Source organism: Bacteroides mediterraneensis (assembly GCF_900128455.1).
Classification (GTDB): Bacteria; Bacteroidota; Bacteroidia; order Bacteroidales; family Bacteroidaceae; genus Phocaeicola; species Phocaeicola mediterraneensis.
In genome coordinates, this window is the sequence record NZ_LT635783.1 from 788,524 (window position 1) to 846,194 (window position 57,671).

The 57,671-nt window shown below is 46.3% G+C and carries 39 protein-coding genes, 2 tRNA genes, 2 rRNA genes and 1 other annotated feature (2 of these 44 only partly in view); of the genes, 33 read left to right on the plus strand and 10 right to left on the minus strand.

Annotated features, from left to right (window positions below):
• On the minus strand, nt 1-635 hold the beginning of the coding sequence (locus BQ7480_RS03165; RefSeq protein ID WP_072541691.1) for an ABC transporter permease. The gene continues 1,714 nt to the left of window position 1, outside the view; the window shows 635 of its 2,349 coding nt (coding positions 1-635); it begins with the start codon at nt 633-635; its stop codon lies beyond the left edge, outside the window.
• 1,559 nt (nt 636-2,194) lie between these two features.
• On the opposite strand from BQ7480_RS03165, the gene BQ7480_RS03180 reads away from it, so the two are divergent.
• The 6 genes from BQ7480_RS03180 to BQ7480_RS03205 all read left to right on the plus strand — a co-directional run bounded on the left by BQ7480_RS03180 (nt 2,195) and on the right by BQ7480_RS03205 (nt 7,732).
• Nucleotides 2,195-3,722, plus strand: a 16S ribosomal RNA gene (locus tag BQ7480_RS03180).
• 171 nt (nt 3,723-3,893) lie between these two features.
• A tRNA-Ile gene (locus BQ7480_RS03185) sits at nt 3,894-3,967 on the plus strand.
• A 101-nt stretch (nt 3,968-4,068) separates the two neighbouring features.
• Nucleotides 4,069-4,142: transfer RNA gene (locus BQ7480_RS03190), tRNA-Ala, on the plus strand.
• Nucleotides 4,143-4,318: 176 nt separating this feature from the next.
• Nucleotides 4,319-6,112, plus strand: a sequence feature (23S ribosomal RNA rRNA prediction is too short).
• Nucleotides 6,113-6,210: 98 nt separating this feature from the next.
• Nucleotides 6,211-6,321: ribosomal RNA gene (rrf, locus tag BQ7480_RS03195) — 5S ribosomal RNA — on the plus strand.
• Between the two features lie 151 nt (nt 6,322-6,472).
• Nucleotides 6,473-7,117: a MarC family protein gene (locus BQ7480_RS03200; protein ID WP_072541694.1), complete on the plus strand. Its 645-nt coding sequence runs from the start codon at nt 6,473-6,475 to the stop codon at nt 7,115-7,117.
• 168 nt (nt 7,118-7,285) lie between these two features.
• Entirely contained in the window at nt 7,286-7,732 is a 447-nt protein-coding gene (locus BQ7480_RS03205; protein ID WP_072541695.1) for a hypothetical protein, read from the plus strand.
• Nucleotides 7,733-7,801: 69 nt separating this feature from the next.
• Here the strand turns inward: BQ7480_RS03205 and BQ7480_RS03210 are convergent, their stop codons facing one another.
• Both BQ7480_RS03210 and BQ7480_RS03215 read right to left on the minus strand, forming a co-directional pair.
• Nucleotides 7,802-9,106: a sensor histidine kinase gene (locus BQ7480_RS03210; protein WP_072541696.1), complete on the minus strand. Its 1,305-nt coding sequence runs from the start codon at nt 9,104-9,106 to the stop codon at nt 7,802-7,804.
• Nucleotides 9,096-10,469 (minus strand): sigma-54-dependent transcriptional regulator, encoded by a 1,374-nt coding sequence (locus BQ7480_RS03215; protein ID WP_072541697.1) that lies wholly within the window; start codon nt 10,467-10,469, stop codon nt 9,096-9,098. Before BQ7480_RS03215 ends, BQ7480_RS03210 begins: the two co-directional genes overlap by 11 nt.
• Nucleotides 10,470-10,681: 212 nt before the next feature.
• On the opposite strand from BQ7480_RS03215, the gene BQ7480_RS03220 reads away from it, so the two are divergent.
• The 5 genes from BQ7480_RS03220 to BQ7480_RS03240 are packed head-to-tail and all read left to right on the plus strand — an operon-like array spanning nt 10,682 to nt 18,739.
• Nucleotides 10,682-12,058 (plus strand): TolC family protein, encoded by a 1,377-nt coding sequence (locus tag BQ7480_RS03220; RefSeq protein WP_083581744.1) that lies wholly within the window; start codon nt 10,682-10,684, stop codon nt 12,056-12,058.
• Between the two features lie 17 nt (nt 12,059-12,075).
• Nucleotides 12,076-13,326: an efflux RND transporter periplasmic adaptor subunit gene (locus tag BQ7480_RS03225; RefSeq protein WP_072543877.1), complete on the plus strand. Its 1,251-nt coding sequence runs from the start codon at nt 12,076-12,078 to the stop codon at nt 13,324-13,326.
• A 13-nt stretch (nt 13,327-13,339) separates the two neighbouring features.
• Nucleotides 13,340-13,966 (plus strand): GIN domain-containing protein, encoded by a 627-nt coding sequence (locus BQ7480_RS03230; RefSeq protein WP_072541698.1) that lies wholly within the window; start codon nt 13,340-13,342, stop codon nt 13,964-13,966.
• A gap of 35 nt (nt 13,967-14,001) precedes the next feature.
• Nucleotides 14,002-16,356 carry an ABC transporter permease gene (locus BQ7480_RS03235; RefSeq protein WP_072541699.1) on the plus strand — a complete coding sequence of 785 codons (2,355 nt, stop codon included), beginning with the start codon at nt 14,002-14,004 and terminating at the stop codon, nt 16,354-16,356.
• 22 nt (nt 16,357-16,378) lie between these two features.
• The gene (locus tag BQ7480_RS03240; protein ID WP_235816629.1) at nt 16,379-18,739 is read left to right on the plus strand and encodes an ABC transporter permease; all 2,361 of its coding nucleotides are present in this window, start codon (nt 16,379-16,381) and stop codon (nt 18,737-18,739) included.
• A gap of 70 nt (nt 18,740-18,809) precedes the next feature.
• Here the strand turns inward: BQ7480_RS03240 and BQ7480_RS03245 are convergent, their stop codons facing one another.
• Complete coding sequence (locus tag BQ7480_RS03245; protein ID WP_072541700.1) at nt 18,810-19,382, minus strand: superoxide dismutase; 573 nt, start codon at nt 19,380-19,382, stop codon at nt 18,810-18,812.
• A gap of 209 nt (nt 19,383-19,591) precedes the next feature.
• On the opposite strand from BQ7480_RS03245, the gene glmS reads away from it, so the two are divergent.
• The gene (gene glmS, locus BQ7480_RS03250; RefSeq protein ID WP_072541701.1) at nt 19,592-21,436 is read left to right on the plus strand and encodes a glutamine--fructose-6-phosphate transaminase (isomerizing); all 1,845 of its coding nucleotides are present in this window, start codon (nt 19,592-19,594) and stop codon (nt 21,434-21,436) included.
• Nucleotides 21,437-21,662: 226 nt separating this feature from the next.
• Here the strand turns inward: glmS and BQ7480_RS03255 are convergent, their stop codons facing one another.
• Nucleotides 21,663-21,938, minus strand: coding sequence for a Txe/YoeB family addiction module toxin (locus tag BQ7480_RS03255; RefSeq protein ID WP_072541702.1), 276 nt, complete (start codon nt 21,936-21,938; stop codon nt 21,663-21,665).
• A 1-nt stretch (nt 21,939) separates the two neighbouring features.
• Entirely contained in the window at nt 21,940-22,254 is a 315-nt protein-coding gene (locus BQ7480_RS03260) for a hypothetical protein (protein WP_072541703.1), read from the minus strand.
• Between the two features lie 184 nt (nt 22,255-22,438).
• Here BQ7480_RS03260 and BQ7480_RS03265 point away from each other — a divergent pair, with 184 nt between their 5' ends.
• Genes BQ7480_RS03265 through BQ7480_RS03275 form a run of 3 tightly spaced genes read left to right on the plus strand, consistent with a single transcriptional unit; the run spans nt 22,439 to nt 25,291 of the window.
• On the plus strand, nt 22,439-23,206 hold the full coding sequence (locus BQ7480_RS03265) for a DUF1295 domain-containing protein (RefSeq protein ID WP_072541704.1): 768 nt from the start codon (nt 22,439-22,441) through the stop codon (nt 23,204-23,206).
• Nucleotides 23,207-23,220: 14 nt separating this feature from the next.
• Nucleotides 23,221-24,444, plus strand: a complete 1,224-nt coding sequence (locus BQ7480_RS03270; protein WP_072541705.1) for an NADH:flavin oxidoreductase — start codon at nt 23,221-23,223, stop codon at nt 24,442-24,444.
• Nucleotide 24,445: 1 nt separating this feature from the next.
• On the plus strand, nt 24,446-25,291 hold the full coding sequence (locus BQ7480_RS03275; RefSeq protein ID WP_072541706.1) for an SDR family oxidoreductase: 846 nt from the start codon (nt 24,446-24,448) through the stop codon (nt 25,289-25,291).
• A gap of 166 nt (nt 25,292-25,457) precedes the next feature.
• Here BQ7480_RS03275 and BQ7480_RS03280 read toward each other — a convergent pair whose 3' ends face one another.
• Nucleotides 25,458-26,969 (minus strand): IS1182 family transposase, encoded by a 1,512-nt coding sequence (locus BQ7480_RS03280; RefSeq protein WP_083581734.1) that lies wholly within the window; start codon nt 26,967-26,969, stop codon nt 25,458-25,460.
• Between the two features lie 173 nt (nt 26,970-27,142).
• Nucleotides 27,143-28,042 carry a diaminopimelate dehydrogenase gene (locus tag BQ7480_RS03285; RefSeq protein ID WP_072541707.1) on the minus strand — a complete coding sequence of 300 codons (900 nt, stop codon included), beginning with the start codon at nt 28,040-28,042 and terminating at the stop codon, nt 27,143-27,145.
• Between the two features lie 170 nt (nt 28,043-28,212).
• Between BQ7480_RS03285 and ruvA the strand changes: the two genes are divergently transcribed.
• The 18 genes from ruvA to folE all read left to right on the plus strand — a co-directional run bounded on the left by ruvA (nt 28,213) and on the right by folE (nt 54,410).
• Complete coding sequence (gene ruvA / locus BQ7480_RS03290) at nt 28,213-28,809, plus strand: Holliday junction branch migration protein RuvA (protein WP_072541708.1); 597 nt, start codon at nt 28,213-28,215, stop codon at nt 28,807-28,809.
• A 73-nt stretch (nt 28,810-28,882) separates the two neighbouring features.
• On the plus strand, nt 28,883-29,710 hold the full coding sequence (gene lgt, locus BQ7480_RS03295; RefSeq protein WP_072541709.1) for a prolipoprotein diacylglyceryl transferase: 828 nt from the start codon (nt 28,883-28,885) through the stop codon (nt 29,708-29,710).
• Between the two features lie 262 nt (nt 29,711-29,972).
• Nucleotides 29,973-33,041 (plus strand): SusC/RagA family TonB-linked outer membrane protein, encoded by a 3,069-nt coding sequence (locus BQ7480_RS03300; protein WP_394332613.1) that lies wholly within the window; start codon nt 29,973-29,975, stop codon nt 33,039-33,041.
• A gap of 15 nt (nt 33,042-33,056) precedes the next feature.
• On the plus strand, nt 33,057-34,796 hold the full coding sequence (locus BQ7480_RS03305) for a RagB/SusD family nutrient uptake outer membrane protein (RefSeq protein ID WP_210436320.1): 1,740 nt from the start codon (nt 33,057-33,059) through the stop codon (nt 34,794-34,796).
• A 139-nt stretch (nt 34,797-34,935) separates the two neighbouring features.
• Nucleotides 34,936-36,687 (plus strand): glycoside hydrolase family 32 protein, encoded by a 1,752-nt coding sequence (locus BQ7480_RS03310; RefSeq protein ID WP_235816719.1) that lies wholly within the window; start codon nt 34,936-34,938, stop codon nt 36,685-36,687.
• Between the two features lie 208 nt (nt 36,688-36,895).
• Nucleotides 36,896-39,241 carry a porin family protein gene (locus tag BQ7480_RS03315; protein WP_072541712.1) on the plus strand — a complete coding sequence of 782 codons (2,346 nt, stop codon included), beginning with the start codon at nt 36,896-36,898 and terminating at the stop codon, nt 39,239-39,241.
• 130 nt (nt 39,242-39,371) lie between these two features.
• The gene (locus tag BQ7480_RS03320; protein ID WP_072541713.1) at nt 39,372-41,249 is read left to right on the plus strand and encodes a glycoside hydrolase family 32 protein; all 1,878 of its coding nucleotides are present in this window, start codon (nt 39,372-39,374) and stop codon (nt 41,247-41,249) included.
• Between the two features lie 29 nt (nt 41,250-41,278).
• Nucleotides 41,279-43,474 carry an alpha-galactosidase gene (locus BQ7480_RS03325; protein WP_072543879.1) on the plus strand — a complete coding sequence of 732 codons (2,196 nt, stop codon included), beginning with the start codon at nt 41,279-41,281 and terminating at the stop codon, nt 43,472-43,474.
• 34 nt (nt 43,475-43,508) lie between these two features.
• On the plus strand, nt 43,509-44,669 hold the full coding sequence (locus tag BQ7480_RS03330) for an MFS transporter (protein ID WP_072541714.1): 1,161 nt from the start codon (nt 43,509-43,511) through the stop codon (nt 44,667-44,669).
• A gap of 11 nt (nt 44,670-44,680) precedes the next feature.
• A complete protein-coding gene (locus tag BQ7480_RS03335; RefSeq protein ID WP_072541715.1) occupies nt 44,681-45,565 on the plus strand; it encodes a carbohydrate kinase family protein in 885 nt (294 codons plus the stop codon).
• Between the two features lie 179 nt (nt 45,566-45,744).
• Nucleotides 45,745-48,528 (plus strand): hybrid sensor histidine kinase/response regulator transcription factor, encoded by a 2,784-nt coding sequence (locus BQ7480_RS03340; protein WP_072541716.1) that lies wholly within the window; start codon nt 45,745-45,747, stop codon nt 48,526-48,528.
• Between the two features lie 68 nt (nt 48,529-48,596).
• On the plus strand, nt 48,597-49,262 hold the full coding sequence (locus tag BQ7480_RS03345) for a DUF3256 family protein (RefSeq protein WP_072541717.1): 666 nt from the start codon (nt 48,597-48,599) through the stop codon (nt 49,260-49,262).
• Nucleotides 49,263-49,554: 292 nt separating this feature from the next.
• Nucleotides 49,555-50,460, plus strand: coding sequence for a peptidoglycan DD-metalloendopeptidase family protein (locus tag BQ7480_RS03350; protein ID WP_072541718.1), 906 nt, complete (start codon nt 49,555-49,557; stop codon nt 50,458-50,460).
• A gap of 141 nt (nt 50,461-50,601) precedes the next feature.
• Complete coding sequence (locus BQ7480_RS03355) at nt 50,602-51,144, plus strand: DUF1599 domain-containing protein (protein WP_072541719.1); 543 nt, start codon at nt 50,602-50,604, stop codon at nt 51,142-51,144.
• Complete coding sequence (locus BQ7480_RS03360) at nt 51,134-52,450, plus strand: BT_3928 family protein (protein ID WP_072541720.1); 1,317 nt, start codon at nt 51,134-51,136, stop codon at nt 52,448-52,450. The genes BQ7480_RS03355 and BQ7480_RS03360 overlap by 11 nt, the downstream gene beginning before the upstream one ends.
• A gap of 25 nt (nt 52,451-52,475) precedes the next feature.
• Nucleotides 52,476-53,231 (plus strand): triose-phosphate isomerase, encoded by a 756-nt coding sequence (gene tpiA / locus BQ7480_RS03365; protein ID WP_022354710.1) that lies wholly within the window; start codon nt 52,476-52,478, stop codon nt 53,229-53,231.
• A 121-nt stretch (nt 53,232-53,352) separates the two neighbouring features.
• Entirely contained in the window at nt 53,353-53,814 is a 462-nt protein-coding gene (locus BQ7480_RS03370; protein WP_022354711.1) for an SPOR domain-containing protein, read from the plus strand.
• Between the two features lie 2 nt (nt 53,815-53,816).
• A complete protein-coding gene (folE, locus tag BQ7480_RS03375) occupies nt 53,817-54,410 on the plus strand; it encodes a GTP cyclohydrolase I FolE (RefSeq protein WP_022354712.1) in 594 nt (197 codons plus the stop codon).
• Between the two features lie 47 nt (nt 54,411-54,457).
• Here folE and dnaG read toward each other — a convergent pair whose 3' ends face one another.
• Nucleotides 54,458-56,572: a DNA primase gene (gene dnaG, locus BQ7480_RS03380; protein ID WP_072541721.1), complete on the minus strand. Its 2,115-nt coding sequence runs from the start codon at nt 56,570-56,572 to the stop codon at nt 54,458-54,460.
• A 56-nt stretch (nt 56,573-56,628) separates the two neighbouring features.
• On the minus strand, nt 56,629-57,671 hold the 3' portion of the coding sequence (locus tag BQ7480_RS03385; protein WP_083581745.1) for a phosphatase PAP2 family protein. The gene runs 526 nt beyond the window's last position; the window shows 1,043 of its 1,569 coding nt (coding positions 527-1,569); its start codon lies beyond the right edge, outside the window; the stop codon is at nt 56,629-56,631.

Below are 57,671 nucleotides of genomic sequence, written 5' to 3' on the forward strand. Positions count from 1 at the left end.
ATGCAGCTGGCGGCATTGCCCAGCCCGGTATTCTCTTCGCTGGCATTCCATTGGACGTATCGTATATTTTTATGAGGACTGAATGCTTCAATGTGGGAAGGAAAGATGGAGTTGTCAATGTCTTCGATGATACCGCTTACTGTACATTTCTGGTTGTCGAATGCCTGTTCTGTGAGGGTTTTACCCAGCGCATGCTCCGTACCGAACAGCTTGATGGCGCAGGAACGTGTCAGTACGATGTTATTTTCATTGCTCAGCAAGGTTTCAGGGTTTCCTTCCAGCAAATGAAAATTGAAGAACCGGAAGAAGTTGTCTCGGACAAACATCATTTGTATATTCACGGGTTTGTCGTTTGTCTTGACAAACTGTTCGTAGGAGCCGCTCACGGCGCACCAGTCTTCTATTTCCGGATAACGGCTTTGTAGTTTGTCGCCCAGCAGGATATGACCTCCTGCCCATATTTCGCTGGCCAGTACGTAAGTGCGGTCTGCGTCTTTCATGTCTTTGTCTACAGTGAGTTGTCGGGTCACCATGTGGCTTATCAGCAGGAAGAACATCAGGGAGATGCTCAACCCGATGACGTTGACAAAGGTGAAGAGTTTGTTGCGTTGTAAGAATGTAAGGTAAGTTTTCATGCTCTGTGGTTATATTTTTGTTTGTTGTCATTCTTGATACAATTTCCGTGCCATTATCGCAAGTAGCTGATTGATAGAATTATGCTGATTTTGCGATGGAAAAGGAGTGTCTAATTTTTTGACAATGAGTGTATGATTTTTAGACAATCGTAAGTCTTATTTCAAGAGTATAATATCCCGCATCGTGGAGTGTTGCACTTTTTCAGTTTTAATCCTTGTTCTGTTAATGGATTTTATCGGGCCATGTCAGATGGTTAATATGTGTTGTAAAACATTACTTTCCAGCTGTTTCTTTTGTGGTTTCAACTGGAATGTTTACTTTTGCACTGTGTTTTTCATAGTATTAGATTTAAGGTTAACAAAGGTTGGAGTTCAGCGGAACTCCTTTTTTTATGTCCTTATGTGAGGTTTCCTTTTTCCTGATTGCTGAGTCGTTTTTTTATTTGTTCGTTTTTCTGTAAGTTTTCCTTCAAGCTGTTTCTTCAGTTTTTCCTGTAAGCACCTACTTATTTTTCCTTGTAAGCACCCCATTTGTTTTTCAAACGCTCCGTTTTTCCTCCTTCAAGCGTTCCGTATTGAAGAAATGCCGGTGAGATAATCCTTAGTTGCCTTTAAGTTTTCTATGTTTCCGTCAGGGGAGACGTATGTTTCTCTGCCGGGAAACGTACGTTTTCCATAGCGGAGACCTACGTTTCCCGAGAGGAAAACATAGAAAATACCGGGAGTCTCTGAAAAAAATGTGCCTGCGGTGTGAATTTTCTGGGGCGTTATTTGTCATGCCGCCTGTGAAAATCACGAATTTTACGATGGACTGGTGCCTCTGTTTCCTGCGTTCTCGGATGTTTTTCCGGTTTTTGGCCTTCGTGCAAAGAAATTTCGTGCAGGATTTTTCCGTCTTTCCGCTGTTCTCTTGTACCGGTTCGGTGTGCATCTTTGCCTTTTCCTTTTACACATGCGCCCATGTGCGCGTACACACGCCCGCGCGAAATACATAATGTAGTGTCGTTTGCGTTCCTTTTTGTAGACCTCAAAAAATATTCACCTGCAACCGTCTTGTTTCCAGCGACTTATAAAAATCCTCAAAAATTTTTGAAAAAAAGAGTGTGATAAAAGTTGCAGGAGCGGAAAAAGTGCGTACCTTTGCAACCGCTTTCGAGAGGGAGAGCCGCTGAGAATGACAGACTGGTGAAGAGAGGCAGACTTTCAAAGGCGCTGCACCCGAGTATCTTACCTTGCAAGACGGCAAGGGAGCGAGAAACGGATAAGCCCCGCGAGGTCACCCTGAAAAACTTTTTCGAAAAAAAACTTTCGGAAAAATTTGGAGGGAAAGAAAAAACGCCTTACCTTTGCAAACGCTTTCCCGCTGAAACGGGAGCACGAAAGAAAGATAGTTCTTTGAAAGACTTTAGATAAACAAACGAAGATGTAGTACAAGAAGTAGTCTTATATATAATGTATATATGGGATGAAACAAGAACCGTCAATAACCTGAAAAGGATATAGAGAAATCGGTTTCCTGAAACAGAGACAACAATGCTCGAAAGAGTGAAAAATATTTTACAATGAAGAGTTTGATCCTGGCTCAGGATGAACGCTAGCTACAGGCTTAACACATGCAAGTCGAGGGGCAGCATGAACTTAGCTTGCTAAGTTTGATGGCGACCGGCGCACGGGTGAGTAACGCGTATCCAACCTTCCGCTTACTCGGGGATAGCCTTTCGAAAGAAAGATTAATACCCGATGGTATCTTAAGCGCACATGCAAATAAGATTAAAGATTTATCGGTAAGCGATGGGGATGCGTTCCATTAGATAGTAGGCGGGGTAACGGCCCACCTAGTCGACGATGGATAGGGGTTCTGAGAGGAAGGTCCCCCACATTGGAACTGAGACACGGTCCAAACTCCTACGGGAGGCAGCAGTGAGGAATATTGGTCAATGGGCGCGAGCCTGAACCAGCCAAGTAGCGTGAAGGATGAAGGTCCTAGGGATTGTAAACTTCTTTTATAAGGGAATAAAGTCACCCACGTGTGGGTGTTTGTATGTACCTTATGAATAAGCATCGGCTAACTCCGTGCCAGCAGCCGCGGTAATACGGAGGATGCGAGCGTTATCCGGATTTATTGGGTTTAAAGGGAGCGTAGACGGGTCGTTAAGTCAGCTGTGAAAGTTTGAGGCTCAACCTTAAAATTGCAGTTGATACTGGCGTCCTTGAGTACGGTTGAGGCAGGCGGAATTCGTGGTGTAGCGGTGAAATGCTTAGATATCACGAAGAACCCCGATTGCGAAGGCAGCCTGCTAAGCCGCGACTGACGTTGAGGCTCGAAAGTGTGGGTATCAAACAGGATTAGATACCCTGGTAGTCCACACGGTAAACGATGGATACTCGCTGTTGGCGATAGACTGTCAGCGGCTTAGCGAAAGCGTTAAGTATCCCACCTGGGGAGTACGCCGGCAACGGTGAAACTCAAAGGAATTGACGGGGGCCCGCACAAGCGGAGGAACATGTGGTTTAATTCGATGATACGCGAGGAACCTTACCCGGGCTTGAATTGCAGACGAATTGCTTGGAAACAGGCAAGCCGCAAGGCGTCTGTGAAGGTGCTGCATGGTTGTCGTCAGCTCGTGCCGTGAGGTGTCGGCTTAAGTGCCATAACGAGCGCAACCCTCGTGTCCAGTTACTATCAGGTAATGCTGAGGACTCTGGACAGACTGCCATCGTAAGATGTGAGGAAGGTGGGGATGACGTCAAATCAGCACGGCCCTTACGTCCGGGGCTACACACGTGTTACAATGGGGGGTACAGAAGGCAGCTACCGGGCGACCGGATGCCAATCCCGAAAGCCTCTCTCAGTTCGGACTGGAGTCTGCAACCCGACTCCACGAAGCTGGATTCGCTAGTAATCGCGCATCAGCCACGGCGCGGTGAATACGTTCCCGGGCCTTGTACACACCGCCCGTCAAGCCATGAAAGCCGGGGGTACCTGAAGTGCGTAACCGCAAGGAGCGCCCTAGGGTAAAACTGGTAATTGGGGCTAAGTCGTAACAAGGTAGCCGTACCGGAAGGTGCGGCTGGAACACCTCCTTTCTGGAGAGGGACCGACGAAGGTTCTTGCCTTGTGCTGCAGATGAGTTTGTTTTTCGATATAAGAAGAGAGAAAGATGAAGCCGAGTCGGAACGGACGAGGTTGAACTGAATCACACAGTCAATAGTTTGGTTTTCGCTTTTAACTGTTAACTTTTAACTATTAACTGACACAGTCCTATAGCTCAGTTGGTTAGAGCGCTACACTGATAATGTAGAGGTCGGCAGTTCAACTCTGCCTGGGACTACCTCGAAAGAAGGGAGCGAAAAAAACTTCCTTAAAATTTTGCAGGAACGAAGGGAAATGCTTACCTTTGCAGCCGTTTTGAAAAAATGAAGCATGAATCTTGGGGGATTAGCTCAGCTGGCTAGAGCACCTGCTTTGCACGCAGGGGGTCAACGGTTCGAATCCGTTATTCTCCACTTGAAGGGTTAAAAGGCAAGAGTTGAAAATTAAAAGTGATTTTAACTGTTAACTATTAACTTTTAACTGAAAAACGGTCTATGACATGATGTAACAAGCAAAAAGTAATTTTAGTACGAAAGCTAAAAGTATATATCATCCCGCACCCGTCGAAAGACGGAATGTGCACGTGATAAGGAAAGTAGGAAAGGGCGCATGGCGGATGCCTTGGCTCTCGGAGGCGATGAAGGACGTGATAAGCTGCGATAAGCCGCGGGGAGGTGCAAATAACCTTTGATCCGCGGATTTCCGAATGGGACAACCCGTTATCTTGAAGAGATAACATCCATCTTCAGATGGAGGCNTCTGGAGCGTATGGAAAAGCAAATGTAGGTATAAGTAACGATAAAGGGGGTGGGAAACCCCCTCGCCGAAAGACTAAGGTTTCCTGATCAACGCTAATCGGATCAGGGTAAGTCGGGTCCTAAGGCTCAGCCGAACGGCGAGGCCGATGGCAGAAACGGTTAATATTCCGTTACTACCTTTGAGGGTGACGTGGGGAAGCAGCAGTGACACCGCCGCCGGCTGACGGAATAGCCGGTTGAAGGGTGTAGGCGTCGATTTCCGCAGGCAAATCCACGGAAAGAGCCGAACCTGATAGTACGCCAACTCCTTCGGGAAGCGGCGATAGCGCGGGTAAGCAGACTGCCGAGAAAATCCGCTAAACATAACTTCAGAGGTACCCGTACCGCAAACGGACACACGTAGTCGGGTTGAATATACTAAGGCGCTTGAGTGAATCACGGTTAAGGAACTAGGCAAACTGACCCTGTAACTTCGGGATAAAGGGTCCCTCCTCGCAAGAGAGGGCGCAGAGAATAGGTCCAGGCAACTGTTTAACAAAAACACAGGGCTGTGCGAATATGAAAGTAGAAGTATACAGCCTGACACCTGCCCGGTGCTGGAAGGTTAAGAGGAGATGTCATCGCAAGAGAAGCATTGAATTGAAGCCCCAGTAAACGGCGGCCGTAACTATAACGGTCCTAAGGTAGCGAAATTCCTTGTCGGGTAAGTTCCGACCTGCACGAATGGTGTAATGATCCGGACGCTGTCTCAACCGTGAGCTCAGTGAAATTGTAGTATCGGTGAAGATGCCGATTACCCGCGATGGGACGAAAAGACCCCGTGAACCTTTACTATAGCTTAGCATTGAATTTGGGCACGCGATGTGTAGGATAGGTCGGAGGCTGAGAGACGGGCACGCCAGTGTTCGTGGAGCCGCTGTTGAAATACGACCCTTCGTTTGTTTGAGTTCTAACTCCAGGCAGGAGGACATTGCTTGGTGGGTAGTTTGACTGGGGTGGTCGCCTCCAAAAGCGTAACGGAGGCTTCTAAAGGTGCCCTCAGGACGATTGGTAACCGTCCGCAGAGTGTAATGGCATAAGGGCGCTTGACTGGGAGACAGACAAGTCGAGCAGGTAGGAAACTAGAGCATAGTGATCCGGTGTTTCCGTATGGAAGGGACATCGCTCAAAGGATAAAAGGTACTCCGGGGATAACAGGCTGATCCCTCCCAAGAGCTCATATCGACGGAGTGGTTTGGCACCTCGATGTCGGCTCGTCACATCCTGGGGCTGGAGAAGGTCCCAAGGGTTGGGCTGTTCGCCCATTAAAGTGGCACGCGAGCTGGGTTCAGAACGTCGTGAGACAGTTCGGTCTCTATCTATCGTGGGCGTATGAAATTTGCGTGGCTCTGACACTAGTACGAGAGGACCGTGTTGGACCGACCTCTGGTTTACCGGTTGTGCCGCCAGGCGCATCGCCGGGTATCTAAGTCGGGATCGGATAAGCGCTGAAAGCATCTAAGTGCGAAGCCGGCCACAAGATTAGATTTCTCAGGGTCGTTGAAGACGACAACGTTGATAGGATGCAGGTGTAAAGCTGGAGACAGCAAAGCCGAGCATTACTAATTGCCCGAAGGCTTTCCTTATCCGCGCAGGGCGGATGGAAAAAGCATCGAAGGATGATATATACGTTCAGCCGAGTGCTGGGATTGCTTGCTTGTGAGTCATGATAAAATAAGGATATTAAGGTGACTATGGCGCGAAGGTTCCACCTCTTCCCATTCCGAACAGAGAAGTTAAGCTTCGCCACGCCGATGGTACTGCGTACAAGTGGGAGAGTAGGTAGTCGCCGTTTTACAGAGAGCCTCGAGATAGCAATATCTCGGGGCTTTTTTTGTGCCCTTTCGCTTACAAGAGATGCCGTAAAATTCCCTTTTATTTCTTTGTGTCTTATGGGTTCCTATTGATTTTATTGTATCTTTGTTTTGGTTTTTAAATATGTTTTTATGGATACAATTCTACCCTATGCACTGTTGTGCTTCACTTCCTTTTTCACATTGACAAATCCTCTGGGCACGATGCCGGTATTTCTGACCATGACCAACGGACTGGGAGAAAAGGAGCGTCAGCATATTGTGAAAAGAGCGACAATTATTTCTTTTATTATACTGGTTGCATTTACTTTTTGCGGACAGTTCCTGTTTAAGTTCTTCGGCATCTCTACCAACGGATTTCGTATTGCAGCCGGTATTATCATTCTGAAGATAGGTTATGATATGTTGCAGGCACGTTACACCAATACGAAGCTCAAGGACGAGGAAATCAAGGCGTATGCGGACGATATTTCCATTACACCGCTTTCTATCCCCATGCTGTGCGGACCGGGTGCCATTGCGAACGGCATTATAATGATGGATGATGCCCACACCTGGAGTCTGAAAGTGACGCTCGTTTCGGTGATTGCAGTGGTATATATTCTTACCTATATTATATTGCGTTTGTCCACCAGACTGGTTCGAGTGATTGGAGAAACTGGAAATAACGTCATGATGCGTTTGATGGGATTGATTCTGATGGTCATTGCCGTGGAATGCTTCGTGGGAGGAATGAAGCCGATATTAATCGATATCATTCAGGAAAGCCGTTTCTGACCGACAATTTATTGGAATTTATCTTTTAAACCCAACAAATCATAATAAATGTGTAATTTTGGCTGATATTTTGTAATTCTCTTTGCATTTTCAGATTAAATGATTATATTCCAAACGAGAAAGGATTTTCGGTACCTTCTTTTTTATTAACTTTTAAAATCTGATTTTATGAAAGTGCTATTGGTCGGTCTGGAACGTGTCGGAAAGCTGTTCTCTATGGAGTCTCTTTTTAAGAAGAAACTCACCGAAGCTGACATGACCGATGTGGAGGTGGTAACAGCTGAGATGACAGAATTTGGTTCTCCGGGAGGGAGAAAGTTGGAACGGAACATGAACGAGGCTTTGCGCGATGAAGCGGACTTCGTGGTAGTAATGGAGCCGTGGCAGAAAGATTTGCTGACCCGCTTCATGGATTATCGGAATTGGCATAAGATTCATCTGTTTGCGGATATCTGCAAACGCAAACCGAAAGCCGACATGCCATCCTGCGATGTAGATTTTGGCTACAGGAGCATGAAGGAAGAGATGAATGACGGATGCCGGAATTTATTGGAAGGATTGAAAATGCTTTTGAGAAAGCACGAGTCAGACTCATCTGACTTGGCAATGATTTAAGCACAACGATGGTTGTGATGATTTGAGTGGAAAGGCCCTGAATATTTGCTATTCGGGGCTTTTCTGTGTTTAGAAGAATTCCAGTACGAAGGTGGTATTCCATCCGTTGGTTTCTGCTTTCAAGAGGCTGATGCTGCCGTTGGAGAGTTTCATAATCTGTCGGGAGAGGGAAAGACCGATTCCGCTTCCTTCCTTTTTGGTGGTGAAGAAGGGGACAAAAATCTCTTCTGCTTCCTGTTCGGGGATGGCAGGGCCGTCGTTGCTCACGTAGATAAGGACATGCTCTTCCTTGGTGGAGTAGGCGCGGATATGGATTTTCCCTGTACGTTCTCCGATGGCTTGTACGGCATTTTTTATCAGGTTGATGAGCACCTGCCGGATCAGGTTCGGGTCGGCATAGAGCATCAGGTCTTCAGGCTCTATTTGAAGGGTCAGCTGTATGTGGGAAGGGATGAGGTGGATACTTTCTATTTGCAGCAGAAGTTCTTTCAGGTAGAAAGGCTCCGGAGAGGGTTTCTGGAGTGAAGAGAACTTCCGGTAGCTGTCTACAAAGGATATCAATCCGGTGGACGTTTCGTGAATGGCACGGATACCTTCATAAATAGGACTGTTGATTACGTCCTTTCGTTGTAAGAAGGTTTCGCTCAGAGAAGAAATCGGCGCGATGGAGTTCATGATTTCGTGTGTCAGTACCCGGGTCAGTTTCACCCATGATTCGAGCTCCTTGGTATCCATCTCATTCCGGATATCGTTTAGGGTCAGAATTTTGACCGTATTTTCTCCCAATTGCATCACGGACGCCCGGACCAGTAGTTGGACTTCCCCTTTGGTAGTGGTATATTGCAGGTTACAGCGTTCGCCGGCAGGTAAGGTGCCTAGCAGTCCCGGGATGTCTTCCCCGTAGCGTTCCAGCTGCTGAAGGGTGCCGAGAGCCGGGATACTGAGTAACCGTGCCGCAGCCGGATTGCTTTGGATGATTTTGTTCTGTTCGTCGAGTACGATGATGCCGGAACTGATACCCGAGAGCACTTGTTCATAAAATCGTTCCCGCTGTTCCATCAACTGTTTCTGCTCGCCCATCATCGCCCCGAATTCATTCAGGGTATTCTGCAGGATGCGTTCGCCTCCGATGAAGCCGTGCGTAGGCAGACGGAAGGAATAATCGCGGTTGCGGATGGCTTCCAGCATGAGCCAGCTTTTCTCCCGTAATTGTTTTTGACTGGAATAAAAGAGAAAGACGGCGAGGATAACCAGACAGGCTCCGATGACGATGCATTCGTTTTCATCTTCACTCATTCCTAAGGTCAGCAGGACCACGCCTGCTGTGAGGGAGACAATACGTGTCAGTGGGGAAAAGAACCATTTAGATGCCATGGCGTTTCATTTTGTTGTACAGTGTCTGCCGTGTAATGCCCAGTTGTGCCGCTGCCTGTGACAGGTTGCCGTCGCATTGTTCGATGGCTTTCTTGACGAGGTTCTTTTCCATCTCGTCCAAGGTTTGCAGCGGAGTATCTTCTTTCGTTTCTTCCTGTGTGTTCGGGGATTCCGGGGCAGGCGTGTCGGATAGTTGCAGGTTGTCTGCTTTCAGCAGGTTACCGTCCGAAAGAATGACTGCCTTTTCGATGGTATGCTGTAGCTCGCGGATATTTCCGTACCAGGGATAGTTCAACAGGCGCTGTTCGGCATCAGCCCTGAAACCGGTCAGCGTACGTTGGTATTGCAGGTTGTACTGTTCCAGAAAGCGCTGTGCCAGTGGCAGGATGTCTTCTTTCCGTTCCCGAAGTGATGGAATGTGCAGGTGGATAGTATTGATGCGGTACAGCAAGTCCTCACGGAACTCTCCGTTGTGTACCATCTCATCCAAGTTGCGGTTAGTGGCACAAATCAGCCGGATATTGGTAGGTTGCGGCGTATTGCTTCCCACCTTAATGAAATACCGTTTCTGAAGTACCGTGAGCAGTTTGGCCTGCAGGTGATAAGGAAGGTTGGCTATTTCATCGAGAAACAGTGTACCGCCGTCGGCAGCTTCAAAACGTCCGATGCGGTCGGTATGGGCATCAGTGAACGAGCCTTTGACGTGACCGAACAGTTCACTTTCAAACAGTGATTCGGTGATGGCTCCCATGTCGACTACTACCATCGGCCCGTTGCGTCGGGGAGACAGGCGATGGATTTCGCGGGCCAGCATGTCTTTTCCGGTTCCGTTTTCTCCTGTAATCAGAATGTTGGCATCGGTAGTGCTGACCTTCTCTACCAGTAGTCGTAACGGGCGGATGACGGCTGAATTTCCCCAGTACATGGTCGATTTCTCATCCGGTTGTGCGGCCTGTTTTCCTTTCTTGTCATTTCCATGCCCCTTTGCGTAAGCCTCCTGCAAGGTCTGTACCAGTTTGGCATTGTCCCAAGGCTTTACCACGAAGTCGGTTGCCCCGTCTTTCAATCCGGTTACCGCCAGATTAATGTCGGCATAGGCCGTAAACAGTACCACCTGAATCTGGGGACGTAGCCGTTTGATTTCGCGCAACCAATAGAGGCCTTCATTTCCGCTGTTGATGCCGGAAGAGAAGTTCATGTCGAGCAGTACTACGTCCACCGCTTCCCGTTGCAGGAGGGAAGGGATGGTGACCGGAGAATTCAGTGTAATCACCTGTTGGAAATATTCTTCCAGAAGATATTGCAGCGAAGTAAGAATGTTACGGTTGTCGTCTACTACGAGTAAAGTTCCTTGTTTTGCCATCTGTGATTGAGATTTTATGACAAAAATAGGAATTTTCGAGGGGAGGGCATAAAAAATGTCTAAAAAATACGGGCAGTGACAAAAAATTAGACACCGATTGTCAAAAAATTAGACACTTCGATTTTAGGAGAATATCGTATCTTGTTGTGAATGAGTGTGATAACTTTTTGGCACGGTATTTGAATAGGATTTGGCAGATAAACGATTACGATATGAACAAAAAGAATTTATTACACATCACGCTTTTCCTTCTTTCCGGTTGGATGGGACTGGAAGCTACGGCGCAGGAGGTCTGGAATGTAGACCGTTGCATGAGCTATGCGGTGGCGCACAACCGTACTGTCCGTCAGCGGGAACTGGAGGCCGACAATGCCCGGATGGACCGTATGAAAGCCATTGGCAGTTTCTTGCCGGGAGTGAGTGCAAGTACTGGCATACAATATAATTTCGGTCGTTCGGTAGACCCGGAGACCAATACCTACAACACCGTGTCTACTTTCAACAATGCCTATTCCATGGAAGCCTCCATGCCGATTTTCCGTGGCGGAGGACTGGTGAACGAGGTACGCCGCTCGAAAGCTGCCTGGTTGATGGGCAAAGCTGCCTGGCAGGAATCCAAAGATAACACTGCATTGGAAACCTTCCAGGCGTATATTGATGCGTTGTATTGCTACGGTACTCTGCGGCTGGCCCGCAAGAAACTGGTGGAAAGCGATTCATTGCTGTATAAGACCCGCCGTCAGGAAGAGCTGGGACTGAAAGGGCTGGCCGATGTGGCTCAGATGGAAGCCCAGCAGGCCACCGACAGTTACAACCTGACACACCAGCGGAATCTGTACGAAACGGCCTTGCTGACCTTGAAGCAGAAAATGAATTTTCCGGCAAACGATACGTTGCAACTGGATACGGCTGTACTCGACACACAGACACTTCATTATATTCAACTGACTCAGGAGCAGGCGGACGATGTGTTCCGCATCGCCCTGAATGTCAATCCTACCCTGCGTCAGGCGGAGCTGAATGCGAAGGTAGCCGATATGCGCCGCAAGATTTCCTGGGCCGATGTGGTACCGTCCATTACCTTGTTCGGCGGCATTTCCAGTTCTTATTATAAGGAATTGCATTCCACCTCCTATCCGAATTTCCGCACCCAGTTCAACAATAACTTCGGTTCCTATGTGGGTATCAGTATGAGTATTCCTATCTTTAACCGTCTTTCGGGAGTGACCGGGTTGCGGCAGGCAAGAAACAATTACCGCATTGCATGCGAGCAGTACGAGTCGCAGAAGGAAGAATTGCAGAAACTGGTGCTTCAGGCCGTACAGGACCGGGAAGGGTATTTGAAAGAGAGTATCCAGATGGAGAAGAAAGTCAACTCCGATTCACTGGCCTATCATGTCACCCGCCGGAAATACGAAGAAGGATTGATGACCTCACTCGATGTGCAGAACAATGCGGCCACTTTGCTCGAAAGCGAGACCAAGCTGTTGCAAAGCAAGCTGACCTACCTGATGAAATGCCGTCTGGTAGACTATTATAAAGGAGAAGAAATTATTCGCGGGCTAGAAGAAACCGCTAAAAAAGATTGATAAAAAACGACGAGATTATGGATATACAGTTAGAAAAGAAAAAAGGAATCCAGAAGAAACACCTTCCTTATATCGCAGGAGGAGTGGTTGTACTTCTGTTGTTGGGTTGGATTATTTTCGGCAATCATGCTTCTACGCTGAAAGTCGACGGCAAGTCGCTGAACATTGCCGATGTGACCTATGGAAAGTTTAATGATTATATCCGGGTGAACGGACAGGTGCAGCCGATTTCCGTGGTACAGCTCAGCCCCGAAGAAGGAGGTATCGTGCAGGAGAAGGTGGTGGAAGAAGGAGCGCACGTGAAGAAAGGCGATGTGATTCTCCGTTTGAGCAACTCCAACCTGGACTTGCAGATTCTGAATGCGGAATCTGAACTGGCAGAGAAACAGAACCTGCTCCGTAACACGCAGGTCACCATGCAGCAGGACAAGCTGAACAACGAAACGGAGAAGGTACAGCTCGACATTGATACCCGCCGCAAGCAGCGTACGTACCAGCAATACCAGCGCTTGTACAAGGAACGGCTCATCAGCCGCGAGGAATACCTCCAGGCCAAGGAAGACTACGAAGTGGCTCAGAAGAAGCACAAGCTGATTATGGAACGTCTGGCGCAGGATTCCATCTACCGCAACATCCAGATGGACCAGATGGAAGATAACTTGCAGAACATGCGCAAGAACGTCTTGCTGATTCGTGAGCGGAAAGACAAGCTGGAAGTGCGGGCTACCATCGACGGAGAACTGGGACTGCTGGATGCGGAACTGGGACAGAATATCAACGCCGGACAGATGGTGGGACAGATTAACGACTTGTCGGACTACAAGATTGAGGCCATGATTGACGAACACTACATCGACCGTGTGACCAACGGATTGCCGGCTACTTTTGAACGTCAGGGTTCTTCGTTCAACCTGAAAGTTCGCAAGGTGTATCCCGAGGTGCGCGACGGACGTTTCCGTACCGATTTCATTTTCCAGGGCAAACGTCCGGAGAACATCCGTAGCGGACAGACCTACTACATCGACCTGCAGCTGGGTGAGCCTACCGAAAGCGTGCTGATTCCGAAGGGTACCTTCTTCCAGGTGACCGGAGGCAACTGGATTTTCGTGGTCGACAAGGATGGGAAGAAAGCCTATCGTCGTAAAATCCGTATCGGGCGGCAGAACCCCCAGTATTACGAGGTGCTGGAAGGACTGGAAAAAGGCGAACGGGTCATCATTTCCGGATATGAGAGTTACAAAGACAATGAAATATTGGTGTTAAACTAAAAAATAAATCATTATGAAAAAGATAGCAAGTATATTCGTGGGTTTGGTAATGGTATTTTTGTGTGCAACCTGTATCAGTGCCAAAGGCAGTTCGGAAGACAAAGTCAGTGAAACCCGTAGTGTGAGTGCTTTCCATTCCATTGAACTGGAAAGTGTAGCCAGCGTGTATTTCACCCAGTCGAACACTTATTCACTTCGTGTGGAAGGTGAAAAGAAATGGGTAAATCAGACAAAGTGTACGGTGAAAGACGGAGTTTTGTTGATTACGTGGGCGGAAAAAGGGAAGAAGACCACCAAGAACGTGAACGGACTCTCCATCTATATCAGTGCCCCCGATTTGCAGAAAGTTATTTTTGAAGGAGTCGGCTCGTTCAATTGCAAGTCCCGTCTGAGCCTGAAGGATGTGAAGTTTGATATACAGGGAGTAGGCAGCCTGAATGTGGCCGATTTGCATGCCCGAAACGTAAAAATCACTTTGGAAGGAGTAGGCAATGGCGAACTGACGGTGGATTGTGACCGGCTGGATGCCAGTGTGGAAGGTGTCGGCAGTCTCACCCTGAGTGGAAAAGCCCGGTCGGCTCATATTTCCAAAGATGGCATCGGCAGTGTTTCTACCCGTCGGTTGAAAGTCGGTGAATAAAACTTTGCCATCACATAATAAACACGTAACAACTTATGAACACACTTTTCAGAAATTTTTCGCATACTTTCCGGCGTTTCTTTACGGCCAGCGTATTGAACCTGCTGGGGTTGAGTATTGCGTTTGCCGCCTGCTTTGTCATCCTGACGCAGGTGGACTACGACTATAACTACAACAAAGCCTATCCGGCACACGACCGTATTTATCGGGTGGAAGTGAATGCCGGCGGAGATTACGGCTGGCAAATCTGGCTGGCCCGTCCCTTCTGTGAACTGGTAGGAGCTTCTTCTCCCCATATACAGGCCATTTCAGTGACTTCATTGTCCAACTATTCCTCCGATTTTGAGGTAGACGAACACATCTATTCAGAACTCTGGTTTACCGGATTTGGGGATTACTTGGAGGTATTCCAGCCTACTATGGTATGCGGTACGACCGCTTCCCTGAATGAACCCGGCCAGGCCCTGATTTCGGCGTCCATGGCCCGTCGTTTTTTCGGTACTACAGATGCCATTGGCAAGACGATTTATATAGACCGTAAATCCCGTAACCAGCCCTTGGTGATAGGAGGAGTCTATCAGGACATGCCGGAGAATTCCCAGTTGGGTAACTGTGTGTTCTCTTGTTTCCGTTCGGATTTGAACAAAGATTCCTGGACGAACTGGAATTATACCCTGTATATCCGGCTCGATAATCCGGCTTCATTGGCCGATGTGGAGCGGTCAGTCATTGAAAGCTGCAAGCAGAATATTCCCAAAGACCGGATTAGCGGAGAAGAAGACTGGGAGGATTTCATTCATTTTACGCCGTTGGACGAAGTACATTATTCCACGGTAGGCAACAAGGCGGCTACCAGCAAGGCCGCTGTGTACCTGTTGTTGTGTGTGTCGGTACTGATTCTGCTGACGGCGGCAGTCAACTACATGAACTTTTCGCTGGCAGAAACTCCCATGCGGTTGCGTTCCATCAATACCCAGAAGGTGTTGGGTGCTTCCACTTTCTCCTTGCGGATGTATCTGCTGTTAGAATCCGTATGGGTTTGTGTGTGTGGCTTCCTGTTGTCTTTGCTTTGGCTCTATCTGCTGAAAGGCACTTCTTTGAGTACTTTGGTGGCATCCGACCTTTCTCTGATGTCCCATCCGGGTTTGGTGATGGCTTTGGGCGGAGTTGCCGTGTGCATGGGCTTGCTGGCCGGAGCTTATCCTTCTTACTACGTCACTTCTTTCCCGCCGGCATTGGTGTTGAAAGGTTCGTTCGGCCTTTCTCCGAAGGGCAAGATGCTGCGTACGTTTCTGGTTTGCTTCCAGTTCTTCGTCTCTTTCATGCTGATTATCTCCGTGGGTATCATGTACCTGCAGAGCCGTTATATCCAGCGTAGCGACTATGGTTATGACAAGGAGGTCGTATTGGTGGGAGAGATTCCTGGTGAGTATCTCAATCGCCGGGAAGCGATTGTCAGTGAATTGTCCGGTATTTCGGGCGTAGAAGGCATTTCGATTTCCCAGTTCGTGTTAAGTTCGTCCGATAACTACATGTCGTGGGGAAGAGGAAGTGGGGAACGTGCCATCAATATGGTCTGTTTCCCGGTGGACTACCGTTACTTGTCGGTGATGGGAATCAAGATAACTGAAGGACGTGATTTCAAACCGGGCGACGGAGATGTGTATATCTTCAACGAAGCAGCTCGGAAGAAATATCCTTGGATGAGAGTAGATGAACCGGCTGTCCCTGAGGATTATCCAGTGATCGGATTCTGTGAGAATATCCGTTTCAGTAGCTTCCGAAACAACGATGCCGTAGAGCCGATGGCCTTCTTTATTTACGGAAAAGATTATGCAGATTGGGATGCGAACAGCATCTTGAACATCCGGGTGGCTTCGGGAGTAGACAAAGTGGACATGCTTCATCGCTTGACAGAGACCGCAGAAAAGATAGCTCCGGGGCGTGACTTCAAGTTTCGTTTCATGGATGAGGTGATTGACCAGAATTACCATCGGGAACTGCGTTTCACCCGTCAGATTCTGTTGTTTTCCTTGATTGCCATTGTGCTCAGCATGATTGGTGTGTTCGGGCTTACCTTGTTTGAGAGTGAATACCGCCGCAAGGAAATCGGTATCCGGAAGATTTTGGGAAGCTCTACCGGTGAAATCCTCTATATGTTCACCAAGCGTTATTTCGTCATGCTGGTGGCCTGCTTCGTGCTGGCAGCTCCTTTCGGCTGGTGGATAGGTCACGACTGGCTGGAAAGTTTCTCTGACAAGACGCCTATCCGTGCTTGGGTATTTGTAGCTTCTTTCCTGTTGGTCAGCCTCATTACGGTGCTGACCGTGACGTTCCAGTGCTGGAAGAATGCCAATGAAAATCCTGTGCGGAGCATCAAGACCGAATGACAACTTCAAACCCTAAAATACGATGAAAGGACTGAAAACCTATTTTACTTATCTCCAGCGCAACAAACTGTTCACGTTGGTTAATGTGGCGGGACTGGGCATCTCCCTGATGTTCGTGCTGCTCATTGCCAACATGGTCGTGCGACAGGTCACCGTGGGCGATGATATAAAGGATATCAATCACATTTATGTCCTGTCGAACGAGAGCTATTTCGCCGGAAATTACCTGGTGGGCGAACGCTTGGCCAGCCGCTATCCGGAAATGGCCGACTGGTGTGCCGTCAACTCCGAAGCCTACAAGTCGGGGACTTATGCGACGGTCGACGACCGGAAAACCAATCTGGAGATTTATTGTGTGAAGGAAAATTTCTTCCGTTTCTTTGGCTATTCTCTGTTGTCGGGAAATCCGGACCAGGCGCTGGTCGATGCACACAGCATCGTACTGACAGAATCGGGGGCCCGCAAGCTGTTTGGAGAGGAACCTGCGGAAGGGAAGAGGATTCATTTGTCGAACGATCGAAAAGGCGTGTACACGGTGACGGGTGTCATGAAAGATTTCAACAACTCGCTGATTCCCGATGGAGTGGAAGCCATTTTACCCTTTGAATATGTGGATTTTGTGAACTGGGGAAGCAGCAAAAACAACCCGGACATGAACAATGTGGGAGGAACTGCCATCCTGGTACGTTTTCCGCAGGGAACAGACCCAAACCGGAAGAATGCCGACATGCGCTCTTTCTTTGCTACGTTTTTCTGGCCTTATCAGCACGACGTGTTTCACGAGGCATTCTGGACCTCGTTGAAAGAAGTGCATTTTGCTTCCATTCCCAGTCCGCAGTTCCAGCAATACAACCTGACGCGGGTGTGGATTTTTCTGGCAGCCGGTAGCTTGATTCTGCTGATGGCGGTGTTCAATTATGTCAGCATGTGCGTGGCACAAGTGAGCTACCGGGCCAAGGAAATGGCTACCCGCCGGCTGTTGGGTTCTTCGGAGCGCAGCATCTTCTGGCGTTTGATGGGCGAATCGGCCCTGTTTACGGTGGGCGCTTTCCTGCTGGCCTTGGTGCTGGCCAAGTTGGTGGAGCCGACCGCGAGCGACGTGTTGCAGACCCGGCTGGACCTCTTTGGCGATATGGGGTGGATGACCGTACTGGTTTACCTGGTGGGGATTGCCCTGCTTTCGCTGGTGGCCGGACTGGTTCCTGCCGTCCTGCTTTCTCACTATCATCCGTTGGATGTGGTGAAAGGTACTTTCCGACGGAAGACCAAAGCCGTGTATCTCCGGATTTTGTATGTGGTACAGAGCGGACTTACCGTGGCCATGCTGACGTGCGCCCTCTACCTGTCCGTGCAGATTTACCGTATCTTGCATGAACCCATGGGCTATACCTACGGGCATGTGCTCGACTATCCGGCGTTGGTGGCTGGTTCCAGAGAGAAGATTCGTCTTTTCCGCGATGAGGCCCGGAAGAAACCTTTTGTGAAGAAGGTCTGTCTGACACAAGGGGTGCCTTTGAACGGAGGCAACAACAACACGATACAGATGTACGATGCGCACAACCGACAGAAGAGCATCAGTTTTCAGGTATTCCGTACGGATTCCGCCTTTTTGGACATCTTCCATATCCGTTTGCTGGACGACCGGAAACTGTCGCAAGCTAAGATGTATTTCTCTGAAAGTACATTCGACTCCCTGCAACTGGCCTATGACCGTACTCCTGCCTTGCACGATATTGACGCTCGCTCGTACATGGTAGGCGGACGATATGTAGACTTCAAGTTCCGGTCTGTACTCGACCCGCAGTCGCCCACCTTCCTTTTGGTGGAACATCCTGACAGCCTGTGGGCTTGGAATGTGGTGGTCGAGACCATCGACGGTGATTTGCCGGCCTATAAGAAAGAACTCGACGCCTTGTATTCAGAAATCATTGACGGAGCACCTTTTGAGTCGAAGTGGTATGGCGATGAGATGCGTGAGAAATACCAGGATTTGTGGCATCTGCATACCCTCATCGTGGCCTTTACCTGTGCCGCCTTGTTGATATCCCTGCTGGGACTGACGGCCATGAGCATTTATTTCATCAGCCAGCGCAAACGCGATATTGCCATTCGGAAGGTATTCGGTTCCAGTGCAGGCATGGAACGGGCACGACTGCTTCGTTTCTCCTTGTTGTCGTTGCTGGTAGGAGTGGTATGTGCGGTTCCCCTTTCCTGGTTTGGTGTGCAACAGATTGACCACATCCTGCACTATTCGCCGATGACGATGTGGGGTGTGTTTGGAGTTGCCTTCCTGCTGGTAGCCCTGATATCCTTGGGTTCCGTGTGTCTCATCAGTTGGAAAGCCGTCCGCGAAAATCCGGTGAACAACATCAAGACCGAATGATATTTCAATGTGTGTAAGTCTATAACCCATCGGGGCTTCCGGTTGCTGCCGGAAGCCCCGATTTATTTTCTTAGAGCCGTGCCCCGACTCTGGCCCAGTTGACCAGTCCCCAGAAAGCTTCAATGTAGGCCGCCCGGCGGTTGCGGTAATCAATGTAATACGCATGTTCCCATACATCGATGACCAGCAACGGTTTCAGCCCCTTTTTGAGTGGATTTCCGGCATTCGGTTCACTGACGATGGACAAGTGTCCGTCTTTGTCGCTTGCCAGCCAGGTCCATCCGGAGCCGAACAGTGTGGTAGCCGCCTGTGTGAACTTTTCCTTGAAGGCTTCTACCGACCCGAAGTCGCGTGCCAGTGCGTCGGCCAGTGGTTGAGGCATCTCCGGCTGATGCGGAGTCAGTGTGTCGAAGAAAAACGTGTGGTTCCACGTCTGGGCCGCGTTGTTGAACATCGGCCCTTCTGCCTCCAGCACAATCTGTTGCAGGCTTTTTTCTTCAAACGGCGTACCGGCAATCAGCTTGTTGAGGTTGTCAATGTACGTTTGCAAATGCTTTCCGTAATGATATTCCAAGGTTTCTTTACTCATTTTCGGTGCCAGCTCATCCAGTTGGTACGGAAGTGCAGGAAGTGAATGTTTCATTGTCTTTTTGATTTAAAGGTGGATAATTTATCTGCTTTATGACAATAACCGGATAAAATGTCTGAGCAATTGTCATATTTGCTTCTAATTTACTATAAAAATCGGGATTTGGATAGAAAAAGTGTGACGAATATTCGGCTTTTTTAGTGGAAATCGTAATTTCGCAAACAGATTAGGTTGATTTTTATAATATTAAGGTTAAAATTACTATGTGTGGAATTGTAGGTTATATCGGTAGGCGGAAAGCCTGGCCGATATTGGTGGAAGGCCTGAAGCGTCTGGAGTATCGCGGATACGACAGTGCCGGAGTGGCCTTGATGAGCGACACTCATCAGTTGAATGTGTATAAATCCGTGGGAAAGGTAGCCGATCTGGAACGAAGGGCTGAGGGGCAGGACGTGTCCGGCTGCGTGGGAATAGCCCATACGCGATGGGCCACTCACGGCGAACCCAGTACGGTGAATGCCCATCCGCACTGTAGCCAGAACGGTGATCTGGCGTTGGTGCACAACGGAATTATCGAGAACTATGCCGTATTGAAAGAGAAATTGCAGCGTAAAGGCTGTACGTTCAAGAGCAGTACCGATACTGAAGTGCTGGTGCAGTTGATTGGCTATATCCAACAACAGGGTAATCTGGATTTGCTGACTGCGGTACAGTTGGCTTTGCGGGAAGTCATCGGGGCCTACGCCATTGCCGTGGTCGACCGCAAACGTCCCGACGAGATTATCGCCGCCCGCAAGAGCAGCCCCTTGGTCGTCGGAGTGGGACAAGGCGAATTTTTCCTGGCTTCCGATGCCACTCCCATGGTGGCCTATACTGATCAGGTGGTGTATCTTGCCGATGAAGAGATTGCCGTGCTGCGGCCAGATGCTCCCTTGAAAATTGTCGACTTGCACAATGTGGAATGTCCGCACGAGGCGCAGACGGTGGCCTTGAATATTGGGCAGTTGGAGAAAGGGGGATTTCCTCATTTCATGCTGAAAGAGATTTTCGACCAGCCTGACTGTATCAGCGACTGTATGCGTGGCCGGGTGAATCCGGATGCTTGTACGGTGACGCTTTCCGCTGTCACGAACCACAAAGACCGTTTGCTCCGGGCCGGGAGGTTGATCATCGTGGCTTGTGGCACTTCCTGGCATGCGGGACTCATTGGCAAACAGTTGCTCGAAAGTGTCTGTCGTATTCCGGTGGAAGTGGAATATGCTTCCGAGTTCCGTTACCGCAATCCCGTGATCCATACCGATGACGTGGTAATTGCCATCTCCCAGAGCGGGGAAACGGCCGACACACTGGCTGCCATCGAACTGGCCAAATCGCAGGGAGCCTTTATCTATGGTATCTGTAACGTGGTCGGTTCCTCCATCGCCCGTGCCACGGATACCGGTTCTTATATCCATGTGGGCCCTGAAATCGGTGTGGCTTCCACCAAAGCTTTCACCGGTCAGGTGACGGTGCTTACCCTGCTGGCCTTGGCTTTAGGTCGTGAAAAAGGTACGCTTCCGGAAGCGGAGTATCATCGGGTAGTGAAGGAGCTGGTGGCTATACCGGAAAAGATGCGCATGGTGTTGAAACAGAATCCTTTTATTGCCGACTTCTCGAAGATGTTTACTTATGCCCGTAATTTCATTTACCTGGGGCGCGGCTATGCTTTCCCCGTAGCTCTGGAAGGCGCCTTGAAGTTGAAGGAAATCTCTTATATCCATGCCGAAGGCTATCCGGCAGCCGAGATGAAGCACGGTCCCATAGCCCTGATTGATGCCGAGATGCCCGTAGTCATCGTGGCGACCCAATCGGCCTTGTATGAAAAAGTGCTGAGTAACATCCAGGAAATCAAGGCCCGCAAGGGTAGAGTAGTGGCTGTAGTCACCGAAGGGGATACGGTTATCCGCCACTTGGCCGATTACTGTATCGAACTGCCAGTCACATTGGAATGTTTGGATCCGCTCATCACTTCCATTCCCTTGCAGTTGCTGGCGTATCACATTGCTGTGTGTCGTGGAATGGATGTGGATCAGCCTCGAAACCTAGCTAAATCGGTAACAGTGGAATAATTGCATCTATTTCCCTGAAACTCTTTGCATTAAAGGTAAAATGCAGGAGAATATTCTCTGTCCCACACTGTGAAATACAAAAACCACAGTGTGGGATATATATTTCACACTGTGGGATACAAATCCCAAACTGTGGAACAGAGAATATATAAAGTTATTTAGAAGAATATATAAAGGGAAAATGAGGAATAAGTAGTAGGAATAGGAAAGGATGACTGTAAGCATATTATTTCCCGTAATGTCCCTTTGCAGAAATCACTATAACAGTCACTATTTCTTCTTCAATTGTATAGATAAGACGGTTGAATTTGTCTATTCTTCTACTCCAAAATCCGGATAAATTGCCTTTCAGGGCTTCCACTTGTCCTGTTCCTGTAGTAGGGTGTTCTGCCAGTTCAATGAGTAAATTCTTTATCTTCTCAATAGTTGCTTTATTCCCAGATTTCTTTAATTCTTCTATATCTTTGACTGCTTTACGTTCCAGTTGGATGGTGTATGCCATATCAGAGGTTATTTATAAAATTAGTAATCTCTTCTGCTGAACGTAAGGTGATTTTATCTTTACCTTTATTTTCTTTATATGCCTTCGCCCGTTTCTCAATTTCGGCTAAATTGTCGGAATCTGTAAAATACTCGTCATCGCTTGGACTTGGATTGGAAATTTCAATCTTTAAAGTCTCAGCTTTTGAAATCAGTAGGCTTTCGATAAAAGCTTTTAGACTTTTACCTTGTGCAGCGGCCATAATTGACAATTTCTGTAAGGTATCAACTGGTAAATCAATGTTCTTTCTTTTCTTTGGTAATGTAATTGCAGCCATAACTTTCAAGTTTTAAAGGTTTTGTGCAAAGATAATAAATGTATATAATATATACAATGTATATAGGGAAATGATGATTTTCTCGAACGTAATTCATAATTACTGGTTGATAAATAAGAAGAAAGCTGGATTTTTCTCACCCGTACAGATATTTTCCTTATCTTCAAGGTCAAAACCGTACGCTATGAATGACGAAACTTATCGGCTGTTGCTATATGGCATGTCTGTATTGGCAGTAGTAGTCTTTGTGTCACTGTATTTCGTGAAAGCCGGTTACGGCATGTTCCGCACCCGCTCATGGGGATGGTCTGTTCCCAACAAAGTTGGCTGGGTATGTATGGAGGCCCCGGCATTTCTGGTGATGGGGATAGGAGCCTGGAAAGGAGGCGTCAACTTATATACGCCGCAGGCCGTGTTCGTGGGCTTGTTCTTGTTGCATTATTTTCAGCGTTCGTTTGTTTTTCCGTTGCTGATGAAGGGAAAGAGCCGGATGCCGCTGGCTATTATGGCGATGGGAATACTTTTCAACGTAATCAATGCTACATTGTTGGTGGCCAGTTTCTTCAGCTGTGCCGTACCCGGAAAGTATGAACCGGTGACTTATTGGTCGCATCCTTTGCCTTGGGTAGGAGTCGTGGCCTTTTTCATAGGAATGGCCATCAATCTCCAGGCAGACCATGTGATTCGGAACCTGCGTAAGCCGGGCGATACGCGGCATTACTTGCCGGAGAAAGTTTTCTACCGCTATGTGACTTCGGCCAATTATTTCGGGGAACTGGTGGAATGGACCGGATTTGCCTTGCTGACCGCCTCGCCTGCGGCTTGGGTATTTGTCTGGTGGACGGCCGCCAATTTGGTGCCTCGTGCCGATGCCATTTATAAACGCTACTGTGAGGAGTTCGGGCGACAGGCAGTGGGAAATCGAAAAAGAATTATACCTTATATATATTAGGAAAAGGAGGAGAGATGGATTCACTTTTATTTACGCCGGTTACTTTGGGACCGCTGACGTTGCGTAACCGTACCATCCGGTCGGCGGCCTTCGAAAGCATGTGTCCGGGAAATGTACCTTCGGAGCAGTTGTTGGACTATCACCGTTCGGTGGCTGCCGGAGGGGTGGGGATGACGACGGTGGCGTATGCTGCCGTGACCCGTAGCGGACTTTCGTTCGACCGGCAGTTGTGGATGAGGCCGGAGATTGTACCGGGGTTGCGCTGGCTGACGGATGCCGTACATGCCGAAGGAGCTGCGGCAAGCATCCAGTTGGGGCATTGTGGCAACATGTCACACAAAAGCATTTGTGGTTGTCTGCCGGTAGGAGCAAGCAGTGGATTTAATTTGTATTCCCCCACCTTTGTGCGCGGGCTTCGGGCCGATGAATTGCCGGAGATGGCCAAGGCTTACGGACAGGCGGTGTGTCTGGCACGTGAAGCCGGCTTTGATGCCGTAGAAATTCATGCCGGACATGGCTATCTCATCAGCCAGTTTCTTTCGCCTGCTACCAACCACCGGAAGGATGAGTTCGGAGGCTCGCTGGAGAATCGGATGCGTTTCATGGAAATGGTGATGGAGGAAGTGATGAAAGCGGCCGGAAGTGACATGGCGGTGTTGGTCAAGATGAACATGCGCGACGGGTTCCGTGGAGGCATGGAACTGGATGAATCCTTGCAGGTGGCAAAGAAGCTGCAGGAACTGGGTGCGCATGCACTGGTGCTGAGTGGCGGATTTGTCAGTAAGGCGCCGATGTATGTGATGCGTGGGGAGATGCCTATCCGTACCATGACGTATTACATGACTTGCTGGTGGTTGAAATACGGAGTGCGACTGGTGGGAAAATATATGATTCCTTCCGTACCTTTCCGTGAGGCCTATTTTCTGGAAGATGCTTTGAAGTTTCGTGAGGCACTGGATATGCCGCTGGTATATGTAGGAGGACTGGTGGCCCGAAAGAAAATAGACGAGGTGTTGAATCACGGATTTGAAGCGGTGCAGATGGGACGTGCCCTGCTCAATGAACCGGATTTCGTGAACCGTATGCGGCGGGAAGAGAATGCACGTTGCAACTGCCGTCACAGTAATTATTGCATTGCCCGCATGTACACCCTGGACATGGCTTGTCATCAGCATCTGAAGGAAGAATTGCCTCCCTGTCTGAAGAAAGAAATTGAACGGATTGAAAGCAAGGGATAAGATGGAACGGAAACTGGCAGTAATTACGGGGGCCGACGGGGGAATGGGGACGGAAATCACCCGGGCAGTGGCATTGGCCGGTTATCGGGTGGTGATGGCGTGCTGTAACCTGGAGAAGGCGGAAATGAAGAAAGCACAGTTGGTAAAGGATACGGGGAATACGGACATTGAAGTGGAATTTATCGACTTGGCTTCGTTGGCTTCCGTGGCCGCTTTTGCGGAAAAGATTTGCGCTCGTGGAGAGAAACTGACGCTGTTGATGAACAATGCGGGAACGATGGAAACCGGACGGCACTACACAGAAGATGGATTGGAACGTACGGTGAGCGTGAATTATGTGGGGCCTTATCTGCTGACGCGTAAACTGCTCCCGTTGATGGGAGAGGGAAGCCGGGTGGTGAACATGGTGTCGTGTACGTATGCCGTTGGTCGGTTGGATTTCCCGGATTTTTTCTACCAGGGAAAGAAAGGAAGTTTCTGGCGTATTCCAGTGTACAGCAACACCAAACTGGCATTGACTTTGTTCACGCTGGAACTGGCCGACCGTGTGAAAGAGAAGGGAATTGTGGTCAACGCAGCCGATCCGGGGATTGTGTCGACCGACATCATCACCATGCATTTATGGTTTGACCCTTTGACGGATATCTTTTTCCGGCCTTTTATCCGGACACCCCGTCAGGGAGCCGCTACGGCAGTCGGACTTTTACTGGAGGAAGACGCAGGGAAGCGTACCGGTACACTGAATGTGAGCGGACATCCGGTGCGGCTGTCGAAGAAATATCTTCCTCATATGCAGCAAAAGGAATTGTGGAACCGCACGGAAGAGATTGTCCGGAAATGGCTGTAGAGGATATGCTATAAAAGAAACGAGGCTGTCTCAAAATGAATTGAGATGGCCTCTGTCGTTTCATATCAGACTGAAGTCGTTTGGATTTTTCTCAAAAAAAGGAATTTACAAGTTTCTTTCTACAGATTTCATCGCTTTAAACGGTTTTTTCTTGGTCAGAAGCCTCCTAAGAGGCTACTTTTGCAAGATTATGCGCTATGGCCAGCAGGCCAAATTCAATTTCCACCTTCTTCAGTCCACGGAGATGGAACCTCTTGAAGTGCTTGTTGTTCTTGAGGTTTCCAAATACGGCTTCCACATCCTGCGGCCGCTGGCTCCGGTATTTAAGACCTTCCGCAGAAAGGAGTTTCTCACGTTCCCTTTCCTTGATTTTCCTCAGCCTGTGGTTTACCTGCACAATCCTTTCCGACCGGCTTCTGTGACACCGGCATCTTAACGGGCAGCCCTTGCAGTTCCGGGCCCTGTACCTTGAGATGGTCTGTACAAAACCGTTGTCCGTCGTCCGCTTTACATCGGAGAGTCTTTTCATCCTCTGTCCCATCGGACAGTACATCCCGTCGGTTTCTTCATTATAGTAAAAGTTGGCAGACAGGAACGGGTCATTCCTGAAGCTCCTTTTCTGTTCCTTGTGGAAATAGCTGTACTTTATGAAGGTTTCAATGCCATGCCTGAAGGCGTACAGGTAGTTCTCCTCGCTTCCGTATCCGGCGTCACAGACGGACACGTCAGGATATCTGCCGTACAGGGAATGGAAGTCTTCCATGTGCAGGGGATAGGTGGAGGTGTCACCGGCACACTGGTGGAGGGTATAGTTCAGGATGAACTGTCTGTTGGTACTGACCTGCGGGTTGTATCCGGGCTTGAGCTGCCCGTTCCTCATGTGGTCCTCCTTCATCCGCATGAACGTGGCGTCGGGGTCTGTCTTGGAGTAGCTGTTGCGCCCATCGAGAATCTTTCCCTGGGATTCATATTTCTTCAGCTGTTCGGGCCATGCCTTCCTCACGCGCCGAACCTTGGCCTTCACTTTCCGGTCCGCATCCGTTCCCTCCAAGGCTTCATGTATCTGCTCCAGCGCCCTTTCCACCTTCTCGGGGGTGATGTCCTGGTAAGTGACGGGAGCGGAGTCGCGCAACTCCTGCTTGGTGACGGACTCGGCGTACCGCCATATTTCCTCAAGCTGTTCCGCGATTCTGGAGATGCGGGTGTGGATGGACTTGCCCCAGACGAACGTATAACGGTTGGCGTTTGCTTCCATCTTCGTCCCGTCGGTGCAGGCCACGTCCAGACTTACAAAGCCCTCCGCCACGAGGAACTTCACGATGGTGGCGAAGACGGTCTTGAGCACATCCTTCAGCCGACTGCTGCGGAAACGGTTGATGGTGTTGTGGTCAGGAGTCACATTGCCGGTCAGCCACATGAAGCGGATGTCATTGCGGCAAAACTCTTCGATGCGGCGGCTGGAATAGATGTTGCGCAGATAGGCATATACCAGAATCTGCAGCATCATGCGGGGATGGTAGGCCGGACAGCCTTTGACGGAGTACTTGCGGTAAAGTTCTTCCAGGCTGATCTGTTCAATGATACGGTGAACAACCCGGACCGGGTCGTTCTGGGGAATAAAATCGCCTAAACACGGAGGTAAAAGCAGATTATCGTTGGAGGTATAGTTTTTAAACATTATCTTTGGGATATATTGCTTGATTCCCTAAGATACAAAAAATTAGGGAGACGGGCAAGTCCTGACTGAGCGAAGTTGGGGCTTGCCCGATTTTTTTTGCAGACACAAAAAAGGCCATCTCAAATTATATTTCAATTTGAGACAGCCTCGTTGCGATATAGAGATGTATTGTATTATACCAGATGCGCAATCAGTTCTTCACGGTCGCCGGCCAACAGGTCGATTACCGGAATTTCAATCATGGTGTAGCATCCCGGCTGCTGTTTCATGGAAGCACGGGCTACGCAAACCAGTACCTGAGCAGTCAGGGCCGGATTGTTGATTTTCATGTCGAACTCAAACAGCTGGTTGTGAGTCTTTCCGGATACACCTTTACGTACCAAGTTTACGCCATGACCGACATCGTTCAGGTCGTCTACACAAGGCACCTGGATGACGTGTGTCTCGTCGTTTACAAAATATGGGTCGGCTTTGATGGCTGCTTCTACAGTTTTGAAATCAGCTCCTTCTTCCAGTTCTACATACACCATACGGCGGTGAATGCCTGTACCTACCGGAATAGTCATAGACAAGGCGTCTTTCACTCCTTCGATAGCACGAACGGCTACAGAGTGTCCCATGCTGCGGCCCGGACCAAAGTTGGTGTAAGTGATACCCTTCGGAGCGATGGCTTCCAGCAATGTGCGAACTACAGAGTCGCTTCCCGGATCCCATCCGGCAGAGATAATAGAAACGGCGTTGTGTGCCTTGGCTGTTTCGTCCAGTGTACGGCGCAGGCTGGTAATCTGCGTATGGATGTCAAAACTGTCTACGGTGTTGATGCCTAATGCCAGGATTTCTTTGGCGTAGGCTTCTACGCTGCGGGTCGGGGTAGCTAAGATGGCTACGTCTACGTCCTTCAGTTCGCGGATATCCTTTACTACCGGATAGTCGGCCAGTTCTGCCGGCTTGTTTTCTGCTCCATGACGGCGTACCACACCTGCTACTTCAAAATCGGAAGCTGCTTCAAGGGCTTCCAGGGTAAATTTCCCGATGTTTCCGTAACCTACTACGGCTGCTCTTATTTTCTTCATATTTCTTATATGTTTAGGTTGTTTCGTTGAATGTGTCGCAAAAATACAGAATTAGAATCGTTCCAAACAAGCTGAAAATGGGAGAATTTCCAAAAAAACTCGTGAAACTTACAATTTATAACTTTCTTATCATTATTTTTGTTCTCTATTTTATAAATTGTTAGTAAAACATGATTGAATATATCAAAGGAGAACTTGTGGAGGCTACTCCGGCTTGGGTGGTAGTGGATTGTCACGGATTGGGATATGGCATTAATGTGTCGTTGAATACATTCTCGGCCGTACAGGGTAAGAAAGAAGTGAAACTCTATATTTACGAGGCCATCCGGGAAGATGCATACGTGTTGTATGGGTTTGCCACTCGTCAGGAAAGGGAATTGTTCTTGTTGCTCATCAGTGTGTCGGGTATTGGAGGAAATACGGCACGTATGATTTTGTCGGCACTTTCTCCCTCGGAACTGTGCAATGTCATCGGCAGTGGGAACGACAAGTTGCTGAAGACCGTGAAGGGGATCGGGTTGAAAACCGCGCAACGTATTATTGTGGAATTGAAGGATAAGATTGCCGTGACAGGCATCGAAAGTGCGGCTACCGTGAAGTCGGTGGCAATGACTGCCCATTCGGAAGTATATGAGGAGGCAGTGGCGGCTTTGACCATGTTGGGATTTGCCCAGGCTCCGTCGCAGAAGGTGACTGCCCAGATTCTCAAGGAGGAACCGGAGGCGCCGGTAGAAAAGGTTATCAAGTTGGCCTTGAAACGGCTTTAACAGTGGTCTTTGTTTGCACGTATTTATTTTTTTTGTTCCTTTGTGGAGTTCTATTAATTAAAGACTGAAAGAAATGACATTTGCGAGCATTGTATGGGATGTGGATCCGGTGCTGGTTCACCTGGGATCGCTCGAAATCCGCTGGTACGGTCTGATGTGGGGCTTGGGATTTATCTTGGCCTATGAAATCGGTTCCCGTATGTTGAAGAAAGAAGGCTGTCCGGATAATTGGGCTGATAAATTGTTTATGTACTGTATTGTCAGCAGTGTAATTGGAGCCCGTCTGGGACATTGCCTTTTTTATGAATGGGATTATTATGGGGCGCATCCCATTGAGATTCTGAAAATCTGGAAGGGAGGACTAGCCAGCCATGGGGGAGTCTTTGCTTTGATATTAGGTTTAATTTGGTATTCCAAGACTGTGACGAAAAAAAGTGTGTGGTGGTTGTTCGACCGTCTGATTCCGGCGGTGGCGGTAGTTTGTATTTGTATCCGTTTCGGCAACCTGATGAATTCCGAGATTTTCGGTTATCCTACGACTTTGCCTTGGGGATTTGAGTTTGTCCGTTCGCGCGAATGGCAGGAATTGTATAATCAGAACGGAGTGGCTCAGGCTTGCCATCCTACACAGATTTATGAGATGCTATATTGTCTGGTTGCTTTGATTGTTTCATGGGTGATGTATCATAAGTATCATTTGCAGAAACGGGTTGGACTGATTACTGGGGTGTCGTTGTTGATATTCTTTGGGGCCCGGTTTGGGTTGGAATTTATGAAAAATCCACAAGTAGCTGAAGAGGTAGGTATGACTTTGAACATTGGCCAATGGTTGAGCGTTCCTTTGATTCTGTTGGGAGTTTATCTGATTGTTACAAGCAAAAAACGAAAAGAAACGTTTTGATAATATTTGATAATAAGCAACTTTCTCTTTAGAAAGTCACTTATCGTACGAATGTTTCATCCTTGAGTAACTATGTTTCATGTAACATAATTATTCGAGGATGAAACATTTTTTATATATATATTAATGGCTGAACGGTACTTTTGCATCGCCGTTATTAAAACGGCTGAATGAGACAACTTAATGTTTAACTTAATCTTATGCGTAAATGAAAAGCCATAAAAGAGCATTCTTATTTACACTCCTATTTTCAATGGTGTGTATGGTATTGCAAGCGCAAAGTTTGCAGGTCGAAGGAACTGTGATTTCGAAGTCTGATGGGGAGCCGATTATTGGAGCCTCCGTTCTTGAAAAAGGTACCACAAATGGTACGATTACTGACCTTGATGGTAAATTCTCTTTATCAGTAAAACAAGGAGCAGAAATTGTAATTTCTTATGTGGGTTTTAAAACTCAAACCTTGAAAGCTGCGGCAGTTTTGCATGTAGACTTAGTAGAAGATACGGAAATGCTGCAGGAAGTGGTGGTAACAGGTTATACTACTCAGCGTAAGGCCGATTTGACCGGTTCAGTTGCTGTGGTTTCAACAGATGCCATGAAAACAGCTCCGGATCCAGACCCGATGAAAGCTTTGCAAGGAAAAGTGGCTGGTATGACGATTACGACTAATGGTTCTCCGAGTGGTACGGCTACGGTACGTATTCGTGGTATCGGTTCTTTTAACTCTTCTCAGGATCCGCTTTATGTGATTGATGGTGTGCCGACTAACATGTCTCTGAATTCATTGAATGCCAATGATATTGAGAGTATGCAGGTATTGAAAGATGCGGCTTCTGCTTCTATCTATGGTTCACGAGCTTCTAATGGTGTAATCATCATTACTACTAAGAAAGGTAAGAAGGCTGATAAGGTGAAAGTAGATTTCTCTGCTAATCTGACTGCTCAGTTCTATTCTTCTCAGTCATTGATGGATGTATGTAATTCATCTGAATATGCTACAGCCATGGCGCAAGCTGCATTGAATGATGGATTGGATCCGGTGGCTTATGCCAACAACTATGGTTTGGACTTGAATGCGGCATCAGGAACTCCGATTACGGTATGGAATCCGCAAACAAACCAATATGTAAATTATACGGTCAATGGACGGTATGACGGATTCATCAACAGCAAGAAGACCATGCGTTATTCTGATACAGACTGGTTGGATGAAATCTCAAGAGTTGGTTTCTCTCAGAATTATGACCTTTCTCTTTCGCATGCGAATGACAAACATTCTACCATGTTCTCATTGGGTTACAAGAAGAACAATGGTATCTTGAAGTATACGGATTTTGAAAATATTTCAGCCCGTATGAATTCATCCTATAATATAAATAGGTATGTCACTATTGGTGAAAACTTTACAGTGACTTATTCAAGCCAGGTGGATTGCGCGCCGATGGAAAATGCGTTGAAGATGGCACCGACCGTACCGGTATATGAAACAGATGGAACAACTTTCGCAGGTCCGGTAGGTGGTATGAGTGACCGTCAGAACCCGCTGCGTGAATTGTATCACAACAAAGACAATCATTTGGACTACTGGCGTTTGTTTGGTAACGGATATGTAGATATCAAGCCTTTCAAAGGTTTTGTATTCCGTTCCAATTTCGGTATTGATACGTATAATTCAATCATTAACTCAATGACACACACTTTCCATTCTGATATTGTCAATAATGATATTGCCAAGACGACATTGTCAAATAAGAATGAAGTGAACTGGACATGGTCAAATACCATCAACTACAATTTTAATATTGCGAAGAAACATGACTTCAATGTGTTGTTGGGATCTGAATTGTCAAAGCAGAGCTCTATTGATTTCTCAGCCTACTCAGAAGGTTATGCCTTGGAGGATGTTGATTATATGTGGCCGAATGCTGCGACAGGCGTCATGAAGAATACTGGTGCGAAAGTAGGTTACCGTCTGGCTTCTTTCTTTGGAAAGATTGACTATAACTTCGATGACTTGGTTTTGGCTTCATTCACTATTCGTCAAGATGGTTCTTCTCGTTTTGGTAAAGGTCACCGTTGGGGTACTTTCCCGGCAGCTACATTGGGTTTGCGTGTGTCTAAATGGATAAAAGCAAGTTGGATGGATGACTGGAAAGTGAGATTGTCTTGGGGACAAACTGGTAACCAGGCAATTGATAACAATGCACAGTTTGGTTTGTATGTAGTGGATTACGGATTGGACCGTGTGACTTCAACTGCATACGACTTGTATCTCCAAGGTTCAGGAACCTTCCCTTCAGGATATCGTGCTACTCAGCTTGCCAATCCTAATTTGAAATGGGAATCTGCTACACAGTATAACGTGGGTACCGACTTTACTCTCTTGAATGGCAGCTTGTATGGTACGATTGATGGATATGTGAAGAATGTAGGTGACATGTTGATTAATCCGGCTTATCTGGGTGCCATTGGTGAAGGTGGTAATTCTTGGTTGAATGGTCCTTCTTTGCGTAACTGGGGTATGGAATTCAATGTAGGATACCGTAAGTCACTGGCCTGTGGACTGGGCTTGGACGTCAGTGCCAATGTAGACTTCTTCCGTAACAAGGTTACTTATCTGCCGTCGACTACTACCGGAGCTTATGCTCATACTTCAAGAGAAAACTTGGTAGAGTCAGGCATGCCTTATGGTTCTTCAGTAGGTTATATCGTAGAAGGCTTGTATCAGACGCAGGAAGAAGTAGACAAATCCGGACAGGCTAATGCCCGTGTAGGTGGTTTGAAATATAAAGATGTAGATGGAAACGGCATCATTACTCAAGATGACCAGGAGTGGATTTATAATCCGGTTCCTGCTTTCTCTTATGGTTTGAATATCGCATTGAACTACAAGAACTTCGATTTGACGATGTTCTGGCAGGGCGTTTGCGACCAAGATGTATACAACAACCAGAAAGCACAGACAGACTTCTGGAGTATTGTGGATGCTGGTTCTAACAAAGGAACCCGTTTGCTGGGTGCTTGGAATACCAACAATACAGGTTCTACGATTCCGGCTTTGACGACCAATAACACCGCAGATGAAGGTAGAGCTTCCAGCTATTATGTAGAAAATGGATCGTATATGAAATTGCGTACCCTCCAATTTGGATACACCGTGCCCACTACTTTCTTGTCTAAGTTTAAGATGACTAGTGCCAGAGTTTACGTGTCAGGTCAAAACCTGCTGACTATCAAGAGCAAGAGTCTGACTTGTCCGGATCCGGAAAATCCGAACTGGAATTACCCGCTTGCAACTTCTGTATCATTTGGTTTACAAATTGGTTTCTAATTTAAAATAAAGGAAATGATGAAAAAATATATATTGCTGGCAGCTTGTGCACTCGGTTTGTCATTGAGTAGCTGTGAAGATTTTTTGAATTATACTCCGACTGCAGTAGTAGACGAAGACAAAGCCTTCTCTGATCCGGAGAAAATGGTAAATGCGGCTTACGCCATGTTGGGCGACTGCTGGTACACTTACCCGTTCAATTTGTTCCCTTATGGTGACGTGAGCTCGGACGACTGTCTGAAAGGTGGTTCAGGAACGACGGATACAGGTTATCATGCCTTTGATATCTGGACTACACTGACCCCTACCACTCCGGGTGAGATGGATGAACTTTGGTATCGTTTGTATGTGGCTATCTCTCGTTGCAACCGTGCGTTGCTGGCCTTGGAACGTAATGGCGATCAGTTGGGCGAAGATGTAAAGGCACAGCGTGTGGCTGAAATGCGTTTCTTGCGTGGACATTTCTATTTTAAATTGTTGACTGTGTTCCGTCAGGTTCCTTGGATTGACGAACAAGTAGTGGAAGATAATTCGTATGAACAGGTTAGCAATACTGCATTGAGCTACGAACAATTGTTCCAGAAAGTGATTGATGATTTCAAAGCAGCTTATGACGTGTTGCCGGTGAAAGGACCGGGTGAAGATGGCCGGGCTAATAAGGTAGCAGCTGCTGCTTATCTGGCTAAATGCTATCTGACTTTGGCTTGGGGAGACGGATATGAAGCTACTACGGGTGAAAGCCATATCAACTCTGAATACATGCAGAAGGTGATAGACTATACGGATGAGGTTGTGTCTTCCGATTACGGATATTTGGAAGATTATGGAGATATCTTCTTACCGGCCTACAAGAATAGTAAAGAATCTGTCTTTGCGGTGCAGTGTTCAGATTATGAGGATGACAATACCACTTACGGACGTGCCAACTGGTCGAATATGCTGAATGGCTGCTGGCAGATGTGGTCTTGCGGATGGGATTTCCACAAGCCGTCTCAGAATTTGGTGAATGCCTTCAAGACCAAAAACGGTCTACCGATGTTTGATGACTATAATAACGAGATTGATTATCCGATTAATGGTCAGCCTACGGATCAGAAATGGGATCCACGTTTGTTCCATACAGTAGGTATGCCGACTTTCCCTTACAAGTATGAGGCTGAATATACCATGACTACCGCCAATTCACGTACACCGAATACGTATGGATATTATACTTCGTTGAAGGAAGTACCGCAACGTTCTGAGGGAGAAACTTACAACGGTTCATGGCAGGCTTTTGCAATGAATGATTATGTATTCCGTTACACGGACGTGATGCTGATGCGTGCGGAAGCATTGATTGAACTGAACAGATTGGACGAAGCAGAGAACATCGTGAATGATATCCGTAATCGTGCAAAGCAGTCAGTTACCAAACATATCAGCTATGCTGCAGACCAGTGTGAAATTGCACTCTATCCTGAAGGTTATTTCTCTAACAAGGAAATTGCCCGTAAATGTCTGCGTTGGGAACGTCGTCTGGAAATGGCCATGGAAAACGGACGTTTCTTTGATTTGCGTCGTTGGGGTATTGCTTCAAAGACTTTGAATGCGTACTTCCAGAGTGAACAGAATGACGTATATGAAGGTCAGACTTATGGACAGTATTACAAGGACGCTCATTTCACTCCTGAGAAGAACGAATTCTTCCCTGTGCCTTACAACCAGATGTTCTATATTCCTGGATTGTACACACAGAATAAAGGATATGAATAATTAATTCTGACTTTCCTTTTCCTCCCTTGCAAGGGGAGGGAGGGGAAAGTTATTAGTTTATAATGACCAATAACAAATTTATTTTATGAGAAAGTATGCCTATACAATGAAAGCAGCCCTTTTAGGACTTTTCTTAGGAATGGCTCCTATTGTGCAAGCGGAATCTGCGTGGACAGTTCGTCATCTGGTAAGTGAACAGAGTATTGTTTCTCTGGATGTGAAAGAAAACTATTTGATTCTTCCTATACAGGATGATGCACCGGAAGGTAAAATTTGTGTGGTAAAGGATAATGAACAGGAAGGTACTTTCATGAATGTGCGTTTGGCACGTGAAAGAGTAGACTCATACGTTCCATTTGCGTTGTCGGCTTATAAAGGACAACACATTTCTATCGACATACAGGGAGTTCCTGAAAATGCACTTTGTTGGAAAGAACTGAAGCTGTCTGATTCTTTCGATATGGCGAACAAGGAAAGTTTCCGTCCGGTTTATCATCACACACCGGCATACGGCTGGATGAATGACCCGAACGGTATGTTCTATAAAGATGGAGTTTATCATCTGTATTTCCAGTACAATCCTTACGGTTCTGTATGGGGAAACATGCACTGGGGACATTCTACCAGTACCGATCTGGCACATTGGACATTTGAAGGTTGTGCCATCGTTCCGGATGCATGGGGCGCTATTTTCAGCGGTTCGTGTGTAGTAGACCATGAGAATACGGCAGGCTTTGGTAAGGATGCCATAGTGGCCTTCTATACTTCTGCCAAGTCTACTCCTTGGGGAGACGTGCAGGCAGAGAGCATGGCTTATAGTCTGGACAATGGAAAGACTTTTACAAAATATGAAGGAAATCCGATCGTGACTTCTGAAGAGAAAGACTTCCGTGATCCGAAAGTGTTCTGGTATGCACCGGGCAAACATTGGTGTATGATTTTGGCGGTAGGTCAGCATATGGAGATTTATTCTTCTGCTAACCTGAAGGATTGGAAAAAAGAAAGTGAATTTGGTGCCATGCAGGGTGCTCACGGAGGTGTATGGGAATGTCCGGACCTGGTTGAGCTTCCAGTAGAAGGTACCCGTGAGAAGAAATGGGTGCTGATTTGTAACCTGAATCCGGGTGGTCCTTTCGGGGGTAGCGCCGCACAATATTTTATCGGTTCATTTGATGGAAAGAAGTTCGTGAACGAATTCCCGACACAGACCAAATGGATGGACTGGGGTAAGGACAATTATGCCACTGTCACTTGGAACAATGCACCTGAAGGCCGTTGCGTGGCTTTGGGATGGATGAGCAACTGGCAATATGCCAACAATGTGCCGACCCGTCAGTACCGCAGCGCTAATACCATTGCGCGCGATTTGACAATTTATCGTGAAGGGGGAGAACTGTATCTGAAGAGTACTCCTTCCAAGGAAATCAAGAAAGCTCGTGGTGAGAAGGTTTCTGTGCCTTCATTCAAGGTAGCTGGTCATCATGAAGTGGCAAGCTTGTTGAAAGACAACAAGGGAGCTTATGAGATTGAGATGGTGATTCAGAATGCGGGCGCCTCAAAGATTTCATTCTGCCTGTTGAACGAGAAAGGAGAGAAGGTTTCCATGTATTACGATGTGCCACGCAAGCAGTTTGTGATGGATCGCAGCAAGAGCGGAAAAGTGGATTTCAGCAGCGATTTCCCGGCAGTAACGGTTGCTCCTGCTACTGCAGATAAAGAGATGACGTTGCGCTTGTTTGTAGATCGTTCAAGTGTAGAAGCTTTCGGTGAGGATGGAAAGTTTGTAATGACCAATCTGGTATTCCCGTCGGGAACTTATAACAAAATGTGCTTTGAATCAGACAAGGACGGTTACACTGTCAAGACTTTACGAGTATACCCGTTGAAGTAACTGGCTGTTCCCTGAGGGGGATGGTGAATGTGTACTGGCTTTTTCTTTAATTTGTAAGAATGTTACATCCTGTTGCAATTATGTTGCATGCAACAATATTGTCACAGGATGTAACATTCCTTATGTTTTACAAATAGTCAATTCCCTATTTTTGCAGCAAACAAATTAAAACAACAACTTTCATGCAAACAGCTAATTAATTAATGCTATGAAGGCCGATAAAAAACAGTTTTCTAATCGTATGGGAGCTGCAGTGTTGCTGCTCGCTTTGGCTTGTGTGAATGGATATGCACAAGACAACAAATCCTCAAATGACGGTAGTTCTAAGGAAGAAGGAAACCGTAATGTAATGTTGAATGCTGCCAGTGCGAATGGACCTCGTGAAATTCAAATTGGTTTGCCCTCTGCGGATGTGAATGTGCTTGAAAACGGAGTTCCGGTAACCTTTGCTACCAATCCTCACAGTGTGAATTCACTGTGGCGAGCAGATGCCAGCTTGAGTCATGTCGGGTTGCTGAAAATTTCAGAAACAGCCATTACGACGGGAAATATTGGCTATGCGGTGAACTCTTTTACTCAGTTGGGGCAAAAAGGATTCAATGGTACGTTGAACTACAAATCAAACCATTTTGGCATGCAGGAAATCTCGTTGAACCTGAATGGAGAGATTGCCAAGGATTGGTTCTATAGTGGAAGTATTTACCAGGATTTCGACCCGGGAACGTTCAAAATCAAATCGACTCCTTTCCAGGACCGTACTCAGATTTACAAGTTTGCTTTGACGAAGCGTTACAATCAGAACCGCGGTGAATTTACGGCTATGTATCATTACAGCAATAGTCATCCGGTGTATATGTATGCTACTCAGTCTGCACCGTTTGTTTATGTGGGTGATGGTAGTGTGAGAGAGTTGGGCGCTTTCGCTTTGGGTACGACTTCATACTTGCCGGTAGACAATGAAATGATATACCGTGACATGAAAACCGGTGAGTTGAAGAAGACTAGTTTGTATGATGCGGTACAGAACAAGGGTAGTGAAGTGTCATTGATGAACAATTATAACTGGGACAACGGATTGTCTTGGAAAGTGATCATGAAGTATGACCATTCTACCGGTGCTTGTGTGTACCAGACTCCGATGGAACTTTCACAACGTGCAAACAGCAGCATCAATTATCAGTATGAAGGTGAAGATGGTCGCATGCAGGCATACAACGGAGAATATGTGCAGAGCCGTATGTCATGTCTGAATCGTGGATTTATTGATGAGTTTATGTTTACTACAGAGTTGTCCCGTAAGTTGTCGAACGGAACTTGGCGTTTGGGATTGAACGAATGGTATTATGACATAGACTATGCATCTAATACCACTATGTATGACCAGTCAGTTCCTACCGATGGAAGTTATCCGGTTCGTTTGTACAATCCGGATTATGCGACTTCTACTTCTCGTTCGTATGATGGTAATGGTTATTACTACGATTTCAACAAGAATGCATCAGAATATTATAAGGGTCACGAAAATAAATTGGCTGTGTATTTCACTCATGACTGGGATGTGACAGACAAATTCAACCTTTACTATGGTGCACGTCTGGAGTATCAGGCACTTCGTGGAAACAATGCGGCAGTGAAAGATGCAAACGGTAATTTCGTAGGACGTTTTGCCGACTATCATTTGGGGGCTACAGCTCCTAACGGAACAGTCATCGCGCCGACTCCGATGGATTATGACTGGTTCAACTATGCGTTGAGTGCGGCTGCAACTTATAAACTGACGAAAGAATTCGGATTTACCGGTGACTTCACTTATATTACACAACATCCGAAACTGGAGAATTTTGCACCGGCTGTATCGCCGAATGTGGACAAGATTTCAGTGCCTCTGGGACGTGTGGGTATTTATTACAACAATGAATGGTTGAGTTTGACTTCTTTGTTCTCTTACATTTCGAAGACCAACAACAACTCTACCTTGAACTTACAGCATAGTATCAATGGTGAAAATGAAATTTTGGCCGCACCGCTGACTTATGACATCAAGACGTTGGGTTGGACTACTGACGTGGTGACACATCCGTTTAAAGGATTCGATTTGCACTTCCTTTTCACTTATCAGAAGCCGACTTACAAGAAATATGAGACTTCAGTGACATTCTCTGACGGTTATGTGGGGCAGATTAATGCTACTGGTAACATCGTAGCAGAAATTCCTCAGGTGATTGTGGAAATAGACCCGAGCTATATGATTACGAAGGATTTGAAAATCTGGACCAGTTTCCGTTACTTTAGCAAGACTTATGCCAATATCAACGATGCCTATTACTTCAATGGCCGTTGGGAAACTTTCGGTGGGTTGAACTGGCAGGTAAACAAAAAACTGTCATTGGGATGTTCGGTAGTCAACTTCCTGAACCAGACAGGTGCGAAAGGTAGTATTGCCGGAGCAGAACTGGTGACAGAGGAGGACGCTGGAAAATATGCAAATACGGTTATGGCCGGAAGTTATATCCGCCCGTTCACGGTGGAATTCTCCGCACAGATAAAATTCTGACATTCATTTTTTTAATCAATTATATGATTCTCCGGTATGCCTTCGGGCTGCCGGAGTATAAAGAGTTTTCAGTTAAGGTATTTTATTATATAAATAATTTGTATTTTTAATCCCTATAAAATAACATATCATGAAAAAGAATTTTGTTAACCTCGCATTAGGAGCATTTTTATTGACTGGTATGGGGGCATGTCAATCGCAGAAGAGTAACCTTGTGTTTGAACATCAGGGTGATACTTTAACCATTGTACATATTAAGAATCCAGCCAAATATTTATTGCTTCCTATTCAGGAATCTTCCAATGAAGGGAAGGTAAAGTTGGATACAGGTAGTCCGGCTGACACACCGATGGATATCCGTCTGGCGGTAGACAGCGTAGAATACTATGTACCTTTTGAACTGCCTGCCGGTGCGAAAGAGGCTACTGTGACCATCGGAAAGGTAGCTGCCAATGCGGTTTGCTGGGATCATATCCAGCTGTCGGATACATTTAATACAACTAATACGGATTATTACCGTCCGGTATATCATCACACCCCGCTTTATGGCTGGATGAACGATGCCAACGGTCTGGTATATAAAGACGGAGAGTATCATTTGTATTTCCAGTACAATCCTTACGGTTCTAAATGGGGCAATATGCACTGGGGACACTCAGTCAGCAAGGATTTGATTCATTGGGATCACTTGAAGCCGGCAATTGCCCGTGACACCTTGGGACATATTTTCTCTGGAAGTACAGTGGTGGATAAAAACAACAGCGCAGGCTACGGAAAGGACGCTATCATTGCTTTCTATACCTCAGCCAGTGATGAACACGGACAGATTCAGTGCATGGCTTACAGCAATGACAATGGACGTACTTATACAAAATACGAGAAGAATCCGATTCTGACTCCGTTTGACGGATTGAAAGATTTCCGCGATCCGAAAGTGTTCTGGTATGAACCTGCCCAGAAATGGTATATGATTGTTTCTGCGGATAAGGAAATGCGTTTCTATTCTTCTTCTAATTTGAAGGACTGGGAGTATCAGAGTGGATTTGGAAAGGGATATGGCGTACAGCCGAATCAGTTTGAATGTCCTGACTTCATTCAGTTGCCGGTAGATGGTGACAAGAACAAGATGAAGTGGGTGATGATTGTCAATATCAACCCGGGATGTATGTTCGGAGGTAGTGCCACAGAATATTTCGTAGGTGACTTTGACGGAAAAGAATTTAAATGTGATACGAAGCCTGAAGTAACGAAATGGTTGGATTATGGAAAAGACCATTATGCTACTGTTTGCTTCTCTAATACAGGTGACCGCGTGATTGCTGTGCCTTGGATGAGCAACTGGCAGTATGCCAATGCTACTCCTATTCGCCAGTATCGTGGCGCCAATGCGTTGCCGCGTGAATTGTCTCTTTACACAAAGGACGGTCAGATTTACATGGCTGCCAATGCGGTGAAGGAAACTGAAGCATTGCGTAAGGATACTCGCAAGGTGGATAACTTTGCAGTAAAGGGTGAATATAAGATTGACGAAATTGTGCCGCAGACGGATGGCGCTTACGAACTGGAAATGGACGTGACTCCGGGTAAGGCACAGGTGGCAGGCTTTGAGCTGCTGAATGATAAAGGTGAGAAGATGAAAATTTACCTGGACATGAAGGCAGGCAAGGTGGTGGCTGACCGTACGGAAAGCGGTATTGTGGATTTGACACGTTACGGAGAGGTAACCGTACATGAAAAAGAAACAGACGACCACCGCAAGACCATGTCAATCAACTATAAGAATGACTTTGCTTTGGGCACATGGGCTCCACTTTCCTTGTGTGAAGGAAAAACTTATCATTTGAATATTTTTGTAGATAAATGTTCTGTTGAAATCTTTGTAGACGGCGGACGTATTGCCATGACCAACTTGGTATTCCCTACAAAACCTTATAACACACTTCGCTTCTATGGAGAAGGTGGTGAGTATAAAGTGGAGAACATGAATATATATAAACTGGGATTATAAACGGCCATAAAGAGATTGCAGACATGACCATGAAAAACAACATATTGATGATGGCTTTGGGTACGCTGTTGGTATTTCAGCATGCAGAAGCTGCCGAAAAGAAAATAATCCGTATTTCTACGGATCAGACTGATTTGGTGCTTCAGGTAGCTGAAAACGGACGGCTTTACCAAACTTATTTGGGTGAGAAATTACTGCATGAGGCTGAATTGGAAAACCTTGACTGGCGGATACATCCTGCTTCGGATGCGAGTGTCTCCACTCGCGGATGGGAGGTGTATTCGGGCTCAGGAAATGAAGACTTCTTTGAGCCGACTGTGGGTATTACACATGCTGATGGGAATTCGTCTACGTGGCTGTATTATGTGTCCTCTTCTTCAAAAAAAGTGGATGGAGGAACACAGACCGATATTCTGTTGCGTGATGACAAATATCCGGTAGATGTAACCTTGCATTATGTGGCTTACGAAAAGGAGAATATCATCAAGACCTGGAGTGAAATCACTCATCAGGAGAAAAAACCGATACAGCTTTTCCGTTATGCTTCTACTATGCTGTATTTCAATTGTCCTTCTTATTACCTGACTCAATTCAGTGGGGACTGGGCGAAAGAGGTACAAATGAGTACGCAGAAACTGGAGTTTGGAAAGAAAGTGATAGATACCAAGCTGGGAAGTCGTGCAGCTATGCATACTCAGCCATTTTTTATGGTCGGCCTGAATGCTCCTGCCTCAGAGAACCATGGTAAAGTACTGATGGGTACACTGGGGTGGATTGGTAACTTCCGTTTTACATTCGAGGTGGATAATGTTGGCAACTTGCGCGTCATTCCTGCTATCAATCCTTATGCGTCGAATTATGAACTGGAGAAAGGAGAGGTGTTCACCACTCCTGAGTTTATTTTCACGCTGAGTGAGAAGGGGACTGGCGAGGGCAGCCGCAATTTTCAGAGATGGGCATGTAATTATCAGTTGAAGGATGGAAAAGGTTCTCGCCTGAGTTTGCTGAACAATTGGGAAAATACCGCATTCGACTTTAATGAAGATATGCTGGTTGACCTGATTGGGGAAAGCAAAGAACTCGGCGTAGATATGTTCCTGCTGGATGACGGATGGTTTGGCAACAAATACAAACGCAGTGCAGATACTGCCGGACTGGGAGACTGGGAGGTGACTGCTGACAAACTTCCGGGAGGCCTCAATGCGTTGATTCTGGCTGCGAAGAAGGAAGGCGTGAAGTTCGGACTTTGGATAGAACCGGAAATGGTAAATCCGAAGAGTGAACTGTTTGAAACGCATCCTGAATGGGCTATCCATTATCCGAATCGTGAAACTTATTATTACCGTAACCAATTGGTCCTGGATTTGAGCAATCCGCAAGTGCAGGATTATGTGTACGGGATTGTCGACAAGCTGTTGAAAGAGAATCCGGGTATTGCGTACTTTAAGTGGGATTGCAACAGCCCGATTACAAATATTTATTCTTCTTACCTGAAAACGAGACAGGGTCGTCTTTACATTGATCATGTGAGAGGCGTCTACAATGTCATGAAACGGGTAAAGGAGAATTATCCGGATGTGCCGATGATGCTTTGTTCCGGTGGCGGTGCCCGCTGTGACTATGAAGCCTTGAAATATTTCACGGAGTTCTGGTGCAGTGATAACACTGATCCGGTGGAAAGAGCCTATATTCAGTGGGGATTCTCCCAGTTCTTCCCGGCCAAGGCCATGTGTGCGCATGTTACCAGCTGGAATAAGAATACTTCTATCAAGTTCCGTACGGATATGGCTTCCATGTGTAAATTGGGCTTTGATATTGGATTGAAAGAGTTGAAGGCAGAGGAGCTGGAATATTGCCAGCTTGCCGTAGCCAACTGGAAACGTTTGCAGCCGGTAATATTGGATGGTGTGCAATATCGTTTGGTGTCTCCGTATGAATCCAATCACATGGCCGTGAACTACGTTAATGAGGACCGTTCGAAAGGAGTGATATTTGCTTACGACATTTATCCTCGTTTCCAGGAGAAACTGATGAAGCTGAAGGTGCGGGGGTTGGATCCGAATAAAATGTATAAGGTGGAAGAAATCAATCTGATGCCTGCAGAAGATTCTCGACTGAAAGAGAACGGAAAACTCTTCTCCGGTGACTATCTGATGAAGGTGGGACTGGATGTCTTTGGTTTCCAGCCGACTCAAAGTCATGTAATAGAGTTGACAGCAGAATAATCTCTATCAAAAGTAAACTAAAAAACGAACGAAAATGACAAATACTCAATTAAAATATGCGAAACTCTTCCCGGTGATGCTGTGTTTCTTTGCCATGGGATTTGTAGACTTGGTAGGAATCGCATCCAATTATGTGAAGGAAGATTTGAATCTGAGTGATTCTGAAGCGAATATATTCCCTTCTTTAGTGTTCTTCTGGTTTTTGATATTCTCCGTACCTACGGGAATGTTGATGAACCGCATCGGACGTAAAAAAACTGTGTTGTTGAGTTTGGGAGTTACTTTTTTGTCTTTGTTACTCCCTATGTTTGGAGATAGTTACGGCTTGATGCTTTGCGCTTTTTCCTTGCTGGGTATCGGTAATGCCTTGATGCAGACTTCTCTGAATCCGTTGCTGAGCAATATTATCTCAGGCGACCGTTTGGCCAGTACGCTGACTTTTGGTCAGTTTGTGAAAGCTATCGCTTCTTTCTTGGCACCTTATCTGGCTATGTGGGGAGCTTTGCAGACCATTCCTACTTTTGGCTTGGGATGGAGGGTGTTGTTCCCGATTTATATGGTGGTGGCTATCTTTGCCATTCTGTTGCTTTCGGCTACCCCGATTACCGAGGAACAGCCGGATAAGGCTTCTGGCTTTACCGATTGCTTGAAGCTGTTGGGCAAACCGTTTATCCTGCTGTCTTTCTTAGGCATTATGTGCCATGTAGGAATTGATGTAGGTACGAATACTACTGCTCCGAAGATTTTGATGGAACGTATCGGCATGACCTTGACGGAGGCTGGATTTGCGACAAGTTTATATTTTATTTTCCGTACGTTGGGTTGTTTCTCTGGAGCATTCATCTTGCGGGCTGTATCTTCTAAAGTCTTTTTCTTGATTAGCGTGATTTGTATGATGCTGGCCATGATCGGGCTTTTCGCCTTCGATTCGCGTACGATAATCTATATATGCATTGCTTTGATTGGTTTTGGAAATTCTAATGTCTTTTCCATTATCTTTTCACAGGCTCTGTTGGCTATGCCGGATAAGAAGAATGAGGTATCAGGACTGATGATTATGGGACTTTTCGGTGGTACAATTTTCCCGCTTTTGATGGGAATTGCCAGTGATGCAGTGGGGCAGACGGGTGCGGTAGCAGTTATGACCGCCGGTGTGATTTATTTACTTTTTTATACATTGAAAATTAAACATTAAATAGTAAGACTATGAATAATACAATTGTCGTTGGAATAGGAGAAGCACTGTGGGACGTGCTGCCTGAAGGAAAGAAAATTGGAGGAGCTCCAGCAAATTTTGCGTATCACGTATCACAGTTCGGACTTGACGGGCGTGCGGTCAGTGCGGTAGGAGAAGACAAGTTGGGAACTGAGATTTTGGAAAACTTTTATGAAAAGAACTTGCATTGTATGATTGAGCGTGTACCCTATCCAACCGGCACCGTACAGGTGGAGCTGGATGCGGAAGGAGTGCCCTGCTACGATATTAAAGAAGGGGTGGCATGGGATAATATACCATACACAATGGCATTGGAAGGACTGGCCAAGCAGACTACGGCTGTTTGTTTCGGTTCGCTGGCCCAGCGCAGTGTAGTTTCCCGGGATACAATCAATAAGTTTCTGGATGCCATGCCGAAAGAAGGAACTCTAAAGGTTTTTGACATAAATCTTCGTCAGGGATTCTATACAAAAGAGGTGCTTTGTAACTCTTTTAGAAAATGCAATGTATTGAAGATTAATGATGAAGAACTGGTGACTGTAAGCCGTATGTTTGGCTATCCGGGTATCGACTTGCAGGATAAATGCTGGATTCTGCTGGCAAAATATAATTTGAAAATGTTGATTTTGACCTGTGGGGTGAATGGCAGCTATGTCTTTACTCCGGGAAATGTATCTTTTGTGGAAACCCCGAAAGTGGAGGTCGCTGATACCGTAGGCGCAGGAGATTCATTTACGGCTACATTTGTGGCTTCTATTTTGAAAGGAAAGACAGTGCGTGAAGCACACGAACTGGCTGTGGAAGTTTCTGCATTTGTATGTACTCAAAATGGAGCTATGCCGGAATTTCCTCTGTATTTAAGAGATAAAATGTAAAGAATAAGGTTTATAAGTTTGTATTTTTAGTTTAGGTTAGATTTGAAAGGCATGCGGTTTTAGCTGTGACGGCTGAAACCGCATTTTTTATTGTTTAATAATACAGAAAAAACGCTTTTTGATAGGTGGGCTTTCCTTGCTTTCATGTATCTTTGTAAAGTTAACTTAATATGGATTGCATGAAACATCGATGGCATAGATTCCTTTTGTTGTTTTTTCTTGTGGGGTTGCTGGTAGCCTGCGATAGAAGAAAACCTGAATATATTATAGGAGTTTCTCAGTGTAGCAATGATGAATGGCGCGTGCAGATGAATAAAGAGATTCTGCGCGAGGCTCTCTTTTATCCAGGGGTGGAGGTTAAAATCCGCCAAGCACAAGATGACAATCAACGGCAGATAAATGATATTAAGGAATTTATTCATCGGAAGGTCAATTTGATTATTGTGGCCCCCAATGAAGCGGGAGCTATTGCACCCGTATTGGAAGAAGCTTACGAAGCAGGTATTCCAGTTGTACTGGTTGACCGGAAAATCCATTCTGATAAATATACGGCTTATGTAGGAGCGGATAATTATGAGATTGGGAAAAAGGTGGGCGAATATATTGTCAACGCTTTGAATGGCGAAGGACAGGTGGTAGAAATTACGGGGCTGAAGGCTTCCACTCCGGCGGTAGAACGACATCGGGGAATGATGGAGGCCTTGAAAGTGGCACCAGGCATACATATTGTGGCTTCCGCGGATGCCGGCTGGTTCCAGGATAAGGCCCGTATGGTAGTGGATACGATTTTGAAGAGACATTCCCGGATTGATTTGATCTTTGCGCAAAATGACCGGATGGCGATAGGAGCTTATCAGGAGGCACTTCGGCAGGGACGGGAGAAAAATATTGTGTTTATTGGTGTGGACGCAGTGGCTGGAAAAGGATATGGGGTGGAAAGTGTGGCCAAAGGCGAATTGAACGCCACCTTTATTTATCCCACAGGTGGAGATAAGGTGATGCAGGTGGCCATGTCTATTTTAAAAGGGAAGAAATATGAGCGGGAGAATTACTTGTCTACGGCAGCGGTGAATAAGGACAATGCCCGTATTATGCAAATGCAGACAGAACATATTTTTTCGTTAGACCATAAAATAGAATTGTTGCACAGCCGGTTGGATGATTATTTCCTGCGTTATTCCGCGCAAAAAATGTTTTTGTATGCGTGTGTGGTCATTTTAGTGTTGGTGGGATTCCTGTTGTTCTTCCTGGTGCGTGCTTTCTGGATGAAGAATCGGATGAATGCGGAATTGTCGGCTCAGAAAGAGCAGTTGGAATGCCAACGTGACCAATTGCAGGAGCAGCGCGATCAGTTGATAGAACTGTCTCGCCAATTGGAGGAGGCTACGCATGCCAAACTGGCTTTCTTTACCAGTGTGTCGCACGATTTTCGTACACCGTTGACATTGATTGCTGACCCAATAAACCAGCTGCTCGAAGAGAAGCACTTGAGTGAACGGGATAGGGAGATGTTGGAGATTGTACATCGGAATGTGTCCATTTTGTTACGACTGATTACGCAGATTCTTGACTTTCAGAAATATGAATGCGGTAAGCTTGATTTGCGCCTTTCAGAATTTAATGTGTTTGAGGGAGTTAAAGAGTGGACGAAAGCCTTTCATGTATTAGCCTTCAGGAAGCACATCCATTTTGAGGTAACGGCAGAGGGGAATGTAGCAGATTATATGATGGTGGCGGATGCCGAAAAAATGGAACGCATTATTTATAATTTATTGTCCAATGCGTTTAAGTTTACACCCGAAAAAGGAGAAGTAAAGGTTGAATTATCACGAAAGGAACAGGACTTGCAAAGCCTTTTGTGCTTGAAGGTCAGTGATACGGGTATTGGTATGTCGGAGGAGCATGCCCAGCATGTGTTTGAACGTTTCTATCAGATTGATATGCAGCATACAGGGTCAGGACTTGGACTGGCTTTGGTTGAAGCTTTTACGCATTTACATCATGGGCAAGTGAAAGTTGCAACAGAAGAAGGAAAAGGTACTTGCTTTTGGGTAGAACTTCCCATGAGGCAGGAAGGAGAGGTGAAAAAAGTGATAGAGAAGAATGAGTCTCTGAAAAACCTGCAGGAGGGAGCTGTATTGGATGCGGGAACGGAAACTTTACATCAGCTGCCGAAGAGCGTCAGTGTGGATGGAAAGATAGAGAAAGAGGTGGTTCTTGTGATTGATGACAATCAAGATGTACGGGATTACATAAAGATGTTGTTGCAGGAGAAATATACAGTGATTGAAGCTGTCAATGGACAGGAAGGAGTTCGTCAGGCTATGAAATATGTGCCGGATGTCATTATTTGCGATGTGATGATGCCTGTAATGGATGGTATTGAGTGTTGCCGTCGGTTGAAGAATGAACTTCAAACATCTCACATCCCTGTGATGATGCTGACAGCTTATACGATGGATGAACAACGTATTCAGGGATATGATTCAGGGGCAGATTCCTATTTGGCAAAACCATTTAGTGCCAAGCTGTTGTTGTCTCGTATCCGGAACTTGATAGACAACCGAAAACGCTTGAAATTCAAGGAAGATACGGTGACGTCCGTTCAAAAACAGCCTTTGGGAGAGATTGATAAGGGGTTTGTGGAAAAACTGAAAATGTTGATTGACGAGAAGATGGGTGATTCGAATCTCAGCGTGGAAGATTTAGGTGCGGATTTGGGCTTAGGGCGTGTACAGCTGTACCGTAAGACGAAAGCGTTGACAGGTTATTCTCCCAATGAATTGTTACGCATTGCCCGCTTGAAAAAGGCTGCTTCCTTATTGGCTTCCACCGAAAAGACTGTAGCTGAAATTACATACGAAGTGGGCTTTAGTTCACCTTCTTATTTTACTCGGTGTTATAAAGATTATTTTGGGGAAAGTCCGACTGATTTCTTGAAAAGACGGGATGGAAAAGGGTAAGAGAAGCCAGATTCTTTTTTACTCGAAGAAATAATTGTATATTTGGGCACTTTTTGAGGACGTAGATTATGAAACGGATTTTGATAGTGTTACTTGTATGTGGAATATATGGGGCCGGATTCGCCCAAGATTTGAAAACGCTGTTTGTGGCAATGCCTGACTCCTTATCTCCTTTTCTGACAGAAGTGAACAGGGCTGATTTTGGAGATTTTCTGGAGAGCGGTATGAAGGCAGAAGTGAAAAATCGTTTTGGAAATACTTCTGAAATGACAAAATTGACCTCAGATTATTTATTCTTGAAAAGCACTTCTGCCAGTACGCTGGAATTGAAACTGCTACCTTTGAATGATTCTGTAAAAGTGATTTGCGCCGTGTCTACTTATTTTGCTCCGGCGGGAGATAGCCAGATTGCTTTTTATGATACCAGTTGGAAGAAATTGTCCGTAAATGATTTTATCCAGCTTCCTCAGGAAGATTCCTTTTATATTGTGCCTCAGTCTGATGTGCAGGCTGATTCCTTGAAGAATTTGCGTGCTTATGCAGACATGTATTTATGGAAGGCCACTTTGTCGGCCGACCAGTCTGTTCTGTCAATCACTTATACCACTCCCGATTATTTGGATAAGAAGACGGCGGAAGCATTGAAGCGTTATGTGGTTTCTACTCCCTTGTGCTATGAATGGAAGAATGGAAAGTTTATTAAGCGAGAGGAACTGAATTCTTTATCGAAGTAATTCTATTTAATTTTTTGTTCTGCAGCTTATTATGTTTTACAACATCAATAAGGACTCGTGCGTATGAAAATACATAAAAAATAGTTAAGCATGCAACCGGGTATGGCGGAAAAATTTTATCTTTGGGGCGTTGTTTATAAAACTGAATGGCATATTTCAGGGAGAAGGGAATATGCATCATGAATGTGAATTGTTTTTTAACCAGTAGTGGTATTCTTTTTGGAGGTCGGGCTGGAATAATTTATATCACGAAAGCCAACCGACGGATACTAGCTGAAAAATATAGAATGGAATGATATTAAAATGTATTAGAACAGTAGCGATGGCAGCTTTGGCAATGGTGAGTATCAATGTCTCGGGACAAGATCTTCTCGCTCGTCAGGCTCCTATCGACAGAAAATTGAAAGCGGTGGATTCGCTGGCTTTGATTCGCCAGATTAAGGCAGAACAGGCTGTATATCCTGCTTATAGTCTTTATCCTAATTGGAACAATGATCGCGTTCATGCGTACGGTGGTACACAGGTTCCAGACAGTTTCCGGATTGATCTTACAGGCTTCTGCATGCCGACAACCCATACAATCATTACTTCCAAATGCGGTCCTCGCTGGCGGCGTATGCATAACGGATTGGATATTAAAGTCTACATTGGCGATACTATCCGTGCTGCATTCGACGGACGTGTCCGTATGGTAAAATACGAGCGTAGAGGATACGGTAAGTATGTGGTGATTCGTCACGACAATGGCCTGGAAACTATTTATGGTCACTTGTCTAAGCAGATTGTGGCTGAAGACCAGTATGTGAAAGCTGGTGATCCGATTGGTTTGGGTGGAAACACCGGTCGTTCTACAGGTTCGCATCTTCATTTTGAAACGCGTTTCTTGGGTGAAGTGATTAATCCGGAATTTATGTTTGATTTTCCCAATCAGGATATTGTGGCCGACAGCTATTTGTTTGTGCGAGGTGCCAACCGTTATTCCTATCAGCGTACACGGGCTTTGGCTGCTGTAAAATCAGGTAAGTCGGGAGCTGTAGAGGCTGAAAAGTCGGCTATCCGTTACCACAAGATTCGCAAGGGAGATACATTGGGACGCATTTCCCGTTTGTATCATGTGTCTATCGACCGTTTGTGCCAGATTAACGGTATCAAGCGTACCACTACTTTACGTATCGGACAAGTCTTGAGATGTTCGTGACAAGGAGTATACACATACTGTAAAAGAAATAAGCCATTTCATATAGCCGTCAGGTCTGTATGAAATGGCATTTTTTATGTCGTTTATTATTGTGTGCTCTGTGAAAAAACAGTAACTTTGCCACATATTCGAGCATAAGAGATGGAAGATACCAAAAAACAATTTGAACATGTAATTGCAGTCTGTCGTGATTTGTTTGCCAAGAAGTTGCATGATTACGGAGCTGCGTGGCGCATCATGCGTCCATCTTCTGTGACAGACCAGATTTTTATCAAAGCCAACCGTATTCGTAGCATAGAAGTGAAAGGAGTATCCTTGATTGATGAGGGGATTCGTCCGGAATTTATGGCCATTGTAAATTATGGTATTATAGGTCTGATTCAGCTGGAGTTAGGCTATGCTGAAACAGAAGACATCACCGAAGAGCGTGCGTTGGAGTTATATGACAACTATGCCAGGAAGGCGTTGGAATTGATGTTGGCTAAAAATCATGATTACGATGAGGCTTGGCGTAGCATGCGCATCACTTCTTATACCGATTTGATTCTGATGAAAATTTACCGTACCAAACAAATTGAATCTTTGAAAGGGGATACATTGGTGTCGGAAGGTGTGGATGCCAATTACATGGATATGATTAATTATGCCGTATTTGGATTGATTAAACTGGAATTTGGAGAATAAGTATTTACATAAAGCAGCTGTAGTCTGGAGTAATTTCTGCCGTTTTTTGTTGGCGGTTGTCTTTTTGTTTTCCGGATTTATAAAGGCCAATGACCCTTTGGGTACCGTTTATAAAATACAGGATTACCTGAAAGCTTGGGGCTTGTTGAGCTTAAGTGAAGGCTATGTGCCTTATTTGCTGGCGATGCTGTTTGGCTTTTTGGAGTTTATTTTGGGCATTTACCTGTTTTTTGGTATTCGGCGTAGGGTGGCTCCTTTGTTGGTGTTGCTGGTCATGTCTTTCATGACGCCGTTGACGTTGTGGCTAGCTCTGGCCAATCCCATATCCGATTGCGGGTGTTTTGGTGATGCGATAGTCCTGACTAACTGGGAAACTTTTTTCAAAAATATAGTGTTGTTGGTGGCAGCAGTTTCCGTATTCAAATGGAGACGCTACATCTTTAATTTGGTGACGACGAAGGTCGACTGGCTGATTTCGCTTTACAGTATTGTTTTCATTATTTTTTTCACTTTCTTCTGTTTCCGTTATCTGCCGGTATTTGATTTCCGTCCCTATCATGTAGGGACTGATATCGTCAAGGGAATGAGCATTCCAAAGGGGGAGAAGCCGACGGTGTATGAAACCATTTTCATCTATTCCAAGAATGGAAAAGAGCAGGAGTTCACCATCGACAATTTCCCGACAGATTCTACTTGGACCTTTGTGGATTCGAAAACCCGGGTAAAGGAAAAGGGATATGAACCGCCTATTCACGATTTTTCCATCACTTCATTGGAAACAGGCGAAGACTTGACAGAGGATATTCTGCAAGGCGAGCAATATACCTTCTTACTGGTATCTCCTTGGTTGAAGCAGGCGGACGACAGCGGGATGGATTTGATTAATGAAGTGTACGATTACAGTGTGGAGCACGGTTACCGTTTCCTTTGTCTGACCGCTTCTTCTGAACAGGACATCATGGAGTGGCAGGAAAACACTGGAGCTGAATATCCTTTTGCACTGATGGATGAAATTACGCTCAAAACGATGATTCGTTCCAATCCGGGATTGATGTTATTGAAAAAAGGTGTGGTGTTGCGTAAATGGAGTGTATCCAATTTACCTGACGAGTATCAGTTGAATGCCCCTTTGGAACGTCTTCCGTTTAGTACGTGGAGCCCTAAGACCAATGTGCATAAAATTGTAGAGGTTACGTGCTGGTTCTTGGTACCTTTACTGTTGTTTACCATGGCCGATTTGGCTTGGTTGCGTATCAAAAGCCGCAGGGAGAAAAAGAAAAAAGAGCAAGAAAAAGAAACATTATAAACTAACCCTTTAAATTAAAAACAAAATGAGAAAAAACATTGTAGCAGGTAACTGGAAAATGAACAAGAACCTGCAGGAAGGTATTGCATTGGCAAAAGAATTAAACGAAGTATTGACCGCAGACAAACCTAACTGCGATGTTATCATCTGTACTCCGTTTATTCACCTGGCTTCTGTTACTCCTCTGGTAGACAGCTCTATCATTGGCGTAGGTGCAGAAAACTGTGCAGACAAAGCTTCTGGTGCTTACACTGGTGAAGTTTCTGCTGAAATGGTTGCATCTACAGGTGCTCAGTATGTAATCTTGGGTCACTCAGAACGTCGTGCTTACTACCACGAAACAGTAGAAATCTTGGCTGAAAAAGTAAAATTGGCTCTGGCTAACAACCTGAAACCGATTTTCTGTATCGGTGAAGTGTTGGAAGAACGTGAAGCTAACAAGCAGAATGAAGTAGTAGAAGCTCAGCTGGCTTCTGTATTCTCTCTGTCTGCAGAAGACTTCAGCAAGATTATCTTGGCTTACGAACCGGTTTGGGCTATTGGTACAGGTAAGACTGCTACTCCGCAGCAGGCTCAGGAAATCCACGCTCACATCCGTTCTTTGGTAGCTGCTAAATACGGTAAGGAAGTGGCTGAAAACACTTCTATCCTGTACGGTGGTAGCTGCAAACCTTCAAATGCAAAAGAATTGTTTGCAAATCCTGATGTAGACGGTGGTTTGATTGGTGGTGCTGCTCTGAAGGCTGCCGACTTCAAAGGTATCATCGATGCTTTTAAATAATTTCCAATATCTGAATTAATCAGGAATTGTTTGAGCACAGAGAGATGAGGACGTGCAGTGTCATTCCTTCCCTCTGTGCTCAATTGACTTTTGTTTTCTATGTCTATCTAAAAATCCGGTTATGCTGAAATATTTTTTATTCATTGTTTCTTTATTATGTGTCAGTGGGAGTTATGCCCAACGGAACATTATTGAAAGCTTACAAACCCGTCGGGCGGGCGAAGGGGTAGTCACCGTCCATCAGGATGCACAGATTACTTCTCTGATAGGGAAACGCTATGTACGGTCTACAAGTTCAGAACCGGTGAAGACATTGAAGGCTCGTGGCTTTCGTGTACAGGTATATGCCGGAAATAATTCTCGTCAGGCACGTAGCGAGGCGAACAACGTAGCTGCGAAAGTGAAGGAAGAGTTTCCCGATTTGCCGGTTTATACTTATTTTCAGCCTCCACGTTGGCTGTGCAGGGTAGGAGACTTCAAGAGTATTGAAGAAGCACATGTTACCATGCGTAAATTGAAAGCGACAGGAGTTTTTAAGGAAGTATCTATTGTGCGCGAACAGATTAATATACCTATAGAATAATGATGACAGATACCAATTCGATAAACTGGCCACAGGAAAAGGTCGAAAAACTGATGGGCCATTATAAAGAAATTCTTTCCTTGCTGGGAGAAGACCCTGAACGGGAAGGACTGTTGAAAACCCCTGAGCGTGTGGCTAAGGCTATGCTGACCTTGACTCGCGGATATGAAATGGACCCGAGAGAGGTGTTGAATGCTGCTAAATTCAAGGAACCTTACAGTCAGATGGTCATAGTGAAGGACATTGACTTTTTCTCTATGTGCGAGCACCACATGTTGCCGTTTTATGGAAAAGCACACGTGGCTTACATTCCGAATGGATACATCACGGGTCTGAGCAAGATTGCCCGTGTGGTAGATATCTTTTCGCATCGTCTGCAGGTGCAGGAACGTATGACACTTCAGATAAAAGAGTGCATTCAGGAGACGCTGAACCCATTAGGAGTAATGGTGGTGGTGGAAGCCAAGCACATGTGCATGCAGATGCGAGGAGTGGAAAAACAGAATTCGGTGACAACCACTTCTGATTTTACTGGCGCGTTCAATCAGGCAAAGACACGTGAGGAGTTCATGAACCTGATTCGTGCAAAATATTGATTTGATGTACTATTTCCCCTTCCGTATGAAAAAGGGGAAATAGTTTTTTATATACTGGGAGGTAATACTACGCGGTCGCCTGCCTTTTGGACCATTGAAATCTGAATCTGTTGTAATTCCCGGTAGTGTTCCATGATTTCCTGACATTTTTGCGGGTCGTTGTAGACATCCGGATTATTCAATGCCTGCATCGTATGTTTCATTTCTTCTTCCACAATTGAAATTTTAAAATCAATCAGCAGACGAGGAACCAGTTCATAGAGTCGTTCTTCGTCCGTCAGGATTTTCTGTCCTTTGGAGTGGTATTTGCTCAGTTGGTAGCGGTCGCTGACCATTTCGGCAGCCAGTTTGCTGATGTCCGGGTCTGGATGACTCAGAAAATAACGTTCAGCTACAAAACCGGAGTCTTGCAGGTGCATCTCTGCCTCTTTGAGGATGCGGCGGTCCAATACGTTGTGAAATTGCAATTCATCCTCTTTCAATCCGGTGGAAATACATTCAATTACGGTCAGTGGATGTTCCGCTCCGTTTTCATCTTCCAGATAGCACATGACTTTCTCTCCGTAGCGAATCAGCATGCGTACCAGTGCTTGTTCCCGCTGGTAGAACACTTTCTGTTCATTCCCTTCCAGTGGAATGTAAGACAGATACTCTTCGGTTGGGGAAGGGTTCTCTTCTGCGGGAGGAACAGACTGTGTGTCAGGAGAGGGAGGCAAAGTGTCCGGATTTTCCTGAGGAACGGGGGGGGCCTGGTTTTCGGCTGGATTAGCAGTGATGGATTTTCCCGCATTTTCCTGTGCTCTGAGGGCCTGCTGTTGCTTCCGCTGGTTTTCCTTGAACTTGTTTTCCTGTGCCTGTTCGATGAGTTTGGCTACCGCCTCTGTCAGGATTTTCTCTTCCATTTGCAGAAGCTGGCTGCATTCACGGGTATAGACAGAGCGGACGATGGAATCCGGAATGACCGAAATACTTTTGACGATGCTGGATATCAGCCCCGCCCGTTTGATTGGGTCTTTTCCGGCCTCTTCCATCAGCAAGTTGGTCTTGAAGCGGATGAAGTCTACTTCGTGCTCGTTGATGTAGGCCTGATAGTCGGTGGCATTATGTTTACGGGCAAAACTGTCTGGGTCATCTCCGTCTGGAAGGAGGCAGACCTTGACGTTCATTCCTTCCTCCAACAGCATGTCGATGCCTCGGATGCTGGCCTTGATGCCGGCTCCATCCCCATCATACAATACTGTGATATTGTTGGTGAAACGGTGTATCAACCGTATCTGGTCGGAGGTCAGAGCCGTACCCGAAGAGGCCACCACATTTTCAATCCCGCTCTGGTGCATGGAAATCACGTCGGTGTATCCCTCTACTAGGAAACAACGGTCTTGACGTACGATTTCCTGCTTGGCAAAGTAAATGCCATACAGTTCCCGGCTTTTGTGATAGATTTCTGACTCCGGGGAATTAACATACTTCATCTGCACGTTCTTGGTGGCTGCATTCAACACACGTCCGCCAAAAGCCACGACTTTGCCCGACAAGGTATGTACGGGGAAGATGACACGTCCCCAGAAGCGGTCACGCAAGGAGCCGTCATCTTTTCGGTAGCAGAGTCCGGTTTTGACAAGGAACTCCTCCTTATAGCCTTTTTGTAAGGCTGTACGGGCCAGCGCATCCCGATTGTCCAGACTGTATCCCAATTGGAATTTCTTGATGATGTCATCACGGAACCCGCGGCTGCGTAAATACGTCATGCCGATACGTTGTCCGTCGATGTGGTTGTAGAGTATGTCCTGAAAATATTCAGCTGCAAACTGATTGACCACGAACAAGCTTTCGCGCAAGCTGTGAGCCTGTTTTTCTTCGTCGGTCAGTTCGCGTTCCTTGATTTCGATATTGTATTTTCTGGCCAGCCATTTCAGGGCCTCATAGTAGGATAGCTGTTCGTGTTCCATGATGAAATGTACCACGTTGCCTCCTTTTCCACAGCTGAAGCATTTGCACAGCCCCTTGCTGGGTGACACGCTGAATGAAGGGGTCTTTTCATTGTGAAACGGACACAGTCCGATGTAGTTCACTCCTCTTCGACGAAGCGTGACAAATTCGGATACCACATCTACTATTTGTGCCGCATCCAATATCCGGTCTATGGTGGCTTGGTCTATCATATCGGAATGCGAAAATAATAAAAATAAGTAGAATGTGCAATGTCTTTTCTGGCGATTCAGAATATGAACGCGATGGAGGCTCCGAAAGTAAGGTTATGCATTGGTGTCCGTTTGCTGTAGGAGCGTGCTTCGCGGTTTCCTTCTTCATCCACCCAGGTATTTTTCAGGTCATAAGTCAGTCGGGGAGAGGCAAAGTCATAGTCGCAATACAGGCGCAGGGCAGCATCCTCTTTGTAACGGTAGGTGAGGGAAACACCCGTGCCTAGCTTGAACGTGGAACTTTTCCGGATGTGCAGAAATTCTTCATCCACAAACGTGCTGCGTAGCAGTTCGTGGGTGGTCAGGTCTTCCTGTTGGAGATAATATTCCACATCCTCCTTGTAGAACTGGTTGTAGGCTTCTTGGCTGACTTTTTGCCGGTCGAAGATATCGGGGTTGATGCGGGAGAGCGAGTTCAGGGTAAAGTCGGCATTCAGTCGCCGGCCGACCAGCAGTTTGCCGCCCAGCTGGAAGTGGCGGTTCAAAGGGTATGAAAAATAGGCCCCTAAGTCGATGTCGCACATTCCCAGGTGGTCCGATTCCAGTCCGTCGAGTAGGAACATGTTGACCGGAGCTCCTTCCTGCAAGTCATTGTCCAGGTCGAAATGTCGCTTGTTTTCTTCCGGAATATCGGCTATCACAGGCAGGGTGGCCACTTTCAGACGGCCTCCCAACCCAAGGTAAGCATTGAAAAAATAAGCTCCTTCCACACTGACTACCGTAGCGGTTCCTGTCCGCAGGCGCATACCCAGGGGAGAACCGTGTTCCTTGTCATATAATTCGGCAGTACGCAGGCTGGAGGGTCCCGTCGCAAATCCCATGTTGAAGCTCAAAAAGGAAGGTGCCTCATAACGGTTGTAGCTTGTATCATCTGCTCGTGTGTCCTTGTGCTTGAAAATCAGATCGGAAAAGAAATATCCCAAGTCGGTGGAAATCATGCCGATACCGGCTCCCACCAGTACGTCGCCAATCCAGTGGCGGTTGTTCAGCTGTCGGGTCACTCCGGTCAGTCCGGCCAAAGTATATCCGCCGATGCTATACCACGGACTGAGCATGCCAT

Excerpts from the sequence above, each read along its gene's own strand:
- BQ7480_RS03205 (WP_072541695.1), top strand. The coding sequence starts at position 7,286 with ATGAAAGTGCTATTGGTCGGTCTGGAACGTGTCGGAAAGCTGTTCTCT.
- BQ7480_RS03355 (WP_072541719.1), top strand. The coding sequence starts at position 50,602 with ATGGAAGATACCAAAAAACAATTTGAACATGTAATTGCAGTCTGTCGT.
- BQ7480_RS03210 (WP_072541696.1), bottom strand. The coding sequence starts at position 9,106 with ATGGCATCTAAATGGTTCTTTTCCCCACTGACACGTATTGTCTCCCTC.
- BQ7480_RS03245 (WP_072541700.1), bottom strand. The coding sequence starts at position 19,382 with ATGAAACATTCACTTCCTGCACTTCCGTACCAACTGGATGAGCTGGCA.
- glmS (WP_072541701.1), top strand. The coding sequence starts at position 19,592 with ATGTGTGGAATTGTAGGTTATATCGGTAGGCGGAAAGCCTGGCCGATA.
- BQ7480_RS03200 (WP_072541694.1), top strand. The coding sequence starts at position 6,473 with ATGGATACAATTCTACCCTATGCACTGTTGTGCTTCACTTCCTTTTTC.
- BQ7480_RS03280 (WP_083581734.1), bottom strand. The coding sequence starts at position 26,969 with ATGTTTAAAAACTATACCTCCAACGATAATCTGCTTTTACCTCCGTGT.
- BQ7480_RS03345 (WP_072541717.1), top strand. The coding sequence starts at position 48,597 with ATGAAACGGATTTTGATAGTGTTACTTGTATGTGGAATATATGGGGCC.
- BQ7480_RS03350 (WP_072541718.1), top strand. The coding sequence starts at position 49,555 with ATGATATTAAAATGTATTAGAACAGTAGCGATGGCAGCTTTGGCAATG.
- BQ7480_RS03265 (WP_072541704.1), top strand. The coding sequence starts at position 22,439 with ATGAATGACGAAACTTATCGGCTGTTGCTATATGGCATGTCTGTATTG.
- BQ7480_RS03220 (WP_083581744.1), top strand. The coding sequence starts at position 10,682 with ATGAACAAAAAGAATTTATTACACATCACGCTTTTCCTTCTTTCCGGT.
- BQ7480_RS03325 (WP_072543879.1), top strand. The coding sequence starts at position 41,279 with ATGAAAAACAACATATTGATGATGGCTTTGGGTACGCTGTTGGTATTT.
- BQ7480_RS03240 (WP_235816629.1), top strand. The coding sequence starts at position 16,379 with ATGAAAGGACTGAAAACCTATTTTACTTATCTCCAGCGCAACAAACTG.
- ruvA (WP_072541708.1), top strand. The coding sequence starts at position 28,213 with ATGATTGAATATATCAAAGGAGAACTTGTGGAGGCTACTCCGGCTTGG.
- BQ7480_RS03330 (WP_072541714.1), top strand. The coding sequence starts at position 43,509 with ATGACAAATACTCAATTAAAATATGCGAAACTCTTCCCGGTGATGCTG.
- BQ7480_RS03310 (WP_235816719.1), top strand. The coding sequence starts at position 34,936 with ATGGCTCCTATTGTGCAAGCGGAATCTGCGTGGACAGTTCGTCATCTG.
- BQ7480_RS03335 (WP_072541715.1), top strand. The coding sequence starts at position 44,681 with ATGAATAATACAATTGTCGTTGGAATAGGAGAAGCACTGTGGGACGTG.
- BQ7480_RS03315 (WP_072541712.1), top strand. The coding sequence starts at position 36,896 with ATGAAGGCCGATAAAAAACAGTTTTCTAATCGTATGGGAGCTGCAGTG.
- dnaG (WP_072541721.1), bottom strand. The coding sequence starts at position 56,572 with ATGATAGACCAAGCCACCATAGACCGGATATTGGATGCGGCACAAATA.
- BQ7480_RS03340 (WP_072541716.1), top strand. The coding sequence starts at position 45,745 with ATGAAACATCGATGGCATAGATTCCTTTTGTTGTTTTTTCTTGTGGGG.
- BQ7480_RS03270 (WP_072541705.1), top strand. The coding sequence starts at position 23,221 with ATGGATTCACTTTTATTTACGCCGGTTACTTTGGGACCGCTGACGTTG.
- BQ7480_RS03215 (WP_072541697.1), bottom strand. The coding sequence starts at position 10,469 with ATGGCAAAACAAGGAACTTTACTCGTAGTAGACGACAACCGTAACATT.
- BQ7480_RS03275 (WP_072541706.1), top strand. The coding sequence starts at position 24,446 with ATGGAACGGAAACTGGCAGTAATTACGGGGGCCGACGGGGGAATGGGG.
- lgt (WP_072541709.1), top strand. The coding sequence starts at position 28,883 with ATGACATTTGCGAGCATTGTATGGGATGTGGATCCGGTGCTGGTTCAC.
- BQ7480_RS03225 (WP_072543877.1), top strand. The coding sequence starts at position 12,076 with ATGGATATACAGTTAGAAAAGAAAAAAGGAATCCAGAAGAAACACCTT.
- BQ7480_RS03235 (WP_072541699.1), top strand. The coding sequence starts at position 14,002 with ATGAACACACTTTTCAGAAATTTTTCGCATACTTTCCGGCGTTTCTTT.
- folE (WP_022354712.1), top strand. The coding sequence starts at position 53,817 with ATGACAGATACCAATTCGATAAACTGGCCACAGGAAAAGGTCGAAAAA.
- BQ7480_RS03285 (WP_072541707.1), bottom strand. The coding sequence starts at position 28,042 with ATGAAGAAAATAAGAGCAGCCGTAGTAGGTTACGGAAACATCGGGAAA.
- BQ7480_RS03230 (WP_072541698.1), top strand. The coding sequence starts at position 13,340 with ATGAAAAAGATAGCAAGTATATTCGTGGGTTTGGTAATGGTATTTTTG.
- BQ7480_RS03320 (WP_072541713.1), top strand. The coding sequence starts at position 39,372 with ATGAAAAAGAATTTTGTTAACCTCGCATTAGGAGCATTTTTATTGACT.
- BQ7480_RS03305 (WP_210436320.1), top strand. The coding sequence starts at position 33,057 with ATGATGAAAAAATATATATTGCTGGCAGCTTGTGCACTCGGTTTGTCA.
- BQ7480_RS03370 (WP_022354711.1), top strand. The coding sequence starts at position 53,353 with ATGCTGAAATATTTTTTATTCATTGTTTCTTTATTATGTGTCAGTGGG.
- BQ7480_RS03260 (WP_072541703.1), bottom strand. The coding sequence starts at position 22,254 with ATGGCTGCAATTACATTACCAAAGAAAAGAAAGAACATTGATTTACCA.
- BQ7480_RS03300 (WP_394332613.1), top strand. The coding sequence starts at position 29,973 with ATGGTATTGCAAGCGCAAAGTTTGCAGGTCGAAGGAACTGTGATTTCG.
- tpiA (WP_022354710.1), top strand. The coding sequence starts at position 52,476 with ATGAGAAAAAACATTGTAGCAGGTAACTGGAAAATGAACAAGAACCTG.
- BQ7480_RS03255 (WP_072541702.1), bottom strand. The coding sequence starts at position 21,938 with ATGGCATACACCATCCAACTGGAACGTAAAGCAGTCAAAGATATAGAA.